Below are 57,671 nucleotides of genomic sequence, written 5' to 3'. Positions count from 1 at the left end.
TACACTGTCTATATTTTCAACTTTTGATGATAATTCTTCTACTACAGAAGAAAGCTCTTCACTTGAAACATCTATATGTTTTGAACTTGTAATTATTTCAGATATTAAATTTTTTGTGTTAGTAGTAGCCCTATTTAAAGCTTTAATTACTTTACCAATTTCGTCTTCAGTATCTATATCGATTGTTGAGGTGAAGTCTCCTTCTCCCATAGCTTCTGCAAAAATTAAAACTTTTTTTAAAGGATTTGATATTGACAAAGATATTATTAATCCCAATACAATTGCAATTATAAATCCTAACACACATACAGTAACCATGATTTCAGAAGATTTTAAATACAATGCGTCACTTTGTATTTTTGCATTATTTGCATCCTTTTGCGAACTTTTAATCAGTTCATTCAAAGAATTAGATACTTTATCTCTTGCATCGCCTATTGAATGACTTAAATTAGATGCTTCAGCATATTTTCCATTACTCACAAGACTTATAGATTCACTATCCAAGTCTTCGTATTGTTTTAAATAATTAGTCAATGAATTAAATGAATTTCGTTGAAAATTGCTTAAATAGTTATTTTTATATTCTGACAACAATTTACTATTATCTATGATTCTTTGAGCTACATCTTTTGCATCAGTAGTTCCAGTTACATTTTTATCTTCAACTATTCTCATAACCGAAACACGCATAGTTAAAGTGTTTACATATAGCTGCTGAAGATTTTTTATGCCAATAAAATCATTGTTGTATGTTGTATTATAATTAGAATTTATCTTTCTCATGTTTACTATACCAACTGCACCAACTATACCTATAAAAAGAGCTACTATAATAAAACCAGTTATGAGTTTTTGAATTACCTTTAAATTATTAAACCATTTCATTGCAATCCCCTCCTTATGAAATTAATAGCAAAAATAATTTACCTACTGTTCTTTGCTGTACCAATTTCTGATAACTGATGTACTTTGTTCACTAGGGTAATACTTTTTATCTCCCTCTTGGTTACCTATTGCAAATACAGAGAATCCTAAAACCCACGGTTCATTCTCAAACTCTATCTTGTAAGCCTCAAAACAATTAGCTTGCTCAACATTATTTACAGTGCTATTTTCCCGTGGATTCCATGGATGAAAGGATGCTTTATCAGTTTTAGGGAATCCAAGCTCTCCAAAGAAGATAGGTTTATTCCATTTATCATAAAAGTTTTTTATTTCTCGTTTTATATTTTGGTTTCTGACTTGTCCTTTATCAGATACTACTTGAGAACATTCTATTGCACTTACAAGATTTTCAACAGTATTTGTAGGATTATTTGTAAGCTCAAAATAAGCTGCAATAGATATAAAGTCTAATTTTGAAAACAGCTTATTATTTAGCTTATTTTCATAGTCAGTAATACTTTTAGGATCCCATGATGCTGTATCCCACCTATTGGTTCTATAGGTTACTAATCCTTTATAATATTTTCTAACATAATCTATAGTATCACACCAATTCTTTTCTTCGGGTTCTATATTTACAAAGTTGCTTCCTATGTTTAGTACATCTACATTGTATGGATTTGCAATATCATCTATTAATGATTTGAGTACATTTATCTTCCAATTTGAAAAGAAAGCACTTATATTATCTGGATTCCAATCTGTTTCCCTTTCTGCACCTTCAGCTATCCAAGGATAGGGCTCTAATATTATGTTTATATTCTTACCTTTTAATTGTTTTATCAAGCTTATTGCTCTATCCTCACTATCTTTATCAACCTCCATATTACTTGAAGATAGGTTATTTATTTTTATCTTTACAGGTATATTTAAAGTATTTAATTTAAGCTTATCTATATCACTTAAGGCTTGTTTAATATCATAATCTGTAGATAGGTTGCCTGACTTAATCTTTTTTCCGCTTAAGATTTTATTTTCATTACTCTTAATGTTAAATTTCAATTTGCATTCTTTATTCAACGTCTTGCCTTTTGTAGAATGTACCCTACTTCCAATGTTCAATATATAACTTTTTCCTACTGTATATCCACCTTGTGGAGCTGTCACTGTAATTGTTCTGCCATCTTGTCCCAGATGTAATCCTACATTTACTTTAGTACCTTTACTGTCTGTTACTGTTATACCTTGTTTAGTCAAATCGTCCAATCCAATATCACTTGTAAATTTAATTGTCCATGTTTTATTAGAATCTACTGTTTGATTATCTGTAAAGCTTGCTGCTTGTACATTAAACGATATTAGAAAAAAAAGGCTAAAAATAGCTGCCATTAAAATTATATTTTTAAATTTGCTAATTATATTATAGTTATTTACATATTTAACAATTTTCATTTTTTCTCCTTAACCTCCTTTAAATATAGGGACAACTAATTAGCCATCCCTGTATATAATGCAATATTCTAATAAGCTAATACTTGGCAATTCTTATGGGTCCAATTACCTTTTCTATCATCTATATAATATGGTAATTCCAATTTATCTAATAATAGACTTAAAACATTTACATTAAGTATTTTCTTTCCCTGATCCAATGAATTAATATTAGGTTTGAAATTTGGACAACATTTTTGATTATCAACTTTAGTATAAAAACAATAAACACCATCATTTCGTCTGTCTATGCCTAATATAGCTCCTGCTACTGTGTTTAGTTGTCTTTCACTAAAAACTGGTTTTACAACAATTTTCCTTTTTAAAAAATCATACTGTCCACCATCTTTAGCAAACCACTCAATCCATTTGTTAATAATTTTAACAATATACCTTCTAGCATAAAATGGAGAACTTAAGTCATAATTTGATTGCTCCTCAAATAGTTCTTTTGCATAGGCTAATGATAAAGGATACTTTTCACCTAAACTTTCTTCAATGGTATTAATATATTCATAATAGTTACTAATAAATTCATATATAGTATTTATTATATGAAAGTTTTCACTTGCTATGCCTGACTCATTGTATGACATATCCATTAAATTAGTAAGCTCAGATTTAAGAAATTCTTTTTCACCCAATATATTTCTACGTCTTTGCTCATTCATTATCCACTTATGCTGAGTTATACCATTTAGCAATAATGACAAAGATTTACTTGTCTCATCAGCACTTTTATCAAAAGAAGTTAATATAGGTAAAGTTTGATTAGCTGCAATATAAACATGTAATAATTCATGAGAGAAGATATAATCTGAATATAATTCTGGAGTAATATATATTTCAAAATTGCCTTTATCATTACGAATATATTGAGCTTTACTATTACCAATAGGAGGTCTTTGCATTATTACTCGCAGCGTTCTCCCTTCTAAACTCTTTGTTACTTCTTCGTATAACTTCAAGATTTTACTGCTTAAATTTTCTTTCTGCAATTCCATGATAAACATCCCCATTTATATATTTTTTATATCTAAGAAAATTATAGCATATTTTTACATACTAATAACTAAATTGAAAGACATATTTAAACATAAAGAAGTCATAGAGATTAACCTGCAATTTTCGTTTAATAGACTTTTACTATGAATATTAGCAAAAAAAAGAATTACTAGTAACTAACACTAGCAATTCTATCTTATAGTTAGGCTTCTTTATTCTGCCTTATATATTTACGAATAATAGTCTGTACAAGTATTTTATTATAGTTGAGTCCAATTCTTTGTGTATACTTTACCATCAAGGAATGTTATAGTAATAGCTTTCGTTTCAAATGTCTTTTGATAATGATAAAGTTCCATTTTTCCAATTCCAGGTGTATCACTTTCACTTACAGACGTTGGCTTACCTAATAATGCTTCAACTTGTTCTTTTGTCATATCCTTTTGAATTTTATCATAAGTTTCTTTTGTAATTCCTTCGTTTTTATCTTTTTTAGTATTGTTGTCTGTTGATACTGATTTTTGCGGTGTATTGTTTGAACCTGTTTTTGAACCATTTGAAACAGCACTAATAACAATAAATAATGCTGCAATAGCAACAATAACACCCAACGCTATTTTCTTTTTCTTTAATTTTGCACCACAATGAGGACAAATTTTTGCTTTTTTACTAACTTCTTTTCCGCAATCTTTACAATTAATCAAATTACCCATTCTAATCCTCCTAACTCTATTTTTCAGCCAAATTATATCATAAATATAGTATAAGAGATACGTGTAGGTTGTATCATAATATGTTATTGCATAGTAAAGTTAACTATATTTGTAACGCAAAGAAGCCCTCAAGTGCATCACTAACACTCAAGAACTCTCCCTAGCTATATTTTCTTTTCTACAAAAGTGTATAATTAAAGACTTTCTAAAAAATCAACTCTCCTGGTTTATAGCCCTCAGGCAATTCTTCTTCACTTAAAAACTTGAAATTGTCATCACGCAGTATTGGTAAAAATACTGCGTATGGTATCCTAGAAAACTCACAGGAATAGTCACTAGCTCCAAACCACTTGCCCTCTTTGCTGCTCAAGTTCAAGCCTCTGGCAAACTTTGTATGATTTGAGCAATCATGAACTGCTAAATTCCAGTTTTCTTCATCGGCTATTTTCATAAATTTCAAAGTTAATTCCCTACTCCAAATTGGAGATATATATCCTTGCCTTGTAATATACATGTTCTCCCCATAATAATTGTTTATGTTATTCTCATTTAAATGTAATTCTGCACAATTTATAAAATCAAGTTTTGTATCTAAGATTACTTGCTTTTTCTCAAAAAAAGCTTTGAAAAACTCAGGAGTCATTGGAGTTTCAATACCTACATTTTTAATATATTTTTTTGCTATTGCAATATTTTCAATAACTTTGTCTGAACAATTAGTGGCACCCAGGTTGAAACGTATCTCATCAAGACCAGCTTCACCTAATGCTTTCAATGTCTCTTCCGAAGCTAAAGTACCATTTGTATATAGATGTTGATAAATCCCTGCATCATTAAATTTCCTTATTATAGAATAGTATTTTTCAATTTCCATAAATGGCTCTAAATAAACGTAAGAAATACCAGTAGGTTTCTGGTGGATGGAAAGTAATAAATCAATATCCTTCTCATAAAACTTTGTACCTCCAATTTCCCACATACCTTCACCAATTGGAGGCATATCTTCTATCTCTCCATAATCATAACAGAACTTACACTCCAAGTTACATTTGTTGGTTTTCCTAATTGCACTTAAACCAGTTCCAAGCAAACAAGAACGACATCCTTTTGGGAATTTGCTTTCATTTCCCACAAAAAAAGTTCTATTCTTTAAAGCTTTCAAACCTCTAATTTCCGACATTAACGTATCATTTCTATGATCAATTGCTGCTTCAATTTGTGCAAAGGTAGCGTAAATGATTTCTTGTTGTTTTGTCATAACTTCCTCATCCTCTGGTAATATCGAAAAAAATTCAAACCATTTTAACGCATCCTTCTTTGAAATCTTCATAATGTATCCCCCTCTAATTAATCTTCCTGCTGTACTTTTTAACATATTCTTCTTCAAAAAATAAATACACTCCATGTGCTAACTTTTGAAATATATTACCCAAAACACTTTGCTCTATTTATATGTTTTCGCAATCGAGTAGGAGCTGAATAATTATTTTATTCAGCGACCTCTCACACCACTGTGCGTACCGTTCGGTACACAGCGGTTCATTAAGATTTATGAATTAGTTGATATCTCTTGGAAATACTTTTATATTTAAGACTTTCAAGATATCTATTATTTAGAGTTGTATTAAGAATTGGGCTGTTGGATATTCTCCAGTAGCTTTTTCTTGTGTTAGCGTATTCCCAAGCTTTGTACTCGGGTACTCCAAGTTTCATGAGATTACGACCTCTAGTCTTAACCTTCTTCCATTGCTTCCAGATACATGCCCGCAACCTTCTTCTTATCCATTCATCCAGTCCCTTTATTCTGGCGGAAGCCTTCGCTACTCCATAATAGTTAATCCAACCTACGGTATATTCGTTGAGTTTCTTTATCCTTAACCCCATACTTATACCCATATTTCGATTAGTTATCTCTCTAATCCTTGTCTTGAATCTTTTGTACGATTTCTCATGAATTCTTATATTTCCTCCACTTTTTGCAAAGTAGAACGAGAAACCTAGATATTTTCTTTTAGATACAAGGTCTACTGAACTTTTATTCTCATTAACTTTGAGTTTTAAGCGTCCTTCGAGTATATTTCTCATACCTTCCATTACCCTCAAGCCTGCTTTTCTACTTTTTACATACACATTTGCATCATCTGCAAATCTGCAAAATCTATGACCTCTCTTCTCAAGTTCCTTATCCACCTCATCAAGCATTATATTAGCTAATAGTGGACTTAATGGTCCTCCTTGTGGTGTACCTTCATCAGAATTTACTTTGATTCCATTTATCATTATTCCTGCTTGAAGATATGCCCTTATTAATTTTAGAACTCTTTTGTCCCTAATCTTCTTTGATAATCTTTCCATTAATATATCATGATTAACTTTATCAAAGAACTTTTCCAAATCCATGTCCACTACCCATCTATATCCTTCATTTATATATTCTTTTGCTTTAAGTATAGCTTGCTTTGCACTTTTATTAGGTCTAAATCCATAACTACTTTCTGAGAATGTATGGTCATAAATTTTATTAAGTTCTTGAGCTATAGCTTGCTGTATTAATCTATCAAGTACAGTAGGTATTCCAAGCAATCTTATCCCACCATCAGGCTTTGGTATTTCTACCCTCCTAACTGGAGATGGCTTATATCTACCTTCCAATAACTTTTCTTTAATTCTCAGCCAATTGTCAATGATAAACGTTCGAAGTTCATCGATTCCCATACCATCAACACCATGACTTCCTTTGTTTGAGATTACTCGTTTCATAGCAATAAGCATATTTCCACGCTCTAATACCCTGTCGAGTAAGTTACTGGTATCGTCTAACTCATCGTTTTCTCTTTCTCTCTTTGTAAACGCCAAATTTTCATTAAGCGCCCCTTGCTTATCTTGAAGTTCCACTTCTACCTCTACAAGGCGACCTCTATATTGAGTTATCTGCTTTTTATTTTGAATCTTTGAGTTTATCAAAGTTGAAAACCTCCTAATGTTCAGTCCTTCCCACGCTAACGGGTTTTCACGTGGTATTATGACCTCTGCTGACTTCTTACAATTCAGCCATATATCCCTATATGGGTTATCACCTAGAAATACATTTTTTGGTGATATATTTGTAAGACCTCCCCAGGTAAGAACGCTTACTTTCACTCCATATATCTGCTACATTTACACCGCCTGCTTCGGATAGTTTAGGGTTTCGTTTTGTCTTGCAAATTCACCCACAAGCATATGCCTCATATGTAGTTTCTGTTCGTCAGACCAGAGCTTTGCCGCTGACTTCCTTCAGATTCCACCTCACGGTGGACACCCTTGTCTTAAGCTAACGGTTGGCACTATCAACCCCCATATCGGACTTTCACCGACGAGTAAGCGCCCATGCTGGGCGCACCAGGAAGGCCCTCGAATGTATGTACATTCAAGGGCTTCAAACCATTCATATTACTAACTTTTATCTATAATATGTTCTTATACAATAAAAAAATCTATTGATTTTTTCAAGCTCTCTGCTCAAGATTTTCTTCTATATCTTCTTCACTTTTTTTATTTCAGTTTTTGTCTACTTTTATCCGATGACTATTTGATAATACATTATTTCAAGTATTATTTCAAGTTTTTTCCTCATTTTGGATATAACCACAAGAACGTATCATTTATACATATTAGTGCACGTATTTTACTTACTTAACATAAGATGATAAAAAGTCTTTGAAAGGAAATTATAATATGCATAAGACACATTCTTACTACTTTAACACTCCAATGTATAGTTTTTCCCCCATGTGTAATAGCTGCAAAATGTATTCATGCCCTCACTGCATTAATACACCAATGTATAACCGAAACTTCTCAAGACAATTCTCTAATTGTGCAAATGCTGAGGATACAAAGATAACAGGTTTTATCTCTACATTAGAAGACAGAGGTTTTATTGTTCAGGAAGGAAAACTGAAGTATTTAGATATACTTAAGCTAGTCAGTGAAGGTAAAATTGACACTGCCTTTGCGAACAATGCAGGTGCTCCTTATGCAACCTATCTCCTTCCACCGGCACCAAACCAAGATCCATCTCCAGCTCAGAAACCTCCAAAAGGATATAATCCTCAGGATCCTAATAATTATCCAGCTAATATAGAGTACACAGCACCTGGAATGGACTATAAGCTGCGTGCTGACGAGGCTATTGTATTAATCGGAAAGACCCCACCATCGGCATATAACTTTAGTTACAGAAGTTACCTTGGATTTGTGAAAAACGAACGCTCAAAAGATTACAGTGATACTATTACGGCAGGCAATGACAATACTGGTTTTTATCACAACATCGGTGCCAGCATGGGTGATCAGATCAATAACCATAATATCTGGACTGATAATACACCTTATGGTGCCCCTGGAAATCCGTTCAACAGCTCCACCATCATCATTACAACTGCAGACAGAGGCATTAACAAGCAAATGCGTGATGCTCTAGTTAAATCAGGATTTAATCTAGGTATTATGAACGATGACAACATCCCTATGGGACTTACGAACATTGGGCTTGAAAAGGGAAAAGATACTTTCTCGTTTATAATGAGGGCTGCAATTTGGTTAGATCATGATGCTGGCTGGGATTATATCAATAACCTTAAAAACTATGTGAAGGTATTACGTATTACTCCAAAAACTCCTTATCCCTATCTAAATCTCTGGCCAATACCGAACCTTAAGATGCATGAAACTGGCACCACTGAGTTTCAGATTGTCCCTTATGCAAGAAATGGACTAAATTACTTACGAAATGAGATAATTAGGAAATATGAAAATGAAGAATATGAACCTATAGATCTGGATTCAAAACTCTGGATACTTGATGGTTATGAGGGAATATTACAGGATGTTCCTGTGTATTATGATAACAGAGATGGCCTCTATATAAGGACAGACAAATTCCAACTAAAAACTGATGAGGATTTTGTGATACTATATGGCGTTGACCACGTACAATCCGGATTGGCAATATTTTTCAACATAAGCTTTTACGGCGAAGAGCTCTGGAACGGCGTTGTCGGAGCTAATATTACAGATAACTCAAAGTACCCAGCCACCGAGTATTTCCCTAAAGATTATAAGAACTCGAAATACTATTATGCAGTAAAGATGGCAAGAAAAGTTGAGGAAGGTAACGAAGTTATAATACCCTACAGTACCGGTAACCCCTCTGGATCAGCATACGGTGTTGATAACAATGAGGACGCTTATGTAGGCTTTAGGATTTATACAAACCCAGAAACAAATGTTGCCCCAGCTATCTTTGATGTTATCTGGAGTCGGGCAATTTTATTTAGGAAAAAGGAAAAACAATAATAGAAATATGTTATAGAAGATGATTACAGAATTCAATACTGAGACAATATTAAATATTGGATTCTGTTACCTAATCCTTTAACTCAAGCAGCCGACATGACCTACCCTTTATACCTGTCACTTCAGGGAAAATACTTCATAGATTTAGTTTCATAGGCTCTTATCATATCCTATTTGTCAAAAACATTATTCTCATCAAATCTCTTTTCTCTATTTTCCTTAAAAAATTTATAACAATGCTCCCATGATTTATATCGTGCATCTTTAATTCTGCTAATTTCTTCATGGAATTTTTTGATTTCCTTAATTATAAAATCAGTATTAATATTTTTCTTAGAATTTTGGAACTCTATAGATTTTATTTTAGATTGAGGTTTTTTTACACTATCATTAACTTTTATAAACGAAACAACTTTTTTCTTTAAATCCAAACTTTCAAGCTTATATCCTTCATTTATCCATGTATTAGGAAAAGTATGTGTATTATCTGCATGCCAATATGCTACATATTTATAAGCAGAAGGACTTAATGGAAACCCCAACATTTGTTCTATTTCATTAAGTGTTAAATATATATTTTTTTCTGAGCATGATTTAAAATAATTTTCTAGTTGTAAAAATTTATTCCCTTTTCCCATTATAAAAAACTCCTCATATTACTTTTACATAATTATCTCCATATTAGTCTAAAACAATTAAGTCATAACTAATTGTAGTATATCATGGAATTTAAGTAAATTAAATCATTTGCTTCTATCGTGTAAATCCTTATTTAGAAAAAATCTTATCAATGTCTAAATCTGTTAATTCCTTTATTATTTCATTGTTTGTCATCACTGCGTTTTGCTATATGACATGTGTAGATCTCCTCGAAGCATATTTGTTCCAATATCACTTTGGTCGAAGCAACGCCGCTTCTCATATTTTCCGATACCGACAATCCGGATGTCTCCTCCTCCTTGATAATTTGGCCAAACTGTGACCCTTACCCACTTTGATAGACACGAGGAACTCGTGTTATATTAAAAGTGAAAGGAATGGTAGGGTTATGAAAAAACAATATAGTGCAGAATTTAAAATTGAAGCAATAAAAAGATTAGAGAAATCTGGAGAATCATTAAATAAGATAGCAACAGAATTAGGAGTAAGACCAACAACAATGCATGGATGGGTAAAGAAGTATAGAGAATCACCTGATACACCTTTTCCTGGCAGTGGACATCTTAAGCCTGAAGATGAGAAATTAAGAAGATTAGAAAAAGAAATTAGAGATCTTAAAGAAGAAAATGAAATATTAAAAAAAGCGGCAGCCTACTTCGCCAAGAACCTAAAATAAAGAGGTTTGAGTTTATCAAGGCTAGTTGCCATAAATATAGAATAGCGAAGCTGTGCAAGGTTTTAAGCGTGTCAAGAAGCAGTTACTATGCATGGGATAAAAGACCTGAAAGTCAAAGATCAAAGGAAAATAAACAGTTATTAGAACAAATTCAAACAATCCACAAAGAAAATAGAAATGTATTCGGTTCTGTTAAAATTACTAAAATAGTAAATATGAAAAATGATAAACCTATTAATCATAAAAGAGTAGAACGTATCATGAATCAGAATGGCATAAAATCAAGGGTTTCAAAGAAATTTAAGGCTACTACTAATTCAAATCATAAACTTCCAGTAGCAAAAAATATTCTTAATCGAGATTTTACTGTGGATAAACCTAATGAAAAAATGGTCAGTGATATTACATATCTGTGGACAAATGAAGGATGGCTTTATATAGCAGCAGTAATGGATTTGTGTGGACAAAAAATAGTTGGTTTATCTATGAATGAAAGAATGACAAAAGAATTAGTAATCAACGCATTAAATGACGCATATCAACGTGCAGGAAGACCAACTGGTGTTATTCTACATTCGGACAGAGGGTCACAATATTGCTCAAATGATTACCAAAATTTAATAAATAAGTATGGATTTATATGCAGTATGTCTCGTAAAGGTAACTGCTGGGATAATGCTCCTATGGAATCATTCTGGGGTAAAATGAAATGTGAATGGCTTTATGGGAATCACTTTAAAACACGTGAAGAAGCTCGTGCTGCTGTATTTGAATATGTTGAGATATTTTATAATAGGCAAAGAATACATGCTTCTAATGGTTATGTAACGCCTGAAAAATATTATAACAATTCAAATAAAAAATCAAAAGCAGCATAAAAATTATGATAATCTACGAAATAAAGAGATATTACGAGTTTAAGATGTCTATTTTATTGGGGAAAGGTCACTGTGACTATGTTCTTACGTCGTCCGTGTGGGGAAACTGCCTCACAAATATACTCTCCTTTTTTTCTCTTGATGCATATGAATGATTTTTCTTTATAAATTCCCAGTTCCGCAAGCTCATCAATAATTATTTTGAGTAACGGCGGATAGGATGTATCCTTCTCTTTAATTTGAATTTCTGCAAAATCAGACAATTCAAGGTTCCTTTTGTAAGAGTGTTCGGTTTCTTTCATATCTGCTTTTGTATTCACTAGACTACTAGCAGTCTGTACACCAAATAGATTGCAACCTGGCATACTTAAACGATTATTCCAGAATATATCGAAATAAATGACATAAAATTCCGCTCCGAGCACCATACTTATTTCATTCGCCTTTTTCACAAGGTATCGCTGCATATCGTCGAACAAGGGTTTTTTTCTAATTTCCCCGAACGAAGAACCACGTGTCAAACCCCATCGATAAATACTTTCATTATCAAAAATGGATTCATTCTTAATAATCCAACTGTCTATCGGCAGAAAGAGTAACGGGGTTAGTAGCTTTCGAGTTTCATTATCAATTTCACTAGCCATGGACACGATATGCTCCAGATAGAGTTCCACCACCTTTCGAATTCGGTTATATGATTCTTCTATCAAAGTAGGTGTAGTATAAGCGAGAAGCGCCTCTTGTAGATTCATATACAATTCATGCTCAAATGTATCCATTGCTTCCTTTGTTCGAATATGTGAATGAATTTCGTTGATAATCCGGTATTTTCTCGAGAGAAAAAATTCATCACACACTTCCATTGCTTTTTTCTTATTTTCATAGAAATTGCCATAAGTAAGTTTTTTCCCAAATGCTTGTGTCGTGTTTAAATTCACTGCTTTTTTTTGAGTGCCATTAACTGTTACGCCTCTGATGATATCCTCATATTTATAAAGGACAGAAGGCTTCAGAAAGATTGTTTCTGAAGATTGCAAAGCCTGCTTGAGGATGGAAAGTCCTTTTAAACTTCTTTCAAACGTACTCATCATTTTTTCCCCCTATATCAGAAAATTTTTAATGCACTAATTTCTATATTCCCCTGCTCTTTTGCCAAAAAAACATCTAATCTGTTCTGTCGTGAGAAGCAAATATCTAACCTATTCTTCACTATCTAATAGAAGTAAATCCTTGAGTCATTTGGGTAAGTGATTCACCTTTTTGAACTCTAGAATTTTCTTTGCAACTTCGGCAGCATCTTATTCCCGCCAAAACTAATCTTTAGTATAACAGGTACTGTTGCAGTATTTTCGTTTCAATTCTGCTGCGGTGGGGTTATTTGTATAAATATATATAATCCAGCTTACCTCTATACAAATCAAAAGCTTTACCCTCTTTGCATAAAGAATCTTCAATTTGCGAATATGGACTATTTTTATTAAGCCCATATTTAAATAAAATCCTACTGTCCATATTAGGGATAATATTAGATATTATCATTTTATCAAAAACAATATCTTTTCTAAGTGTAGTTAATGTTAAGTATTTTAATGATAAAGCCAATCTTTGACCTTGTTCTACTTCTAAGATTAATCTACCTTCTTTTTCATATTTCTTGGCTACTATATAACATATTTTTCAATCCCTTTTTAGCTTCTGTTCCTGCTTCATTTCTATCACTATAATCCAAAGATATATCATCAACTTTAAAAGACGGCAACAATACCCATCTTGCAGTCTGTAGTGCAACCGCCGTCCACAAGAACACCTGATCTTTCGGATTCAAAATTGAGGTCTTTTTTACAAACTCAGCATCAATATCTGAAAAAATCTCATCCAAATTTTCATGATTCTCAAGCATTTTATTATTAACTTCAACAAACTCATTCATATTTGAGACGACACTTTTTGATATTTCTTGCCCATTCGTAACAGCAGTATTCAATTCATTATTTATCTTTCTATATTTTCTCAAATTAACATCACCTTCTCACCTATAGCTCATCATTAGGCTTTTCTTCTATATTTACTTTAATTATATACCAGTACAATGACATTGACTGTCAGTATTAATGAAAATTTGCTGACTTTATTTTTTGAATAATTTCCTTTTTAGAAGATAAATCTATAATAAAAATATATTACTAGGAGGTGGTATTATGAACCTAACAAGTATGCCCAATAGATTAATAAATGAGAACTCTTCATACTTGCTTCAACATGCACACAATCCAGTAAACTGGTATTTCTGGGGAGAAGAAGCATTTATCAAGGCAAAATCAGAAGATAATCCTGTATTTTTATCTATTAGGTACAGCTAGGTTCGTCTCTGTACGTGCCATTGGCGTCTTATCATAATATTTTCAATTATGAGAAAACTTATTAATCTGGAAAGTCCGAATCATTATTATCTTCATCGCCTGTGTAATATTCATATCCGTATCATATATATCATAATATTTATCACAAATTTTATAATTTGATTCGTCAATATCTAGTTCTTGTAATATACACTCATCAATACCATTCTTTACTTCAATCATAATTTTATGGTAGTATTTTTTTAATTCAGTAATTATTTGACGCTTACAATTGAATTTCTATTACCTCTCTATTTATTTCTAAATGCAAAAAAGCCTATACCATTACAGATACAGACTTTAGTCATATAATAAAAAATTTATGTACTCAAACTAATCAAATATTAACATATATTTTAATTTTCACAACAGATTTTTTTCAACATACATTTTTGATTTAAAGAAAAAAAATATTATTATTAAAATCGTAAATAAAGGTGAAATGTATTCAGGTACTTCAACGTGAAATCCTTCAAGAACCATAACAATGCCAAGACACAGTACTGAGTACATAGCTCCGTTTTTAAGATAAATATATTTTTTAATTTTCTCTATACTTCCCATTGTAATCTTTCTAACAACAATAGCCCCTAGACCATTCCCCAATATAATTAATGGAATTGACATTGTAAATGCAAATGCCCCTAAAACTCCATCAATTGAAAAGGTAGTATCTATTATCTCCAAGTACAATATTTTACTTATATCTGACATTTCGCTAGTATTGTTTAGCAATTTTTTCTCGTTTTCTTCGGCATTTTTTTTAAATCCATCAGTTATAAAAAAGGCAGATGATCCAATTACAGCCGATAAAGCAAGTACTGGATTGTATTTTAAAGCTAATGCTACAATACCAACTAAAATAACTGAAACAACAGCATAAAACCAAGTACCATTTTTTAAAAAGAATTCTTCAGTTACAAGTCCTAAATGCTTATCTTCAATAAATAACCAATGAAGAAACAAGAATACAAGAAACACCCCGCCTCCAAGCATAAGTATAGGTGTTGAATATTCTATAGATTCTATTATATGTGGATCATTTGAGAAAGTTGCAGTTAATGCTCCAATAGGTCCAAGAGATTGATTTGTAACCCATACAATAGCCCAAGGCAATAATCCTCTTACTATAAATACTGCAAATAATATTCCATATAATAAGAACCACTTTTTTGCCTTTTCAGACATGGTTGATAAAACTTCAGCATTTATTACAGCATTATCTATACTTGAAACTACTTCAAATAAACATAAACCTATTATGATCAAAACAATTGATATAATTTCCATAAAAATTGATCCCTTCAAATAAAAATTTCAGTTTTTAAATGAGCAAGCATATTATTATTATTCACTTTATTTTTTTATATATTTACCTTTTATGATTTATTTAACTTTGCATCTAGGAGAAAATATTACCTTAAGATTTGTTTTGGGCAGAATTTTGATTATTGGAGAAGTACTATTTAGCATTATCGGCAAAGACAAAGAAATTTCAGATTCTAAAATCTCCTCCGCTGCATAATTATTTAAAGTTTCTCTATACAAATACCTATAAAAATACAGGCATTCTGAGTTAAATTTTTACTTAAAATCTATGTATATATTCTTTTAAATTTTAAATCTCTGTACCATTTTACTCAGCTTTTGTGATTCTTCTACAAGTTTTCCTACTTCCTGAGAAACTACTCTTATTATGTTTTAGATGATATATAAAATCCTATAAAAGCTCCAATAATAAATCCCGTTGCATGGCCAATAAATCCCCCAATAATTGCACAAATTATAATAGTTCCACAACCAATATTAGATGAATTTGAATTAGTTGTTTGTTTACTGCTACCACAACTATTATTATTTGATGTTGATCCTGTTGTATTTGAATTATTAGTACTTTCTTCATTAAAGTCTGATGCTTTATAACTAAATTCTTTATGACATTTTGGGCAAGTTACAATGATTCTACCTGAGTTCTCTGGAACCCTTAGCTTTTGTCCACAATTTTCACAAAAAATAATAATTTCTTTAGAGTTTCTAGTAGTGGATTGATCGTTGCTATTATAACTATTGTTACTTGTCGTTGAATTTGCTGTATTTGAATTGTTATCTTTTACAGCTGCAGACCTTAACTTTTCTAAAAAATCTGGATTTAACTTATATAAATCAGGGTAATTAGATTTTATTCTATTAATACTGCTAATAATACTATTAGTAGCTTCATGATTTATGTCTTCTATTATATTTTTAAAATATTTATCTCGATCCTGTTCTGATAAATCTTCTGATAACCATAATGCAATTAATTTTATAATGCTATTAACTACAGTAGTATCATCTTTTAATCTATTCCACTGATCATCATGTTTTTTATTTTCTTGTGAAATGCGATATATATCTTCATAAAGTTCTCGCTTATAATTATACAATATATTGTATTCACTCTTTAATATATCAATAGATTTTATTACATTGATAAAATCTTCATCTACATAACTTTGTATTGCACGTATATTTTTGTCACAATTTTCTTTTAGTTCATCTTTTTCATATTCATCCGCATATAAGTAGTATGAAATGGGTCCTTTTAATGGTGCAATTATTCTTTCATCTTTTGATAGTGTTTCATATAAATCAAATGCTTCTCTAAGCTCTTTAGAATCGTTATATAATTCTTTAATTGCATCATTACTATCATCTATTTCAAGTGCCCTTTTAGATATTCTTTCAGATAAGCTATATATTTTTGCTTCATATAATTCATATGCTAGTTTTCCAAATTTCCATGCCACATATTCTCTTGATTCTGTTTCATCAGGGATTATTTTCTCAATTTCATCAATTATTTTTTCTATGCCATCTATATCATGTGCAAAAATATATACTTGTACCATTTGAAAATAATATATAAAATCTTGAAAATCATCATCTTTACTTTTTCCTATGCAATTTTTTAAAAATGCAATTGCTTTATCATATTCTTTTTTATCTATATATAATTCCGATAATGCTAAAATAATATCATCTTTTATAGGATCAATTTCATAAGCTTTTAACCATGCTTTTTCTGCTTTATCATAATCTAATTCTTCTTTATATACATAGGCAAGATTACTATAAAAAGTTGCATTATTAGAATTGATTTTAATTAACTCTTCAAATTGTACTAAAGCTTCGTCATATTGTTCATCATAAGCTAATGCTAATCCTAATCTATTCTTTGCAAAAGTTAGATTAGGTTCTATAATTAATATTTTTTTATACTCTTTTATTGCAGTTTTATAATCTTCATTTTCTAAAGCCTTGCTACCTGCTTTATCATGTTCATCTATTTCATCTTTATATTGCGAAAAGGCATCATATTCTGACCTAGATATTGGATCAATTAGTCTTTCATAAGCTTGGCTTAATTTTTTAAATTCTTCAGGTGCTTTCTCTGGAGGATACTTTCTTAATAACTTTGCATATGCTTTTTTAATTTGTCTATCGTCTGCTGTTCTATCAATATGGAGAATATCATATAAATCTTCTATTATAGCCACCTCCAATTTATTTAAAATAATTTTAATTATCTAAAATATACCTAACTTTTGAATTTATAAATATACTATTTGGAAACTCTTGCTGTAACTTTTTTAAAACATTCTTTGCATTATCCTTATATCCCTGCTTGTATAACATCAATCCATAATTATATAATGAATCATCATAGTAATTTTTACCGACAAACTTACTTATATAATTACTATAATATTTTTCTGCAATTTTATAGTTTCCCTTTTTTTCGTAACAAACGGCCAAATAATATGTAGATTCAGCCACTAAATCTTCTTCTATTCCATTACTAACAATATATTTAAAGTTGTCTATTGCTTGACTATACTCTTGATTTTTAAAATTTGAAATACCATTCTTAAATATTTCAGATTGGCTGCCGCTAAATTTTTTATTTTTTACATTTTTATTATCTAATGTAGTTTCTACATTAAATAAACCATTTTTTTGATTTTCATTTTTCAATTCATTTTCTGCTTTACTATACTGAGACTTACTTTTTTCAAGTGCCAGGTTACTATCATTTAGCTTATTTTTATACTCTATAAGCTTGCTCGACATTTGAATATATTTATTATGTTCATAATATAATACAATTGCAATCAATAAAAAAACTATTATGCAGCAAGCTGCTATTATATTGTTACTTTTGAATTTATTGTTTTTATCACTGGATATAATATTTTTACTGTTTATTTCATTCAAATACATTAAGCACTTAACATTTTCCCTATCCATACTAAGAGCAAGTTGTACATAGTGTTTTGCTGAATCATATTCCACTAGTCCATAATAGCAAAGTCCTATCATAACATACGGTTCAATTAATTCTTTATTTAATTGATTAATTTCTTTCAGTGCATTTATCGCATCTTCATATTTCAAATTATTGATATTATCAATTGCTAAATTGTATTTTTCAATAAGTATCTTAAATTCATCACTATTTAGGGAATTCAAATAATGACCTGCTCTATTATTTTGCATATCATACGTTAAACTTTTACGCCAATAAAAGTAGGACTTATCAAAATTGCAGAGCATGTATTGACAAATTCCCATCAAATTTAAAGTTTGTACATCTTTTGCATAATATTTTAAACATTTTTCAAGCAACTTAACTGCCTTTGAAATCTTATTATTTTTTACATAATCCAATGCATTGTTATAGTAAATATTTGATATTTCAATTAAGTTATTCATTTTTTACTCCTAAAAACAGACTTTTTAGCCAATATCAAAAAGTAAATCAGTTAATTCATCATCACACTTTTCAACTAACTTCTCATTATTATCTATTACTGCCTTTTTTAGTTTATCTAAAGTCTTTTGTACTTTTTCCCTGTCGTCATCATTCATTTTCTTCATTTTTCTTTCACATAAATCTATTGTGCTTTTAACTTTTGGTGCTAATTCACACTTTTGCCAATTATCTAAACTTTCCTCTTCAAAGAACATTGAATCTTTTTTATCAATACCTTGTGTATCTATAATTTTACTTACTGATTTTCCAGTGCTTAATATTTTAGCTGTTACTTCTAATATTCCATTTAGGTTATATGTGAAAGCTACTTCTATGGCTTCCTCACCTTTTGGTGCCTCCGGAATGCCTTCTAACACAAACTGTGCTATTTGTGTATTTTCTATTACCAGTTTTCCATCACCTTCATAAACATTAATATCCACACTAGTTTGGCTATCATGCATAGTGTAGTAAACCTTTTTTTCAGTGCAAGGTAGTTTACTATCTTTCATTATAATAGGATCAAAAATACCACCTCGTAATCTACCATTTCCTATATCTGAAACAATACTTATTCCTAATGTATAGTTGCATGCATCCGTTATTAATATGCTATCATCAGAACTAATCTCATCACTTTTTATTCCCGCTTGTATTGCTGCACCTAATGCCACAGCTTCATCTGGATTAATATTTGTTTTTATTTTATTGCCAAATTTAGTCTTTAATAACCTTTTTACACAAGGTATTCTGCTTGAACCTCCAACTGCTAATACAACATCGATATCCTGTGCACTATAACTAGAAGCCTTAAACGCATCTTGTATTTCTTTATCAGTAGATTCTACTAAATCCATTATAAGTTCTTCAAACTTGCTACGAGTTAATTTAATACTAAGTTCCAATGGATTTTCATCTTTATCAATAGCAATATAAGGTAAATCTATTTCAGTTGACTCCATACTTGATAGCTCAATCTTAGCTCTTTCAGATGCATCTTTTATCCTTGACATTGCCTTAATATTACCTCTTAAATCTATATCATATTTTTGTTTAAAATCTTCTATAACGTATTTTTCTATTCTTTCATCGAAGTCCTTTCCTCCAAGCTTATTGTTACCCCTACTGGCTTTTACATCTAGTACACCATCAAACAATTCAAGAACTGTAACGTCAAAAGTTCCACCACCTAAATCATATACTAGAACTTTTTCTTCAGATTCCAAATTATTAATTCCATATGCAAGTGCAGCGGCCGTTGGTTCATTTATTATTCTTTCTACCTTTAGTCCTGCTAATTCTCCCGCTTCTTTTGTTGCTTGTCTCTGTAAATTATTAAATTTTGCTGGCACAGTAATTACTGCTTCCGTTACTTTTTCACCTAAAAAATCTTCAGCATATTTTTTTAAATTTTTCAAAATCATAGCTGATATTTGCTGGGGCAAAAATTGTTTTTTTCCCAAGCTAACTTTTGTATCGGTTCCCATTAACCTTTTGACTTCTATTACAGTTCTTTCTGGTTTTAATATAGCGTGTCTTTTTACCAATCGTCCTACAATAATTTCATTATCATCAGTAAGTCCAACTAATGAAGGCGTTATCCTATCACCTAAGTCATTTACTATAATTTCTGGTTTACCATTTCTAATATAGGCGATTTCAGATGTTGTAGTTCCCAAATCAATTCCAATTATCTTCCCCATGTTCCTTACTCCTTGTCCCTATATATTTATCTAACAGCAATTACAGATGCTATTCTTATAACCTTTCCATTCATCTTATATCCTTTTCTAATAACATCAATAATTTCATATTTATTTTTTGTGTTATCGTGAACAGCTTCTACACATTCGTGCAATTCTGGATTAAATATTTCTCCTATTGTAGGTATTTCTTCAATTTCTAACTCTCTCAATTCTTTTCTAATAATCCTCATTACACTATTCGTGTTACTAATTAAAGCTTCATTTTGAGATTTTTCTGCAAATATACAAACATTATCTACCTGATCTAATATTGCCAAAACTTTTTTTACAAACACTTCCTCTCTTTTATTTCCATTAGTTAACTCTCTTTTTAAAGAAGCAATTTGGTCATTTTTTTCTTCTAGTTCTTCTTTCAATAACTCCATAGACATTATGTTTCTTTTATTTGTTTTGTCAATACTATTTATTTTAGTTTCTACATCATATAAATCATTTAAAGGTACCTCATATGTATTTATTGATTTTTTCTTAAATGATTTTAATTCATTTTCTATCGAAAACATTTTTTCTCCTATCTTTTATGTAATATTTTACAATTAAATATTGACGAGTTTGAACTATTTATTCAATATTATCCTAAAATATCCTTTACAAACTTACCGTTTTACAACATACAAAGGATTCAATTACAATTATACATAAAATAAAAGTAAATTTCCATATATTTTGCCATTTTTATCATCATACCATTGTTGATATTTCTATGGATAAGGTGGATTTCCGTTAGCCCTGTTTTCCAACTTTAACCCTATTTTTTTACCTCTTTGTAATCTCTTTATTTTATCTATTAGCAGTAATATCCTCAACCACTTTAGTTTTTGTTGATACCAAATCATAGCAATAGACTTCTTTATTATTTTTGCCCTTATAAAAATAATACTTATTGTCTTTTATTAATGTGTTCATGCTCCCATTATATCTGCTAGGATCACTATTTACATTTACCTCTATATTTTTAGAATCTTCTATTTCTATTACCTTATATTCACCATTAGTTAAATTGTACTCTCCAATTCTATTAAAAAAGTAATGATCACTATAATTATCTAGCAATTGAACATAAATACGATTGTTTTCAATTCCAGCTATGTACTTTGGCACTATTCCTATGAATGTTTTTTTAGGTGGAAAAATATTATGGGGATTTTCAAAAACATGAATAACTTCACATGCACCCGTAGTCAAATTCTTCTTTAATAAAACTCCCGTTACCCCATTAGCTTTTGAGGTTTCATATGCTTTTTCATAATCTGCACGTGAACTTGCAGTTCTATAACAGAAGGTAAAAATATCTACAATCTGATACAAGTTATTATCAGTTCTAACAATGTTGCCACAGGGAACAGCACCTAATTCCGAAAAAAGGGCTTTATTGTAATTTTTATCAAATAATTCTTTAAAATCTTCATAATTTTTATTTTCGAGTTCTCTTTCGCCCCATATAGTTGCATAGCTACCATAGTCCTTTTGTAGTTGTTTAACATTATTATTTCTAGTAGAATTTCTAACGAAAAAAGATGATAACACCCCAGTTATACTTACAAAAACAATCAGTGCTGCAATAATACTGATAATTAGTTTATTTCGTTTAACTCTTTTTTGTTTCATTCTAAGCGCTTTTTCTTCCCTTTCCCTCTCACGCTGCAACACTTTTTCCTCACGTTTTTGCTTAAAGATACTCAATTGTGCTTTATCCAAATATAAGGATAGTTCTTCTTTATTCGCTTTACAATTCCTACAATTTTGTTTTAAATTGGTGCTGCCACAAGCACACTGCCACCCATTGTTACCTATCTCTCGTTGCAAAAAAATTTCTCCCTCTAGCAATTTACAAGCTCTGCGATATATCTCTATATCCTCTTCAGATAATTCGGAAGAAAGACTCTTTTGCTTTTCTACCTTTATGTAGTCACTTTGTGAAACATTTGTAATGCTGTTATCCTCCCATACGATTGTTTTAACAAACACATCAACATTCCTTACTAACTCCGATGGTAATACTACTGGTGTCTTAGTGCCAAACGCAGAATGTGATTCACAATTAGCATCAATATAGGAGAACGAAAAATCTTTTTGGTTTATTATATTCCCCTGTTCATCTTTACAATTATAGGTTATATATAGGGATTTTAAATTTTTATCAGAATAGTTAAAAAATTTAAGCTGCATAATGCTATTCTTAGCTTTTCTATCCCAGAGCAATGCTCCTTTTTGTAACTCTACCTCACATAAAGGGCAAATTTCTAAAATGTCCAACTTGCAAATGCGCTTATACCTACTGACTTCTTGTCCCATTTTATATTCTCCTCATTTCTATTTGTAATCCAGCAAAGCATTTACTATAATTCTGGTAAATCCTCGTCATCATCAATTGTTTGCTGTGCTACTTTATTAGAATTAACACCTGATGCAATGTTGGATATTTCATCAGTCATAACAGCATTAACAGTATTTCCTTGTGCTAATAATCGCTGAATATCTGCAAGCCTTTGGTCTATTGACCCAAGAATTTGTACACGTTTATTAATTTTCCAATACCAACACCAAAACGCTCTTGTAAGCAAAAATATTATTATAATTATCAGTATATAGAAAATAAAAGCCCCTATACTAGCCTTAACTAAGTCTTCCATAATTCTACCTCCTAGTAGATTTTCTATTATTTACTTGTGAAGATGAAGTATTTATTATAATTGATGGTATATCAATAGTTGTCTTTAATTCCTTCTTTCCTGTTAAAGATATAATAAATAATACTGCCAATATAATAAATGGCAAAGTAAAGTTAATCAAAAAGAAGAATAGGACAATTATATTTGTAATTACTATTATTTTTCTATGTTTAGTTTTCCTTATTGTTGATACTATTGTTGGAGCTAGTATTACTACAGTACTAATAATGATGATCAATGACCCTTACCCACTTTGATAGACACGAGGAACTCGTGTTATATTAAAAGTGAAAGGAATGGTAGGGTTATGAAAAAACAATATAGTGCAGAATTTAAAATTGAAGCAATAAAAAGATTAGAGAAATCTGGAGAATCATTAAATAAGATAGCAACAGAATTAGGAGTAAGACCAACAACAATGCATGGATGGGTAAAGAAGTATAGAGAATCACCTGATACACCTTTTCCTGGCAGTGGACATCTTAAGCCTGAAGATGAGAAATTAAGAAGATTAGAAAAAGAAATTAGAGATCTTAAAGAAGAAAATGAAATATTAAAAAAAGCGGCAGCCTACTTCGCCAAGAACCTAAAATAAAGAGGTTTGAGTTTATCAAGGCTAGTTGCCATAAATATAGAATAGCGAAGCTGTGCAAGGTTTTAAGCGTGTCAAGAAGCAGTTACTATGCATGGGATAAAAGACCTGAAAGTCAAAGATCAAAGGAAAATAAACAGTTATTAGAACAAATTCAAACAATCCACAAAGAAAATAGAAATGTATTCGGTTCTGTTAAAATTACTAAAATAGTAAATATGAAAAATGATAAACCTATTAATCATAAAAGAGTAGAACGTATCATGAATCAGAATGGCATAAAATCAAGGGTTTCAAAGAAATTTAAGGCTACTACTAATTCAAATCATAAACTTCCAGTAGCAAAAAATATTCTTAATCGAGATTTTACTGTGGATAAACCTAATGAAAAAATGGTCAGTGATATTACATATCTGTGGACAAATGAAGGATGGCTTTATATAGCAGCAGTAATGGATTTGTGTGGACAAAAAATAGTTGGTTTATCTATGAATGAAAGAATGACAAAAGAATTAGTAATCAACGCATTAAATGACGCATATCAACGTGCAGGAAGACCAACTGGTGTTATTCTACATTCGGACAGAGGGTCACAATATTGCTCAAATGATTACCAAAATTTAATAAATAAGTATGGATTTATATGCAGTATGTCTCGTAAAGGTAACTGCTGGGATAATGCTCCTATGGAATCATTCTGGGGTAAAATGAAATGTGAATGGCTTTATGGGAATCACTTTAAAACACGTGAAGAAGCTCGTGCTGCTGTATTTGAATATGTTGAGATATTTTATAATAGGCAAAGAATACATGCTTCTAATGGTTATGTAACGCCTGAAAAATATTATAACAATTCAAATAAAAAATCAAAAGCAGCATAAAAATTATGATAATCTACGAAATAAAGAGATATTACGAGTTTAAGATGTCTATTTTATTGGGGAAAGGTCATTATGCCCTTCTCTTGACTTATAAAATTTTATGTTATCCGGATTACCTTGTTCTTTTGGATGGTTTGCAATATTTTTTTGATGGTGCCCTTCCGCTCCACGAACTTTACCATTTTCTCGAATTTCCTGCTGTTGTTTCTTATTCCAATTAGCAGAACCTTTACCTCCCATATCTACATCAGCCTTTTCATAATCCCAAGCTAACTTAACGCCATCATTTCTGGCTCCTTGATATGATGGGTCATTAGTTAGCCCTTCTGAAACCTTCCGGGCAATTCTACCTCTCTGGGTTTGTAGTGTATTAAGGAATCCATTTAGCTGATTGTTAAATTGCGTAGTGGTCGCAGATGTTGCATACACTGAAGTTGCAATTGCTGTTGCTCCTATTCCTCCAGCATAAGAGGATGACAGATGTGTGTTCTGTTGTATTGAAGTAGGTTGATAAAAAGTAAGACTTTTATTGTTCCTAATTTCTGAAATCATATCATCACCTCAATTTTCTCTCACATTCAATAGAGAATCGTGTCAATGCTAATTTTCCATCATCGTCAAGTTTTCCAAAGATATACGAATATACATGATTATAATAAATTAATGTTTCATTAAATAATCTTGCTGCATCATACGCAAATAGCGTTGATGATACTAAAGAAAACAATTGTGTCTGATTCTTATACTTTTCCTCATCATTTTTGAACATCTTGAATGCCTTATTATACGATTCCACGGCCTTTTTATTATAAGCAACATTACTTTTATGTTCCATTTTCCTCATCTTGTCACTGATGCAGGCCGTACACTCCTTATTAATTTGGTCATAATGTGTTTTTTGTTCATCTGTCAAGTAATCATGCTCAATTTTCGCATCAATCTGACTGATTTCCACAAGAACCTTATCAACCTCTTCTTGTGAGTTTGCTTTGCTCAAGACTTGCTTAGCTTGGTACAATTCTTTTATAAATTTATTATTGCTTGCTTCAATACCCTTAAGTGCCTTGGATGTTCTCTCATTTTCTTCTGTGATTAACTTGCTGCTGATTTCATCGATGCGATTCTTATATGTGTTAATTTTCTCTACTAACTCTACATTCAAATCAGCATTTTCCTCAAAAAATGCAAGAGTAACATTTGCTTGTCCAACAAACTGCTTTCTTTCATCTAACGAAGGGAGTCTTTCAGCCAATGATAATAGCAGTTCTAAATACGTACTAAATTTTTCCACATCCCCATGATCCTGATTAACCATGTTGCGTCCGACCATTAATGCTTCACTAATCTTTCCAGCATCTTTATACTCATTAAAAAGTGTTATCATTTCATTTCCTCCTTGTACCATTCCCAATTGTAATAAGTTGAAAACCAATATTTTACAATGGGATATTCTCGAAAAAAGACATTAAGTTCTTTAAAATTACTATATTTTTTTGAATTGCCTCAACATCATAATTATTTACAGTGTTTCTTAATGTTTGCACATAATTTGACCATTCTTCATCAAGTTTCTGTGCAGCCTGATCAAATGCATCTTCTGTTTTTTTCCAGTAATCAGTAATTCCTTCACGGAACTGTTCAACGACCTTGTTCTCATCATATGCTTTTACAAGTTTCTTCGCTACACTTTTTTCCCAGCCACCACCAAATAACTTAGCAATTCCAAGAGATGCAGCAATTATCAATCCTATAGCAATTCCAATAGGTCCAAATGATATGACTCCTCCCACTCCCATTGCCAATGCCATATCGCCAAATATGAATGCCATTTCACCTGCAATATAAGCACCTAATCCACCTATTATTCCAATTTTAGCCAAAGCTGATATAAATGCATAACCGGCATCAAAATCAACATCAACAGATGTTCCATCAAAAGCAGCCTTTATGCCATCAGTATATTTTTCAATATACTTCTTCGTTTCTTTCGACAGAACCTCGGCTTTATCAGCTAATATAACATTACATCTTGCTTGAATTATATCTTGCAATTGACTGGCGAAACATTCGACTTCTTCCTTCTTGTTCCTAATTTTTTTGTCTTTTATCATTTTCACCAATGAATCGGTATTTATTGTTTCAGCACAATACTGACTGAATTCATTGGTTGATTCCATTGAAAGCGTATTAATAAGTTCATATATTTCATCTTTTTGATTATTGTTTTCCTTCATTCTGTCCAACTCGCTGTTCTCTATTTGTTCTAATAAGACAACATACTTTTCTCTTTCAAGTGATATTTTCTCATAATGCTTGATTTCTTTTTCAAGATTAGGCTTTTTCACTTTAACATACTCATGAATAAATTCTCTTGTCCTTGCATCAATTATTTCTGGTAGTTTCTCAAGTATTTTCTTCAAGTCTTGATTGAATCCGGTACACAATGATGGAATATCTGTTGTATACGTGTAAAATCTCCTTGTCAATGCCTGCTCACAATAATTTTCAGTATTATATCCGGATATTTCTTTTCTCCTATCCCAATATTCAGGAGCCAACGTTTTGCAGAAATTTTCGTACCCCCTTCGAAGTATATTTGTTAATTCAGTAGAATTTCCATTGCATACAGTATGTGCTTGTGATGCAACTACAAATAAATTTGATAACGGTTTGAGGTCATTTTCTTCTTTTTTCTCCCATACCGGAAGGTTTCTAACATTTTCTTTAAGATATGTGATATCCTCAATACGCATAAACCCATTTGCCTGAGATAAGTAAATCAATACATCTGTTCTCTGTGCAGCCTTAAATGTAATTGTATCATCGCTTTCTTTTTCAGTACCAAATCCCGGCAAATCAACAATATCGCAATCCTGCAAAATAGGTGCATCAAGAAATATAACTGCAGAACCAGCATTCTTCTGAAACATATCACCTTGTCGAGTACCAAATGAACGAAGTATCTCTACGCCGCCCTGTGCAATTTTCCACTTCTTACAATACTCTTCATCGTATAATCTTTTGGGATCCCACAAATCTTCGCCATCCATATTATCTGCGAACACCCATACATCATCTTTGATAAATTCAGGCATGTCCTTAATATGCTTAATATACACAGCAATTGATGTTGTCGGAGTCCAAGATGTCGGCATCTTTTCCATACCAATAAGTGCATTTATCAATGTGCTTTTACCTGTATCAGAACGACTGACCTTTCCCCAATAAAATAGACATCTTAAACTCGTAATATCTCTTTATTTCGTAGATTATCATAATTTTTATGCTGCTTTTGATTTTTTATTTGAATTGTTATAATATTTTTCAGGCGTTACATAACCATTAGAAGCATGTATTCTTTGCCTATTATAAAATATCTCAACATATTCAAATACAGCAGCACGAGCTTCTTCACGTGTTTTAAAGTGATTCCCATAAAGCCATTCACATTTCATTTTACCCCAGAATGATTCCATAGGAGCATTATCCCAGCAGTTACCTTTACGAGACATACTGCATATAAATCCATACTTATTTATTAAATTTTGGTAATCATTTGAGCAATATTGTGACCCTCTGTCCGAATGTAGAATAACACCAGTTGGTCTTCCTGCACGTTGATATGCGTCATTTAATGCGTTGATTACTAATTCTTTTGTCATTCTTTCATTCATAGATAAACCAACTATTTTTTGTCCACACAAATCCATTACTGCTGCTATATAAAGCCATCCTTCATTTGTCCACAGATATGTAATATCACTGACCATTTTTTCATTAGGTTTATCCACAGTAAAATCTCGATTAAGAATATTTTTTGCTACTGGAAGTTTATGATTTGAATTAGTAGTAGCCTTAAATTTCTTTGAAACCCTTGATTTTATGCCATTCTGATTCATGATACGTTCTACTCTTTTATGATTAATAGGTTTATCATTTTTCATATTTACTATTTTAGTAATTTTAACAGAACCGAATACATTTCTATTTTCTTTGTGGATTGTTTGAATTTGTTCTAATAACTGTTTATTTTCCTTTGATCTTTGACTTTCAGGTCTTTTATCCCATGCATAGTAACTGCTTCTTGACACGCTTAAAACCTTGCACAGCTTCGCTATTCTATATTTATGGCAACTAGCCTTGATAAACTCAAACCTCTTTATTTTAGGTTCTTGGCGAAGTAGGCTGCCGCTTTTTTTAATATTTCATTTTCTTCTTTAAGATCTCTAATTTCTTTTTCTAATCTTCTTAATTTCTCATCTTCAGGCTTAAGATGTCCACTGCCAGGAAAAGGTGTATCAGGTGATTCTCTATACTTCTTTACCCATCCATGCATTGTTGTTGGTCTTACTCCTAATTCTGTTGCTATCTTATTTAATGATTCTCCAGATTTCTCTAATCTTTTTATTGCTTCAATTTTAAATTCTGCACTATATTGTTTTTTCATAACCCTACCATTCCTTTCACTTTTAATATAACACGAGTTCCTCGTGTCTATCAAAGTGGGTAAGGGTCAGACCAACAATAGAAATACTTGGTTTTACATAATTTCTCTCAATCCCATCTCGTAAATCATCCACATATTTGTATTTTTGCTCTTCTGGGACATCCATCTTTTCCAATGTATCTTTTATATATTCAATAATACTCTTTTTTGTAAAATCTGCTTTTTCCCAGGTATTCTTAGCATCAAAAGGCTTTGGTTTCGGCTTTTCATAACTCATAATTGTATTGAAATCCATTCCTGTTTTCTCAGCAATCTTTTGCAAAACAATCATTGATGGTTCGTTTGTTACTTCCCATTCTTTAATTCTTGAGATGTCCACATCAAAAGAATTTGCAAATTCTTCTTGACTTAATTTTAGTTTGTCCTCTCTTAATGACTTAAAGTTCATATTGTTTCCTCCGTTTTATTTATTGAATTACTTTGACTAAATTTCCTTGACTTCTTAGCTACATATCGATACCCTTTCCAAATAGTATGGATGGACTTGGTCTTATGCTGCGATTCTACATAATGAAATGTTTAATTACTTATGTATCATTTAAACATTACCTATACAACATTCTCATTTTTTCAATAGTTTCTACCATTTCCTCTCTAAATTTATCAGAACTTAAAATCTCCACGGAATCCCCCTGACTTAAAAGCCACATCTTTATACCTCTACCAAATACCTTTGCTTCTACTATGTATTCCCCATGGTTTTCTTTTCTTACTTCAGCATTAGGTAATCTATCTAAAACTGCTTCTATAGACCTACCTGTATATCTAAACTTAACCCTTTCCAATTCTCCTGCTTGCATGAATTGAATCAGTTTTCTAAACTCTCCATCTTGAAATCTTTTGCTATAATCCACTTTATATTTTCTATCCGTAACATCTATATTTCTAATTCTGTCCACTCTATAAATAGCAGGATATTCATAACTTTTTCCTTCAATAAACGCTATAAGATAAAAATAATATTCAGAAAATAATAATCCTTCTGGATATACAATTCTTCTAGAAACCTCCTCTCGCAGCTTTCCATCTGTACCCATCTTGTAATATTCCATATCCAGTATTTTTTTATCTTCTATTGCACTGCTTATTTGCCATAACTTGTCCAAAAGTCCTTTGCCATGCTTCGGAGGAACATAATTAGCTAGTTCATTACCTATAATATATTGAATACTTTTTTTATCTTCACATACACAATTACCAAGAAGCTTGCTAATCATATCTTTCATTTCATTCTCAATAAATCCTCTACTTTCTAAGAGAACTTTAGAAATCGCTAAAATCTCCTTTTCGTTGAGATTTTTTTCATGCTTTTCTTTAAGAATATACCCACCTTTTTCTCTATCTACTATAACTTTTTCACCTATGAGCTCATCATTAGGGTTTTCTTCCACAAAATCTTTTATATCTTTTATATATCTATAAAAAGTTCTTTCATTAATATTAAATTTGTTTATTATATCATTCTTTCTAACTACTTTTCCTTCTTGCAAGCCATTATAAATAAATAATAATACGTCTGATTTAAATCTTTCCATACTAAATATTTTACCTCTTTTAAATATTTTCACTTAATTTATATTATTTATACATTTATCGTCAAATTTCTCCTTTTTATTTAACTTTTTATTATACATTTTAAAATCAGCATTTTTTATCAAATCACTAGCAGTCATTTCACTTTGCCCTTCCTTTTTATACTCATAAAATCCACAGCTTAAACTTAAATTATACTTGCTACTATTCTTATTAATTTCTTCTATCTTTACATAAATTCTATGCCATATTTTATTAATCTCTTTCATTGTTGTTTCAGGAAATACTACTAAAAATTCATCTCCTCCCATTCTAATTACAAAGTCAGTTTTTCTAATACTTTCTTTTAAAATTCTTGCTGTGTTTATTAAAAGTTTGTCACCTTCTTCATGACCAAAAGTATCATTTATTATTTTTAATCTATCTATATCAATAAAACAAACAACCATATCTCTATCATTAATTTTTGATAAATTAAGCCCTTTATCTAGCAACTTTAAACCTGATCTCCTGTTTAGTACACCAGTCATTGCATCCGTATTTGCATAGTAGTTTAATTTTTCTTTTTCTAAACATAACTTTTTTAACATATCATCCTTCTGTCTTAAAATTTTAATAAGCATTTTCTTATCCATGTTTTCATAATCCACTTATGCCTCTGCCCCCAATATTTACATATCCTAAATTTTACTTTAATTATATACTATTACAATGACATTGACTGTCAGTATTAATAAAAATTTACGAACTTTATTTTTTGAATATTTTCCTCCACAAAAGATAAATCTATAATTTGTTTCTGTTTCGCAAAGTTTGTAAATTTAAAAATCCTATAACGGGGATTTTGGATATTTATAAGGTAATACTATGATAAAAAATATGTTATAATTTTTATATACGTTAAGCAAGATTTATCCGATCGCTACCATTGCTAACACCCCCATCGCACTCTGTGAAAGCGACTATCACCAAATCAAAGATTTGGGATATCTGCTTTTCTTCAAAGTGGGGGATAAGCACTGCTACGCACCTGGATAAGTTCTCTAAGGTTCAGATGAAAATTTCTACAATCGCACTTTTTATTGCTACATTATTTGCAAAATTAGTTTCAAATATTAATGATGTTAATTATACTCAAAACCTTATATATATTTTTAGAAATTGTATTAATATTTTATTCTTTTTAGCAGCTTATTTGGGGATAGGTAAATATTACAAAACGGCTCTTAATTTAGTGTCTGATAAAACCATAAGGTATATGTCTTTATACCCAGTTACTGCCTTTTTATTGCTAATTACTAACTTTACGACCCCCACACACATTGCACATTTAAGAAATTTTAATTCTGCATATGATATGATATTGTTTTTATTATTCATACTTCTAGGGTATATACTCGTATTTATGGGGATATCTTCAGCATCTCAAATAGTTTCCATGCAATGTAACCTAGAGAAGTTGGAGTTGATTTCAAAAACGGATTCATTAACTGGGCTATACAACCGAAGATATATTATGGAAAAACTTGAAAATGAGTTTATAAATTATAAAAAAAGCAAAAATAAATTTTCGCTTATCCTTGCAGATATCGATTATTTTAAGAAGATAAATGATAGCTTCGGACATGATTGTGGGGATCAAGTGCTGAAAGCAGTAGCACAAAACTTACACAATGCGGTTCGAGAACGAGGGTTTGTATCCAGGTGGGGAGGAGAGGAATTTCTTATCTTGCTTCCAGAAACAGAAATCCATGATGCCCACATACTTGCGAATAAAATTAGGGAAACTATTGAAAAAGAAATTATCGAGTATAATGGAATTCAACTATCAATTACATTGACCTTTGGTGTAACCGTTAATGAAGATTATGAAACGATTGGTGATACAATAAAAAAAGCAGACGATGCATTATATACAGGAAAAGGTGAAGGAAGGAACTGTGTTGTTTTATCATAATTTTTCAATTCAATTTACTTTAATTACATTTTTACCATCACTGCTTTTTTCTACCTTTATATGGCTTATCACTAAACATTGGAAATATAATTCCAAATATTAACATAAAGCTAAATGTTTTAAATGTATTATCATAAACAACATAATTGCTAAGAGCTGTATTATTCATATTATGGTTTAACAATGTAGCTAATACAGCAACACCAAGTACCATACCAATTGTACGTGAAACATTAGCAACTCCAGATGCTATTCCAACCTTATCCCTTGGTGCATTTCTTACAACAGAGGCCATTAAAGGAGACATACTCATTCCTACTCCAGCTCCACAAACCGCTAATCTCCACATTACATCTAAACGAGATGAACCAGCATCAAGAGTACCAAATAAATATACTGAAAGTGATGCAAGTATTATATCTAATATTGCAAAAAGGCGAGCTCCAATCTTATGTGAAATAGGTCCAGCTACAAGGGATAATACTACCATGGTAACTGGCATTGCAATTATAGTTAAGCCTGCATCAAGAACTGATAATTTCATAATACGTATTAGAAAGAATGAAACTAAGAACGAACCTGCCATCATACCAGCAGTCATGAAAATCATAGTTACAGAAGCACCAGTAAAATATTTAGATTGTAATAATTGCATTGGTAACATTGGTTCCTTTACTTTTACTTCAATAATTATAAATAAAATAATAGATACTGTAAATAGTATTAATATATATATTGAGTTCCATCCTTTATCAGGAGCTTGAATTAATCCAAATATTAGTGTTAACATTGAAATACTACTTGTTATAATACCTAAAAAATCTATGGATTTAGTTGCAGTTTCATCAAAGGATTCCTTTAAAAACATTGCAGATAGTATGAATGATATAACCCCAAATGGTACATTTACAAAGAAAACTGCCTGCCAGCTAAAAGTATTTGTTAATAATCCCCCTAATCCTGGTCCACAAGCTGAAGCACACCCTCCAACAGCACCCCATATACCAACGATAGCACCAAATTTTTCTACTGAAAAAATTTCTACTGATAATGGAATCGTTAATGGTACCATTATACCAGCTGATAAACCTTGTACTACTCTTAATACTATAAGCATTTCCAATGAATTTGAAAATCCCTCTAAAAGAGATGTAAGGGTAAATACAAATAATCCAAGTAGAAATAATTTTTTGCGACCAAACTGATCTCCAAGTCTTGATGCTGTAAGAATTATTACTGCAAGAGCTATATTAAAACCGTTAGATATCCACGTAATGTCTTGAACATTTGTATTAAAAGATTCTGTTATTTTAGGCAATGCAATATTAACAATTGTTGTATCAAGCATTGTCATAAAAAAGCCTATTACTATAGCTGCGAAAGCTACTATTTTTTTATTCTTAAAATCAGTATTTTTTTCATTATTCATATTTCATTTTTCTCCTTCATTTTATAAATTCTGATTAGTATTCACTTTTTGGATAACAGCGAATGTAGTTCTGGTATATAGCTTGTAATACTATTTATTGATAAATGTAATAAAAGCTATACACAAATGATATATTTTAATATAAAATATGCTTATACGTTACGTCAGATGCTACGAAAATATTAATATAAATATACAAAGGAGGAAGTAATTTGTGGCAAAAATAATAAAAATGAATAATAATATAGCTGATAAAAGGGAAAGTCTCCAAAAAAAAATTATAAGACAATACATGTGGATGAAGGCAGGAGATATAATAGTTAAAATATTTGCATTTATGTTTGCATTATTCTGTATAATGGGTTTAATGGGTATATCAGTTCATGCTTCTCAAAAGTCTTTTGAAGAAGTTAATCAAGAAATGCAACAGCAAGCTGAAAAGAGCAAACAAAAAAATCAGCAACAATTTGAAGAAAACAAGCAAAAAGCTCTACAAGAATTTGAGGCTGGTCAAAAAAAGTCTCAACAACAAGCAGAAGAATATAGACAAAAAATGGATGAAACATATGGTAAAAGTAGACGAATAGCAAACCAAAATGTAGCTTATGCTAGTGTAATGCTTTTCTTCGCTTTGATTTTTACTGCTTTTTCTAAAATAAATAAATTTTTTAGAAAAAGAATAGTAAAAAAGTTAAAAAAACAACTTGATATATATGAATCAGGGCTAACAGGAGAATTTAACACAGTTCAAAGTCTTGCAAGATTGTCAGATGATTATACTATAATAAGCAATCCTATTATAACTACAAACGGAAGCAGTAATGAATTAGATAATCTAATCGTGGGTTCAAATGGTATTTTCATTGTTGAAACAAAAAATCATTCAGGATTTATACAAGGTGATGTTAATAATCAAAATTGGAAACAAGACAGAATGAATAGTGGAGACCACGAATTTTATAATCCAGTTAAACAAGTAAGTCAGCATGGTAGAAGAATTGAAGAATTTTTAAGATTAAATGGATTTAACTTTAAAGTTCAAAAGATTGTTTATTTTTCCAATACTGAAGTTGCAATTAGTATAAGTGGACAAACAGATGTTAAGATTTTCTGTAATAGAGACTTAGATTCTATGTTAAGTAATATAGAGAGCTTTAAAAACAATACTACTTTATCAGAGAATGATAAGGCAGTAATTATAAATGCTATAATTAAAAATCAAAAGGAACAAAAATTTAATATCAAACAGTAAAACTATTAAAAATATTGTTGAGGTACTATCATTTGAAGATTTTATAAAACTTTATAAAACTTTATGAACCTAACAAGTACACCCAATAGATTAATAAATGAGAAATCCCCTTATCTCTTACAACATGCACATAATCCAGTAAACTGGTATCCCTGGGGAGAAGTTAACTATATATCTTCTCCCCTACAAAAATAACTCTATTGCATTTCACTTGCTTGTTCTCTTGTAATCCTAGCTCTGGTTATCCCTATAATCGAAAGCATTCCAATCCATACCACTAGTTGCATCATCTACTAACCAACGTCCATTTTCATAAATTAAAGTAAAACTACAATCAAAAGGACTTTTTTCTTTAGGATCATCCTCATAATAAGTACGTAAAGTTACATTTATTTTATTACCATCTACAGTTTTATTTTCTATTTTAGATTGTAAAAATAAAGGCCTTATTCCAGCATTACTACCAAAGAAATAAAAAATATTATTTACCTTTATAAACAAATTAGTATTTATAAAGTGATTTGATTTTTTTTCTGAAAAATATTTATTATAATAATTAAATAGCTTGTCATAGGTATTTACATTGTCTTTTAGTTTATAATAAGTTCCTTTATCCGTAGATATAGTATTATTCTCAGTAAGTCCTAGTATATCGCAGCAATATGTTTGATCTGCATTATATATTAATTCTTTTATTTCATCATCACTTATGCTTGGTATAAAAACTCCACTGACAATACTATTTATTACTGCATCTGTGACTACGCCTGTACCTCCTAAAGCTACTACATTATTATATTTTTCGTGTTGAGCTTTTATTGAAGATTCTACTGAAGGATCAACGTAGGTTCCTACTAAAATTAGAGGAGAGTTACTTGAAGCTGCTAGTACACTGCCAGATAATGCATCTGGATAATTTTCTCCTGATGCAACATAAATCTTATCATAACTAAAATCATTATCAAAATGGTCTAATATAGCTGAATTTGTTTCATATCTACTATTTCCGCCAAGCCTTGTAACATTGTTCAACTGTGAGGATATTTTATCACTTACTACTCCAGTTCCTCCAACTATATAACTTTCATTATAAGAACTATTATGTAAAAATTCCCTAATTGGTGTTGATAACTCATCCTTGGCAGTAAGTAATATAGGCATTCCCTTTTTTGCTGCTATAGGTGCTATAGATAAAGCATCTGCAAATCCAAATCCATTTGTTACTACTGCACCATTAATATTTCCTAAAGCCTTAGCTACCTCTAATGATGTCTCAAATCTGTTTTGTCCATATATTCTAGTAGTTTCAATATTCATATTTGTTATTTCAGATTTTACATTATCAGATACAGATGCTGTTCCACCAACAATAAATACTTTTTTTACTTTAAGTCTTGTTAATTGTTCTTTGGCCTCTGAACTTAAAGCATTCCTGCTAGTTAAAACTATAGGTGCTTTATTTTTCTCAGCTAAAGGTGCCGCACATAGTGCATCTGCAAAGCCTTCTCCACTTGCTATTACAGCATATTCTGATGATATCCAACCTGAGTCTACAATTTTAGAATTAGTTTCATATCTATTATTGCCGCATAATCTATCTTGTAGTGTTGCTGCACTTACAACATTTGATGTAAAAAATACCCCACAAAATATAGCTGCAGTAAAAATAATTCCTGATAATCTTTTTTTCATGTTTATCCCCCCTACTATAACCAGTATAACCATTTTATATCAATAATTCCACTTATTTTATGTCATAAAATTTAAGTAAATTAAATCATTTTATTAAGTATTTGCTGTAGGCAATGCTGTTTTTAAACGTTATGATGCTCCTCCTATCTATTAATTTTTCTATATTTTTAAATATAGAAAAAGATCCTCTACCACCAGGTATTAGCTTGAATCGTACAATAAAAAGAAAGAGTATTTATAGTAGATTTACAGTAGATACAAATAGTATATTTTAATATCAAAATTATAGAACTCTTTTCTAATATCTTTATAAATTCCTCTATATTCTCTCTTTTAGCACTTCGCTCTAACCGCTTTTCATTTATTCCTTCAAGTCTATTCTCTATAGCTCCATAACGTTTTGTTAATGAATTATAACGTTCTTCATATTCAGCTTGATCTAAAGCTATGTATCCATTTTCCTTCACGCACTTTTTTAATAATTCTACTACTTCACTTTATTTTTGAAAATTAGTACTTTCTTTATCAATCTTTGAAGTATCCGTTAAAGCTTGTATTATTTCTTCATAGTCTTTTAATACCTCATCTTTATTTTTAACAATGCTATTAAAATCCTATAAAAAAGATTCTTTTAAAGTATCCTCGTAAATATGACGTGTACCACACTTCTCATCATTTTTAAATTTAGAATTGCATTGCTATATAACCCTTCTATGTCTACTGTTGGAATGCCAAACTTTTCTTCCATAGAAGCTCGCTCAATTACCACAAACAATTTTACCTAAAAAACAATTTCATCTCAAATCCTTTATCAGTTCTAATTTCAATATTTTTCATAAACTGCTTTACTTTATTTTTAAATATCACATCCCACGCAAAACATACTTTTATTTGAATAATTTACTTCACAAAAGATAAATCTATAATAAGAATAAATTTTAGGAGGTGATTCTATGAACCTAACAAGCACACCCAATAGATTAATAAATGAGAAATCCCCGTATCTCTTACAACACGCACACAATCCAGTAAATTGGTATCCCTGGGGAGAAGAAGCATTTACAAAGGCAAAATCAGAAGATAGACCTGTGTTTTTATCCATAGGATACAGTACGTGCCATTGGCGTCATAATAGGCAACGATAATATGTACTTAAATCCTTACAGAAAATTTATTTCTATTTCTGCTTCCTTCGTATCTACTTTCCTCCATATCACACTATCTAATATAGTTCGATATAATTTGTTTTTATCTTTTACATCTTCTATTGAGTCAATATTTTCTAGGAAATAATTTATAATATTCAGCCTTTCTTCATCAGTAACCTGTTCTTGAAATTTCAACTACTTCTCTAACAGGGAAATTTGGCTTTTGGCTTCTAAAATTTTACTATTCCATTTTGATTTCCTTCTTAAAAATTCTTCTCTACTATAATCTCCTAAATCATATGAATCTTGTATTTTCTCAAGAGCCTCTTGAAATTTTTTCAATTCCCTGCGTTTTGATTTTAATTGATTCATGGTAAGATTTTTTCCTTTATTATTTATACCTTGCAGTTTGTTTAAAACTTCTTTTTTATATTGTATAATGGCTTTTTTTATTTCATCTTTTACTGGCTGTAAATATCCTCCTCTATTAATACACCTTTTCCCACTGCTATCTGAATATCTGCAGCACCTAATTAAATCTTTTCCATCCTTTTTTTTCTGAATCTGCATCGTATGTCCGCAGCATCCACATCTTAATACTCCCGTAAATTCAGTCTTTGAAGCTCTTGCCCCTGCTGGTATCAAAGTTCTTTTCTTAATTAGCAGCTGTATTTTATCAAATTCATCTTGTGTTATTATAGCCTCATGGCAGTTCTCAACTATTACCCACTCTTCTCTAGATAACTTTCTATAATTTTCAGAAGAAGACTTTTTTACTTTATGGGCATCCCCTTTTTGTTTATTGCTTATATGTTATTCATATATGATAGTGCATCTTGGTAAAAAATTTTTTAACGAAGCCTTATCAACATCACTTATTTTATTGTTCTTTAAATCAAGAAATTTTAAAATAATTAAATCCTTTAACCCCTTTATATCACTTATTTCATTGGAACTTAACCCAAGTGCTTGTAAATTAGTTAAACTATTCAACTCACTTATATCACTTATTTTATTGGAATCTAAATAAAGTTCTTGTAAACTAGTTACACCTTTCAATGCACTTATGTTACTTATTTCATTGTCAGCTAAAAAAAGATTTTGTAAATTAGTTAAATCCTTTAACATATTTATATCACTTATTTTATTGTCATCTAAAGAAAGGGATTCTAAATTAGTTAAACCTTTCAATGCGCTTATATCACTTATTTCATTGTTCTCTAACAAAAGCTTTTGTAAATTAGTTAAATCCTTTAACCCATTTATATCACTTATTTTATTATTCTGTAAATAAAGAGTTTGCAAATTAGTTAAATCTTTTAATCCACTTATATCACTTATTTGATTATCAGCTAAATTAAGTTCTTGTAAATTAGTTAAATCCTTTACCATACTTATATCACTTATTTGATTACTATATAAAGCAAGTGATTGTAAATTAGTTAAGTTTTCAATTCCACTAATATCTTTTATACCTCTATCCTGAGCACTTAATACAGTTATTTTTTCAACATCACTTTTATACAAAGTACCATTTGGTTTATCAATAGAGTCTCTTACTGCCTCTTCTAAATTTTTATCTTTAAAACTTACTATTGGCTTACCAGTGATAATGCCGTTTATGATATCAACTGTATCATTTGTAACAACACCTGTTCCACCTATAACATTTAAGTCTGAAGTTTTAGGTATATTAGTTTTTATGTAATCTATCGCATTTGCTGTTGCTTGTGATGTTTGGCTATCCAATAATACTAATGGTGCTCCAGTTTTTCCAGCTACTGCAGATGCTACTAATGCATCTGCATATCCATCATTGCTTGCATTCACGATATATACTTTATTAAAATTTAGTGTTGTACTGAATGCCGCTAATCCTTTTAAGTTAGTGTCAAATCTATCAGTTCCTCCATTAACCCTTGAAGTACCGTTAACTGTATTATACATTTTGTCACTTATTACATTTGTAGTTCCTACAACCGTAACTTTTGACTTATTTTTTGTTACGAAGTCAATTGCCGGTTTCATACAACTTGTATCATTGTTAGCTAACAAAAGAATCTGTCCTTTAGCTGAAGCTATTGGTGCTACTGATAAAGCATCCGAGAATCCTTCCCCTCCAACCATCATAACATTACTTGGATCTACTCCTAATTTAACTAATTCCGTAGCGACAGCCATATTAGTTTCATATCTATTTGCTCCACCTAATTCTGTTAGTTTATATTTGGATTTTAAGCTATCCCTCACATCCTGTGAAATTGAAGCATTTCCACCTATTACATATACATTTTTAGCTTCTAATGAAGATAAAGCAGCTGATGTATTTGGATCCAATGCATCAGCTGTTGTTAATAATATAGGAGCATCTAATCTCTTAGCTAATTCAGAGGCACTTACTGCATCTGAATATCTCTCTCCTGATACTAACACAACATTATCTGAAGTTGTCCAATTTGACGTAGCAACTTGTGCTGCTGTAGCATACCTATCAGCACCACTTATTCTTGTGACTTGACCTACTGATGCCTTAACTGGATTAGCTGATAAAACTGTAATTATAACTAATGACATAATTCCAAGACTTGCAAGTGGTTTCAGAATTTTTTTACTCATTTTCATGCATCCCCCTAATTTAGTATAAATCTTTATACACATACTAATTATAACAATATTCTATAATATATACAATATTTGGACAATACTACCATTTCTGTTACCAGGGACAAACTAAAAAAAGATATGATTGCCTTTTTAGTTAGTGAACAAAATTAGAATATCCTCAATTAAAGTTCTATATTATATTTATTAAAATGCAGCTAATTATCATAATCCAATACTTTATCCAAATTGCTTTTACTAGCCTACAAGTGCAAGCATTTTCTGTTTAAAAAACATAATGTATTATTAAATAAGTTTGTTTATCGTTCAGTTCGTAACTTGCCTAATTCTTTTCTAAAAGTTTCATTCGCATTACTCTTATTATCTTTCAGGTTAAGCGGTGGTTCGTAAGTATTAATTAAAAATATTTCAAATTCCATAGGATTATCAATTTTTACAAAATGCATAATTAAATTATTTTTCATCCATTGTGTAAGTTGTTCCTCATGTTTAGCACTGAATTTGTATTTATTATTATTTTCTTTATTTTCATATTCTTTTTCAAATCCAAATAATACACCAATACTTTTCCTTAATGTTGACTTTCTTGCTGTTCCATAAAAATGGTTCTTATAATCTCTCATCCTTAAACTTTTTACTTTTGAAGTAGGTCTACCCGCAATTCCCACATATATTACTGGTAATCCATAGACAGACTTAAAATCTAGCTCTTTCATTTTATCTGGTAAATCATTAATATTTTTTGAACATATAAGATATGCTCCTGGTGCATCTGGGAGCTTATCTGCTGAATCTATTTCTGGTATAAAACTATTTCTTAATAATTCTTCTAATAAAATTTTCATATTTATTCTCCTTCAAACGTCATCTAGTTACATATTATAACTTATTCTAGTATATCATGAAATTTGAGGAAGTTAGATTATTAAACATCACTAACTAATTTATGTTATAGTTAACCCTTATCTCCTTCAATCTTAAAACATCTGCACTTGAACTAACTTCCATATACCATGCAAGTCTTATCTTCTTATCTGAAAGACCAAGAGACGTCCATTGTGCTTCAGTAATTCCTTGAAGTGTTGTAATAGTCATTCCTTTAGTTTTTACATCCCCCATATTTGTTATATCCACCAGAATCCATAAACTTCCATTCCATACTTTCCATGAAACTCCAGTATCTATACTTACTATAAAAACTATAATTCCACTACTTGTATTCTCTAAAATCACTACTCCATTCATAATATCTTTTATATATGCCTTGCTAAATAAAATATTCTCCTTCATAGCAACTATTATTGGTCTAGGTTTAATTACCTGAGTTTTTTGGGTACAGTCAATTCATCTGAAGGTAACCATATTTTTAAGATTGGAGAAGCATCTATTATTCTTGTTCTTTCTTTGTGGTATATATCATCACCATAAGTTTTTAATATCCAAATACTGTCATCATTTTTTTCTATTTAAAAGAAATACTATAATTAGTTGTAATATTTTTATTTGTAAATAAATTAGAATTTACTACTATTTTTTCATTTAATGAAGATCGCGTTGGCACTTGTGATGTTATATTTACATTCTGTCCTGATACCTTATTTATATATAGGCCATTCATATTCACAAAACCCTGATTCTGTGAACATTCTGCATGTGGGTGCTCTGCACTTAAACCACCTTGAAGATTTCTTCCATCAATCATGCATTGAAGATTGAACATAGGTATATTTACTGTACCTGCATCTACTTTTAAAAACACTGCAATATAATGTGCTCCTTGTTGAACTTGTGGTATTCCAAGAGGTATGCCTATAACATTATCTCCCTGCTGTAATTTTTGTTTTGGTGTAAATGGGATATCCTTGTTATCTAATTGAATTTCTATTGTTATTGTGCATAAACTGCTGGCTGTGCAGTACATAGTAAAATTCATAGATAAGTTTGTATCTGCAACTGCTGTTATTCCTAAATATACAGGTTCAATTGATGCTGTACCTACAGTTAAAGCTGCTGGATTTGCATAATAAAGCATTGAGCTGAAGGATTCAGCTACTTTATTTCCAAGTTCATCTAATGTAGTCTTAATATTTGCTGTATCAAGCTGTTTTAATATACTGTCTTTGGGCTGTCCAAGTTCAACTTTAATATTTACGCAATTTAAAATATCTTTCTTTACTTTAATTACAGGCACTTTTACATCAATATTAAAATCTTTATGCCTTACTATAACTGAATCCCCAACATTAACCGTTTGAAGATGCTTATATTTATCATATTCCTTTGTTTTGCTAAGTTCTATAAAATCCACATCAATATTTACCCTGCTTAAACCTATTACACTTGCAGCTTCTTTTGCGAGTGCTCTTAAAGTAACTTCATCTCCAGCATCTTTAAATTCCACCTTCTTTATAATAGGAAATGGTGGATATGCATCACTATTCCAGTTGGGAACACTAATATATTTTTCAGTAAGTTTTATATCATTTTTTCCTACAGGATAAAGCTTAGTTGCAACACTTGTAGTATCTATATTAAATTTCAAACCTGCTATATTTTTACCCTGCGCAATCAATACTCCTGCATCTTTTCCTATGGCTTTCAATATTTTAATATCAAAGTTATCTCTTTTTAGTTCGCCGCAGCCCCATATATTTATTATTGAAAATATGGCTTCTACAGGATTCTTTTCTTCAACCTCAATTGTATTTTCAATTATAATATCACTATCTGCTGTATATATAGTTATCAAATCTCCTACTAAAGATTTCTGCATAGCTGTTTTTACACTGCAATTTTCGGCTTTCATGTTTTCTATAAAGTAATAGGAGAGGTCATAGAGGATATGTTTTGCCCATACCTTTAAAATTCCAAGACCATTGTTATCAAAGTTTCCTTTAATAGTTTTCTTATCGTAGATGCATATCATTACAACCACCTTTAATCAATTTAATTTGAGGCAATAAAAAAACTAGCTTACTATAACCATAATAAGCTAATTTAATGTAAAAGTTTTTTTATATTTATAATCATTCTATTTTAGTACTTTTCTTATCAACTCAATTTCATCAATGTCTAAATCTGTTAATTCTTTTATTGTTTCATTATCCATGCCTTTTTTTATTGCTCTTTTGACTATCTCTATAGTTTTTTCTTTTTTCCCCTCATCTTTTCCTTCATTTATTAAGCTTTTACCAAGTTCAGTCATTCTCAATTCCTCCCTTACTCTTTCTAAATCTTTTCCACTTAAAAATTTATTTGCAAAAGCATATAGTATTGATTCTACGTCATACTTATAGTCATTATTTATATCTTTTACTACATTTATAGCATTAATTATCTTGTCTACTGTACCTATCTTTCCACTCATTATAGGAGTAAATGTTAAAGATATTATATCTTGTTTTGTAATATCCTTACCAGATTTTATTTTTTCTACAATATCATTATAGATTTTGTCTCCATCTTTATCAGCCATAGATATAGAATTTACTTTGTATTCATTTATTCCTGTTTTTAAAGTATTTGCTGGATTTTTTATATTGCCTGAATAAACAACATATGTAATCACATCTTTTCCAGTCTGATGACTCAGCATTGATTCATAGGCTCTAAACCTTCTTAAATCTGCTTTTCCTTTATTAGTCGTCTGGAACTCAAAATGTATAAAAGTGTCATCTTCCATTAGGAAAGTGTAGTCCATGAACATATTTTTAGTTTCTAAAACTACTAATTCTGTTGGTCCTAATTCCTTAACTTTTTTGTTTATGCCAAAGAATTTTAATCCTTCCTCTGCAAATATATCCATTGCTCTTTTCATAATTAAATCTTCATAGTTTGTAGGCTTCATTTGTTCACCTTCCTAGTTTTTTATTATACCTCTATTTTAATTCATTAGTGTCAATACTTCAATTAAAAGTAAATTTTTTTATAACCACCGCCAGTTTGGTAAAAGCTCAACTTTAGTAACATTTCCTCTCTATTCTATAATATTTTCACCAGACTTCATTTTTAAGAATTAACCTGACATATTCTCATTTAAATTGTTTCCGGCATCATCATAGCAGTCCTGTATGACTGAATCTACTATGATTTTTTCAGATACACCTTAGAATTTATTACCTGTACAATATATTTTTTATCTGGCTGGAAGCTAATTTTCAATTATATTTCCATATTCTTAGCTTCAAAATTCTTTTTTAGGTGCTTCATTTTCTCCAAAAAACACGAAAATTCCCTGAAATCAAGGACTTTCTATTGTATCAATATTATAGTTTACATATGGCCGATTTATACATACCTCTGCTCAAAGCACATATAAATCTTTGCTCAACTATTATATCCCTTAAGCTATTATAGCAGCCCTTTTATCTTTATAACATACTGGTGATTTTTTCATTCTTTGATCTATGTCAATATAATAAACACATTTTTTACATTTTTAATCTGATTAATGTTTGTACGCGAACAATTTTCAAAAATTAATTTCATTTACTGTGAGATATTTACGTGCTTTCACCGCTAAACTGTGCGTTATACAGTTCAGCATAAAAGCCTCCTTTTGCAAGTAATTCCTTATGGTTGCCCTGTTCAATAATAGAACCATGATTCATGACCAAAATGCATTTTGCATCACGGATTGTAGAAAGACGGTGCGCAATTACAAAATTAGTGTGTCCTCTCATGAGTGTTCCCATTGCCTTTCGAATCAGCATCTCCGTTCGGGTATCCACAGAACTGGTTGCCTCGTCGAGAATGAGAACGGTTGGATTGGCAAGCATTGCACGCGCAATCGTCAGCAACTGTTTTTCACCTTGCGAGATATTTGACGCTTCTTCATTGATAATTGTTTTATAGCCTTCCGGCAAGTTGCGGATAAAGTGGTCAGCATAGGCAGCTCTCGCAGCATTGACGATTTCGTCGTGAGTGGCATTTTCGCGCCCATATTTTATATTCTCCTCAATTGATCCCTGAAACAACCATGTATCCTGAAGCACCATTCCGAACATTGTGCGAAGGTCGCCACGCCTTATTTCGCGCAGGTCTACTCCATCAAACTTGATTTTACCGCTGTTAATTTCATAAAATCGCATAAGTAAATTCACAAGTGTGGTTTTCCCAGCACCGGTCGGTCCTACAATAGCGATAGTTTCGCCCTCATTAATGTCGAGATTCATGTCTTCAATCAATGGCTTGCTTTCGTTGTACCGGAACTTGACATGTTCAAACTGAATATTGCCGTGCGGTTTTACAATCGCTTTTGTATCTTTCGGGTCAGGTGTTTCCTCTTTTGCATCAAGCACTTCAAAAACACGCTCGGCACAGGCGGTAGTAGATTGCATAATATTAAGGATACCGGCCACTTGGATGATTGGTTGGCTCAACTGACGAGAATACTGGATAAATGCCGTGATATCTCCAATACCCATCCAGCTCCTTGTAGCAAAAATACCACCAACAACACAAATCAATACATAGCCGATATTGGTAATGAAATTCATGACAGGCGATGTCATACCGGAAACAAACTGTGCTTTCCAATTTGCCGTATTGAGTTCTTGATTCATAGTTTCAAACTGAGCAATGGATTCATCTTCGTGTCCGAATGCTTTGACAACTTTGTGCCCGGCATACATTTCCGACGTATGGCTACTGAGTTTGCCAATGATTTGCTGTTGTGCGGCGAAATAATCCTGAGAACGTTTAGCAATGGCACCTGTAGCCAAGAGATACAGCGGCAGAGTACCAATTATAATCAACGTCAGGAGCGGGCTGATGGTCAGCATCATGACGATAAAACCGATCAGTTGAAATATCGACTGAATAATTTGTATCAAACTCTGCTGGAGTGTCGTGGATATGGTATCCACATCATTGGTCATTCTGCTTAAAATATCACCTTTTTGATGAGCATCAAAATATCGAAGAGGAAGTTTTGCCAACTTGCGGTTCACATCTTGACGAAGTTGATAGACAACTTTTTGCGAAATAGACACCATCATAAATTGCATAATAAACGTAAAGATGTCACTCAAAAAATAAATGAAAAACATAACCATCAAAAGCCGTCCAATAACATCAAAATGGACTGTTGTTTTGCCGATAACGCTTTCTGCCAGCTGGTTGACTGCAAGTCCACTGATTTTTGGCGATACAACTGCGGAAACTGCCGCAATGATGCTACAAATAATGACAATTGTGAGGCGTAATCGTTGTGGTCTCAGGTATCTGGACAGGCGTTTGGCAATTTTCCAAAAGTCAGCCATATTAAATTTTTTCTTGTTCATACCATTTCCTCCTCTGAAAACTGGGAAGACACAATATCCTGATAGATGCCACAGCTTTTTATCAATTCCTCATGTGTTCCCATACCGGCTACAGCTCCGTTATCCAGAACAATAATCCGGTCTGCATTCATTACAGTCCCGACACGTTGAGCAACGATGAATACGGTAGCATTTTCTGTTTCTTTTTGCAGAGCGGCGCGCAGAGCAGCATCCGTTTTAAAATCCAATGCTGAAAAGCTGTCATCGAAAATATAAATTTCCGGATGGCGCACCAAAGCACGGGCAATCGAAAGGCGCTGCTTCTGTCCTCCCGACAGGTTACCTCCGCCTTCAGAGAGCATGGTGTCATAGCCGTTTTCTGTCTCCGCGATAAAGTCCGCCGCCTGTGCGGTTTTAGCCGCATATTCCAACTCTTCATTCGTTGCTCTTTTCCGCCCATAACGAAGATTGTCGGCAATTGTTCCTGTAAAAAGCACCGCTGTCTGCGGTACAAAGCCGATTTTGACCCGCAGTTCTTTTTGTGCCATGTCCTTCACATTGATCTCGTCAAGTAAAATTTTTCCTTCACTCACGTCGTAAAAGCGAGGAATCAGATCCACGAGTGTGGATTTTCCACTGCCGGTGCCCCCAATGATTGCTGTGGTTTCACCTGGTCTTGCCAAAAAACTGATGCCGCTGATAGCCGGTTGTTCAGCTCCGGGATAGCGGAATGTAACATTCCGGAACTCCACTACTCCTTTCAAATTTTCCTCTGTTTTTGCAATAACAGGTTCAAGTATTTCCTGTCTGGTTTCAAGAACCTCCGAAACGCGCTGAGCGGCAGTCTGAGCACGGGGAAGAAAAACAAACATAATGGAAAACATGACAAAGTTTGAAAAAATCAGCACGGCATATTGCAGAAAAGCCGTCAAAGCACCAATATTCATTTCACCTGTGTTTACCCGGATGCTTCCAAACCATAGTATGAACAACACAATAGCATTGATTGCAAGCATAAAACCGGGCAGAAGGAAGGACATAATCTGGTTGGCCTTAATGTAAGTAGCAGTCAGGTCGGAATTGGCGTAATCAAAGCGCCTATTTTCATGGTCAATTCGATTAAACGCCCGGATAACCAGAATGCCCTTTAAATTTTCAGCCATCACGAGGTTTACCTTATCCAGTTTTGTCTGAACGTGTTTAAAGGCAGGCATCGCTGTCCCCATAACAATGGCAATCAAGGCAACCAGCACGGGAAACGCCATAGCAAAAATCACCGTGAGTCCTTTATCCTGACGGTAGGCAAGGATGATGCCACCGACTGCTGTCAATGGCGCGCGAAGCATCATGTTAAGCATTAATATTGTAAACGTTTGAATTTGAATAATATCATTTGTGGTACGGGTGGTAAGCGTGGAAGCTCCAAAATTATCGAATTCATGCAGTGATAAACTCTCCACACATCTAAAGACACGACTGCGCAGAACACTGCCAAGATCGGCTGATACGTGAGCACTCAAAAAACTTGCTATGACAGCACAGATGATTCCGAATCCTGACACAAACAGCATCACTCCTCCGAAACGCAGAATATATGGGATATTTTCTTCCATGATTCCATTGTTGATAATAGATGACATAAGAGTAGGTAAGTACAGATCACATATAATCTGTGCAAAAATCAAAACAATCAGCGTACACACATACGGGATGTGGTTCCGTAGATTTTGAAACATCTTAAACATGAGTTACCTCCTAAGTTAATCCTGGATATCCTCGATTGATTTGCATCTTTTTTTGCAGATATTTTCAAGTTGTATTCCATTTTGCTTTAAATAAAGATTTAAAGCCTTGGCTAAAAAGTCTTCAATGGATTTCTGAATGTCTTTCGTGCTTTCAGGCCAGTTATCAAGATCTCGCCCAGCTGAAAACAATGCTTGAAACATCTCCGGATCGCCGGAAGCAAAATCGCAAACCAAATTCCACCACTGTTCTGCAAGCTTCTGCCCTTCTTTTCCAGTCGGGTCGACACCTTTATGATAAAGGACGTCAAGCTGTGAAAAAACTTTTTTTGCAGCACCCTGTTTTTCCGGACTTTCCAACATGTGTCCGTTTATTTTTTTGAGCTGTTCATCATTGAAATAACGGATTACAAAAGAATATGGATTTCCTTGATTCATCAACTTTAGAATAGTAACGAGTTTATCCATACTAACTTTTTGTCCAGCTTTTGTTTCTGAGATCACTAAATCTAATATTTCAATAATTTTGTTTAAATTCTGAACCCTACTGAACATAATCTCACGCTGTCCTTCAAAAACTTTTCCTAAATCAATATAATTTCCATGATTTAGAATTTTACCACCGATTTTTCCAAGCGAAAAACCCAGTGACTTCAAAAACAAAATTTGCTGTAATTTCAACAGATCATCAATATTATATACTCTTTTATGACTTTTGTTATATGACGAGTGGAGCAGGTTTGCCTTATCATAATATTGAAGTGTCCTTACAGTAACTCCGACGAGGCCTGCCAATTCTCCTACTGTAAACACTCGATCTTTTTCATCATTCATATTTTTCACCTCTTGGTTTTAATCTTAGCACACGACGCTACGTCGTCTGCAATAGGTATTTTAAAATTTTTTATGCATGTAAGCCTTACCATCCTATAGAATTTTGCGATTTTTCCACACGAAGGGAGCCACCCGGCCTTTCTGGCACAATTTCAGGGGAAATTATACCCCTAGCACTTAAAATTTATATTTTGTAACTATTTTTGCAAACAAAAAAGGCCTAGCAAACATTGCAGCCCTTGACTTAGCATAATACAGAATAGACAATATACAGAAAAACGAATTATAAATGGTTTTGAACTTACAATTACAGTTAAAGCCATCAAGTCCTCCAATGAAGCCATAATCAGAAGTTTCAATATAATGGCACGAATAGTAAAAGAACTAGAACAAGAAAAGCAAACACACAAAAAAGGATTGAGGATTATTCCCCAGTCCTTCTTTTGTTTTGAGTGCTAAAGCCTGTTATATTCTACTACCTATAATCAGATTAAACATATCCAATAACTTATTTATTACATTCTTCATTTTGTAAGACTGAAAATACTTTATCTTGGATATACTATGTCTGTAAATAAAATACTAGGAGGTGATTCTATGAACCTAACGAGTACACCCAATAGATTAATAAATGAAAAATCTCCATATCTATTACAACACGCACACAATCCAGTAAACTGGTATCCTTGGGGAGAAGAGGCTTTTAATAAGGCTAAATCAGAAGATAAGCCTATATTTTTATCCATAGGATACAGTACGTGCCATTGGTGTCATGTTATGGAAAAAGAAAGCTTTGAAGACACAGAAACAGCTGAAATGCTAAACGACAGCTTCATATCCATAAAAGTAGATAGAGAAGAAAGGCCGGATATAGACAGTATATATATGGATGTATGTCAATCCATCACAGGAAGCGGGGGATGGCCCCTTACAATTATCATGACACCTGATCAAAAGCCTTTTTTTGCAGGTACCTATTTTCCAAAAAATAGCAGACATGGCCTCATGGGGCTAATGTCCATTTTAGACTACATTAAAAAGGCATGGAAAAACAATAGAAGTGAACTTTTAAATGCCAGCACACAAATATTAGATTCCTTAAAAAATTCAAAGGAAACTTCTAATGAAACCATTAATGAAGATATCTTTCAAAAAACTTTTTTAAATTTCAAATATGATTTTGATCCTATATATGGAGGTTTTGGAGACTTTCCCAAATTTCCTTCAGCTCATAATTTACTTTTTTTACTCAGATACTTTTTCAAAACTAAAGATCCTTCTGCTATAGAGATGGTAGAAAAAACATTGCACTATATGAGGGAAGGTGGAATATACGACCACATAGGTTTTGGCTTCAGCCGCTATTCTGTAGATAGAAAGTGGCTTGTTCCACATTTTGAAAAAATGCTCTATGACAATGCACTCTTAATTATAGCCTATATTGAAACCTTTCAAGCTACAGGTAATAAAAAATACTGTAAAACAGCAGAAGAAATACTAAGTTATGTACTAAGGGACATGACTTCAAATGAAGGCGGATTTTACTCTGCAGAAGATGCTGATTCTGAAGGTGAAGAAGGTAAATTTTATGTCTGGTCAGAAGAAGAAATAAAAGATATACTTCAAGAAGAAGATGGCAGCAAGTTTTGTTCTTATTTTAATGTAACAAAAGGAGGAAACTTCGAAGGTAAAAATATTCTAAACTCAATAAATAGTTCTATTCCAGAAGATGATATGCAATTTATAGAAAACTGCAGGGAGAAATTATTTGCTGAAAGAGAAAAAAGAATACATCCTTATAAAGATGATAAAATTTTAACCTCCTGGAACGGCCTAATGATTGCTGCTATGTCAATAGCTGGCAGAGTTTTAAACAACTCCAAATATACTAAAGCTGCCAAAAAAGCTGTAGACTTTATTTATAAAAACTTAGTTAGATCAGACGGCCGCCTCCTTGCAAGATATCGTGATGGAGAAGCTTCTTTTTTAGGGTATCTAGATGATTACTCCTTTTTAATATGGGGACTTATAGAATTATATGAAACAACCTACAGCACAGATTACCTAAAAAAAGCACTGGAACTCAATGAAGATTTATTAAAACTTTTCTGGGATAAAGAAAATGGAGGCTTCTTCCTATATGGAAATGACGGTGAGAAGTTAATTACAAGGCCAAAGGAAATATATGATAGTGCCATTCCCTCTGGTAATTCCGTAGCCACATTAAATTTGCTGCGATTGTCCCATTTAACAAGCAGTTATGATTTTGAAGATAAAGCTAAACAGCTATTTGACGCTTTTTCAAGAGAAATAAATAGCTTTCCAAGAGCATGCTCATTTTCTCTTATATCACTTTTATTTTCAAAATCACCTATAAGGCAAATTATTGTATCTGCAGGAAGCAACATTGAGGAAGGTAAGCAAGTAGTTCATATGATAAATGAGAAATTTAATCCTTTTACAATTTCAATTTTGTACTGCAATTTAAATAAAGATTTGAGCACTATTTCCCCTATTATAGAAAACTATATAGACATCAATAACAAAACTACCACATACATTTGTGAAAACTTTACCTGCAAAAAACCTATAACAGACATTAATTTATTAAAGAAAATATTATAATCAGATTTCTAAGTATCAGGTTGAGTTTTGACTCCACCTGATGCTTAAAAAAACTTAATGTGCCTGTTTAAAAATAATTTTATTACAGTAACCTTTTTGTAATAACCTGCATATTATATTATTATGTATAATTTTATCAGGAGGTAACTCATGTATTGTTACACTTACATGAATCAATTTACTTGCGTTTTCAACGAACTTCAACTGTGGTCTCATATTTCAAGTGACCATCCAATTTTTCTCAAAACTGTGGCTTCCCTTTCTAATATTAAACTACCAAAGCCTATAGTAGATGGATTAAATAATATTCACAATGCATTTTTAAAATTATATAACAATGCAGTTCAGCTGAAAAAATCTACAAGCACCAATCCTGCTCAATATACTATGCATATAAAAAAATTAATTGATGAATTTATATATTACGATACCCGTGCCCTATCTTTTTATCCTCAATTGCTTACTTTCGCAAAAGCAAATAAAGCTTGGCAGGAACTAGTTAGACACATAATTAATGAACAAGCCTTTATGCTTGAGCTATTTAAAAATTTAAGACAGCAAATAAGATAAACTTTTAAATACAATTCCTAACATATTAATTAAAAATGCCAATAACGTTTTTATTCAATCTTCTCCTTTAGTTTTTTATATATTGAAATTACATCAACTATGAGATGTATTATATCTGTTCATTTTGTAAAAACTAAATTAGATTTATGAATATAAATTACAAAATGAAGGAGAGGTTGATATACTAATGTTTAAACATGAGAAACCACTTTTAAAAGAAGTTAAGGTAGAAAAACCTAATCCACAGTATGCAGTACTAATGCAAGAACAATTAGGTGGTGGAAATGGCGAACTCAAGGCTGCCATGCAGTACTTATCACAGAGTTTTAGAGTAAATGATCCTGCAATAAAAGATTTATTTTTAGATATTGGTTCAGAAGAACTCAGCCATATGGAAATGGTTGCTCAGACTGTAAATTTGTTGAACGGTCATTCAGTTGATTTCAATTCAGTAGGTAGTGGAGAAATTGAAACTCATGTATTAGGTGGATTAGCACCAGTATTAATGAACTCTTCTGGCGAACCATGGACTGCAAATTATGTAACCGTTACAGGAGATCTTGTTGCAGACTTGCTTTCAAATATAGCATCCGAGCAAAGAGCAAAAGTAGTATATGAATACCTATATCGCCAAATCAACGATAAATATGTACGTGAGACAATAGATTTCTTACTAAATCGTGAAGAAGCTCACAATGCATTATTTAGAGAGGCCTTAAATAACGTTAAGTCTACAGGTTCAAATAAGGATTTTGGTGTAACCCAAGATTCCAAATTGTATTTTGACCTTTCAACACCAGGTAGATACTATGGAGACCCTAATCCTACAGAACCTAGCTTTGCAAATCCTAAGAGAGAACAGGAATTGACAGGGAAACATTAATAAATTTATTAAAAAAAGGGTTGTTACACTAAGAAATTTACATACAACATATTATTTTGTAATTTACTTGCTAATACAATATGTTGTAAAATTTATTCTCAGTGTGACAGTCCTTATTTTTGTATAACAATATAATGTATTTAAATACAATCATATTCAACTTATACCAACATATTATTAAACTTACCTATTGAATAAACCACACTTTCAATATTTTCTACAGGCATAGGCTTACTAAACAGGTATCCTTCAACTTTATTGCAGTTCATAGATCGAAGTATTTGAAATTGTTTTACAAACTCCACTCCTTCAGCAACTACACTTATATTCATCTTGTGAGATAGATTTATTATGCCATCTACCACAGAACAATCTCTGGAATTAAGATGAATTCGATTAATGAAAAACTTATCAATTTTCAGAGTATTTATAGGAAGTAATCTTAAATAATTTAATGAAGAATAGCCTGTCCCAAAATCATCTAGAGCAATGCTTATTCCAAGTCTTCTTAATTTTTCTAAGGCAGCTATATTAGACTGTAAAGATTGCATAACTTCACTTTCTGTAATTTCAATTTCCAAAAGCTCTGGTGGAAGATTACTTTCATGTAAAACTGTTTTTACCATTTTAAAAAAACTGGGATGCTGTAATTGAACCTTTGAGACATTTATTGATATAATACCAAAATCATACCCTTTATCTAACCATTGTTTATGCTGCTTACAAGCAGTTTCCAGTACCCACTTACCAATAGGAACTATTAATGATGTGTCTTTAGCTACGGGAATAAATTCAATTGGAGAAACGAATTCATTTTCCCCAACTTTCCACCTTAATAGAGCTTCCATAGCCTTGATTTTTCCAGTTTTACAGTCAATTTCAGGCTGATAATATAACTGAAATTGATTATTTTCTAAAGCAGTTCTAAGCCCCTCTTCTAGTTCCGCTTTTCTCGAAACCTCATAAGACATCCTTCTATTATAAAATTTATATATGCCTTTACATGAATCTTTTGCTTTATACATAGCTATATCTGAATTTTTCAGTAAAGAATCAGCTGTAGTCCCATCCTGAGGATACATGGAGATGCCTATACTAGCACTAATATGAATTAAATTTTCGTTTATTTTAAATGGTGCTTTAAATGCAAATATTATTTTATTACAAACTTTTACAATATCATTCTTATCCTTTATATCATGCTGTATTATCAAGAATTCATCTCCGCCTAATCTAAATACAGTATTATCTTCTTCCATAATATTTTTTAATGTATTTGCCACATATTGAAGAAGCTTGTCTCCACATTGATGACCTAAAGTATCATTTACCCTTTTAAAATTATCTACATCTATAAAAAGTAATGCCCCTTTTTTATCATTTTCACTAGAGCTTTTCAATACCTTATTTAGCTTATCTTGAAACATTTTTCTATTAGGAAGATCTGTTAAGCTATCATAATAGCCTAGATATTTATTTTTATCCTGTATAAGCTTTTGTTCTGTAATATCAGTAACATAGCCTGCTATTTTTAAAGCTTTTCCTTTTGCATTCCTAAGTGCCTTTGCTCTAATAAAAATCCATTTTTTCTTTCCACCTTTAGTTGTTAATTTAAACTCGCATTCATAAAAAGGAGTTATCCCTGCTAGGTGATTCTCCAAATAATTTAGCATTATCTTTTTATTTTCATCTGGTAACAATTTTTCTAATATGATCTTAAGATTATCATTTTTACTAACTTTGTACCCAGTAATTTCTTTCCACTTATCTGAAGCAAAAAAATTATTTTTCTCTATGTCATATTCCCAAATAGCAATGTTAGAACTTTCTGCAGCTAATTTATATCTTTGCTCCATTAAATTTCTTTTTTTTATATTTATATAAAATATAATTACAAATGATAATAGTACTGCAACTATGGTTACTGCAATAAAAAATACTGTTTTATATCTACTATAAAAAGAAACATATCCTGCAATTTTCAAATTTTCAATTATGGAAAATAGCTCTTTTTCTAAAGTACTCACCATAAATATAGCACCTTCCGTCCCAAACTGCCTATAGTTGCTATTATAGTATTCTCTATATCAAAAATCAATACAGGTACCATAATATAAATATAACAGCTCTAGTATGCCCTATTATACCTAGTCTTCAACATGATATTGACCGAAATATAAAAGTAAAATAGTATAAATAAACATCTTTTTCATCTTATTCAAGAGATTATTTTGTCTAAAGTTTGTAATAAAAAGAAGATTATAAATTTAAAAAATTCATAGTCTTCTTTTATTGCAAGGTAAATTACTCTACTCCCCAGTTATCAAACTTATCTATGAGCCACCTATTTCCATCGTAAACTAAAGTGGCATTGGCATAGGATAACTCTCCATAATAATAACCCTTTAATGTAATATCCGCTTTATTACCATCATATTTCTTAGAAACTACTTCAGAATTTTCAACAGTAAGTTCAGGTTCAGGATTTCCATATCTCATATAAACTTTACCATCAATATCCTTAAATACAAAACTTATTAGAGCACTTACAAAATCCTTCGTATAATAATTGTTCAATCCATAGTTTTCATTTAAATATTCACTTATAGAACTGTATTCCCCTATGTTATCTGTTACGGGAGCATAGCTTATGCCTGATACATCCATATAGGAGTTTCCATCCACATTAATTTTTAATACTTTCTTAAAAGCATCGTCACCCTGAAGCAGCAATTTTTTAGCATCCCCATTTGAAATAACAGCTTTGCCCTCTAAAGCATCTTGTACATCTTCACTTACAGCTACAGTGCCACCTACTAAAATAACCTTTTCACAGTTGGATCCATCCAAATATTGTTTTTGATCTGATATATTAGCTCCATCTGTTAATATTATTGGTGCATTGTTTTTTGCAGCCAGTGCACCTGCAGATAACGCATCAGGAAAATTCTCACCACTTGCAATGACAGCTTCATTTGAAGTTTGATTAAAGTATTTACATACATTTAAGGATGTATCATATCTATTCATGCCCCCTATTCTTATTATGCTATTACTATTGAGTGATGGGACAATTTCTTTTAACTGACTTACTATATTACCTGCTACTGATGATTCTCCCCCAATAATAAATACTTTAGATGGCTCTATATTTTTCAGTGTTTCTTTTGTTTCATCAGCTAAGTTAAATGAATTAGTCATGATAATAGGATATCCTTTTGAAGCAGCAATACTTGAAACACTTAAAGCATCTGCAAATCCATAAGCATTTACTATAACCGCTGGAGTACCTTTTTCTGTCATTAAATATCTGTCAATTATAAAATTTGTATCAAATCTATTTTTTCCACCTAATCTTTTAACGCTGCTGTATCCTAATGAATTAAAATAGCTCTCAAAATTTTCACTTACAGATGATTTTCCTCCTAATATGTAGATAGTTCCTTCTCTATCTAACTTATTTTTTATAAAGTTAATAGAATCTCCACTGGAACTTACATCTTTTCCTACTAACAATATAGGAGCATTTTCTTTTTTTGAAAGCACAGAGCCTGCTAAGGCATCTGGAAAATTATTTCCACTTGCAATAATTACATTTTCCAATTTGTCGCTGCTAAAACTATTTGCTATATTTACAGATGTTTCATATCTATTTGCTCCGCTTATTCTACTTACACCATAAGCAGTTTTAGCATATACAAATTCTCCTCCACATGTTGATATAACTATCGAAATTATGAAAGCTATGATTTTCTTCACTAATATCCCCCCTATTTTTAATATATTACTATTTATAGTATTTACATATTAAAAAAATTACAGCAGAATATTTAATTATTAGTTATATCGTAGTCATAT

The 57,671-nt window shown here is 31.4% G+C and carries 49 protein-coding genes and 2 pseudogenes (1 of these 51 cut by a window edge); 11 read left to right on the top strand and 40 right to left on the bottom strand.

The window, feature by feature from the left end; all coding sequences use genetic code 11:
• The 6 genes from B5S50_RS20375 to ltrA form a co-directional block, all read right to left on the bottom strand.
• A protein-coding gene (locus B5S50_RS20375) for a methyl-accepting chemotaxis protein (RefSeq protein WP_217302702.1) crosses the window boundary here: on the bottom strand, positions 1-888 show its 5' portion. Its footprint begins 822 nt before the window's first position; only the first 888 of its 1,710 coding nucleotides appear in the window; the start codon lies at positions 886-888; its stop codon lies off the left edge, out of view.
• A 42-nt stretch (positions 889-930) separates the two neighbouring features.
• Positions 931-2,340: an Ig-like domain-containing protein gene (locus B5S50_RS20370; RefSeq protein WP_242872117.1), complete on the bottom strand. Its 1,410-nt coding sequence runs from the start codon at positions 2,338-2,340 to the stop codon at positions 931-933.
• Positions 2,341-2,408: 68 nt separating this feature from the next.
• Positions 2,409-3,383, bottom strand: coding sequence for a hypothetical protein (locus tag B5S50_RS20365; RefSeq protein ID WP_065077974.1), 975 nt, complete (start codon positions 3,381-3,383; stop codon positions 2,409-2,411).
• A gap of 261 nt (positions 3,384-3,644) precedes the next feature.
• Positions 3,645-4,097 carry an outer membrane protein assembly factor BamE gene (bamE, locus tag B5S50_RS20360; RefSeq protein WP_065077975.1) on the bottom strand — a complete coding sequence of 151 codons (453 nt, stop codon included), beginning with the start codon at positions 4,095-4,097 and terminating at the stop codon, positions 3,645-3,647.
• 205 nt (positions 4,098-4,302) lie between these two features.
• The gene (locus B5S50_RS20355) at positions 4,303-5,427 is read right to left on the bottom strand and encodes a radical SAM protein (RefSeq protein WP_065077976.1); all 1,125 of its coding nucleotides are present in this window, start codon (positions 5,425-5,427) and stop codon (positions 4,303-4,305) included.
• 212 nt (positions 5,428-5,639) lie between these two features.
• On the bottom strand, positions 5,640-7,061 hold the full coding sequence (gene ltrA, locus B5S50_RS20350) for a group II intron reverse transcriptase/maturase (RefSeq protein ID WP_217303757.1): 1,422 nt from the start codon (positions 7,059-7,061) through the stop codon (positions 5,640-5,642).
• A 753-nt stretch (positions 7,062-7,814) separates the two neighbouring features.
• Between ltrA and B5S50_RS20345 the strand changes: the two genes are divergently transcribed.
• Entirely contained in the window at positions 7,815-9,437 is a 1,623-nt protein-coding gene (locus tag B5S50_RS20345) for a hypothetical protein (protein ID WP_217302701.1), read from the top strand.
• 170 nt (positions 9,438-9,607) lie between these two features.
• Here the strand turns inward: B5S50_RS20345 and B5S50_RS20340 are convergent, their stop codons facing one another.
• Complete coding sequence (locus B5S50_RS20340; protein ID WP_065077977.1) at positions 9,608-10,075, bottom strand: hypothetical protein; 468 nt, start codon at positions 10,073-10,075, stop codon at positions 9,608-9,610.
• A gap of 410 nt (positions 10,076-10,485) precedes the next feature.
• On the opposite strand from B5S50_RS20340, the gene B5S50_RS20335 reads away from it, so the two are divergent.
• Positions 10,486-11,651 (top strand): IS3 family transposase gene (locus tag B5S50_RS20335; RefSeq protein ID WP_243121154.1). Its coding sequence is split into 2 segments (ribosomal slippage): positions 10,486-10,744 and positions 10,744-11,651, totalling 1,167 coding nucleotides; the frame shifts between segments, so codons are not numbered across the junction.
• Positions 11,652-11,704: 53 nt separating this feature from the next.
• Here B5S50_RS20335 and B5S50_RS20330 read toward each other — a convergent pair.
• Positions 11,705-12,739 (bottom strand): hypothetical protein, encoded by a 1,035-nt coding sequence (locus B5S50_RS20330; protein WP_217302700.1) that lies wholly within the window; start codon positions 12,737-12,739, stop codon positions 11,705-11,707.
• Positions 12,740-13,296: 557 nt separating this feature from the next.
• Positions 13,297-13,665 carry a hypothetical protein gene (locus B5S50_RS20325; RefSeq protein WP_065077980.1) on the bottom strand — a complete coding sequence of 123 codons (369 nt, stop codon included), beginning with the start codon at positions 13,663-13,665 and terminating at the stop codon, positions 13,297-13,299.
• Between the two features lie 184 nt (positions 13,666-13,849).
• Between B5S50_RS20325 and B5S50_RS20320 the strand changes: the two are divergent.
• Positions 13,850-14,008: pseudogene (locus B5S50_RS20320) on the top strand (DUF255 domain-containing protein); the annotation flags it as partial.
• Between the two features lie 405 nt (positions 14,009-14,413).
• Here B5S50_RS20320 and B5S50_RS20315 read toward each other — a convergent pair.
• From B5S50_RS20315 to B5S50_RS20280, 8 genes are all read right to left on the bottom strand, one after another.
• Complete coding sequence (locus tag B5S50_RS20315; RefSeq protein WP_065077986.1) at positions 14,414-15,340, bottom strand: DUF475 domain-containing protein; 927 nt, start codon at positions 15,338-15,340, stop codon at positions 14,414-14,416.
• 404 nt (positions 15,341-15,744) lie between these two features.
• Complete coding sequence (locus B5S50_RS20310; protein ID WP_154104964.1) at positions 15,745-17,589, bottom strand: DnaJ domain-containing protein; 1,845 nt, start codon at positions 17,587-17,589, stop codon at positions 15,745-15,747.
• Between the two features lie 22 nt (positions 17,590-17,611).
• Entirely contained in the window at positions 17,612-18,805 is a 1,194-nt protein-coding gene (locus B5S50_RS20305; protein WP_065077988.1) for a tetratricopeptide repeat protein, read from the bottom strand.
• A gap of 24 nt (positions 18,806-18,829) precedes the next feature.
• Positions 18,830-20,548 carry an Hsp70 family protein gene (locus B5S50_RS20300; protein WP_217302699.1) on the bottom strand — a complete coding sequence of 573 codons (1,719 nt, stop codon included), beginning with the start codon at positions 20,546-20,548 and terminating at the stop codon, positions 18,830-18,832.
• A 26-nt stretch (positions 20,549-20,574) separates the two neighbouring features.
• Complete coding sequence (locus B5S50_RS20295; protein WP_065077990.1) at positions 20,575-21,114, bottom strand: nucleotide exchange factor GrpE; 540 nt, start codon at positions 21,112-21,114, stop codon at positions 20,575-20,577.
• Positions 21,115-21,391: 277 nt separating this feature from the next.
• On the bottom strand, positions 21,392-22,906 hold the full coding sequence (locus tag B5S50_RS20290) for a hypothetical protein (protein WP_065077991.1): 1,515 nt from the start codon (positions 22,904-22,906) through the stop codon (positions 21,392-21,394).
• A 44-nt stretch (positions 22,907-22,950) separates the two neighbouring features.
• The gene (locus B5S50_RS20285; RefSeq protein ID WP_065077992.1) at positions 22,951-23,244 is read right to left on the bottom strand and encodes a hypothetical protein; all 294 of its coding nucleotides are present in this window, start codon (positions 23,242-23,244) and stop codon (positions 22,951-22,953) included.
• A 4-nt stretch (positions 23,245-23,248) separates the two neighbouring features.
• Positions 23,249-23,521, bottom strand: a complete 273-nt coding sequence (locus B5S50_RS20280; protein ID WP_217302698.1) for a hypothetical protein — start codon at positions 23,519-23,521, stop codon at positions 23,249-23,251.
• A gap of 69 nt (positions 23,522-23,590) precedes the next feature.
• On the opposite strand from B5S50_RS20280, the gene B5S50_RS20275 reads away from it, so the two are divergent.
• Positions 23,591-24,756, top strand: a protein-coding gene (locus B5S50_RS20275) for an IS3 family transposase (RefSeq protein ID WP_243121154.1) whose coding sequence is annotated in 2 segments (ribosomal slippage) — positions 23,591-23,849 and positions 23,849-24,756 — 1,167 coding nt in all. Because the reading frame shifts where the segments join, the coding sequence is not laid out codon by codon here.
• Positions 24,757-24,804: 48 nt separating this feature from the next.
• On the opposite strand, the gene B5S50_RS20270 is transcribed toward B5S50_RS20275, so the two are convergent.
• From B5S50_RS20270 to B5S50_RS20240, 7 genes are all read right to left on the bottom strand, one after another.
• Complete coding sequence (locus B5S50_RS20270) at positions 24,805-25,308, bottom strand: hypothetical protein (protein WP_217302697.1); 504 nt, start codon at positions 25,306-25,308, stop codon at positions 24,805-24,807.
• 4 nt (positions 25,309-25,312) lie between these two features.
• Entirely contained in the window at positions 25,313-26,140 is an 828-nt protein-coding gene (locus tag B5S50_RS20265; RefSeq protein WP_065077996.1) for a hypothetical protein, read from the bottom strand.
• A 52-nt stretch (positions 26,141-26,192) separates the two neighbouring features.
• Positions 26,193-27,941, bottom strand: a complete 1,749-nt coding sequence (locus tag B5S50_RS20260) for a dynamin family protein (protein ID WP_217302696.1) — start codon at positions 27,939-27,941, stop codon at positions 26,193-26,195.
• 96 nt (positions 27,942-28,037) lie between these two features.
• Positions 28,038-29,203, bottom strand: a protein-coding gene (locus B5S50_RS20255; protein ID WP_243121154.1) for an IS3 family transposase whose coding sequence is annotated in 2 segments (ribosomal slippage) — positions 28,038-28,945 and positions 28,945-29,203 — 1,167 coding nt in all. Because the reading frame shifts where the segments join, the coding sequence is not laid out codon by codon here.
• Between the two features lie 22 nt (positions 29,204-29,225).
• Positions 29,226-29,651, bottom strand: coding sequence for a helix-turn-helix transcriptional regulator (locus B5S50_RS20250; protein WP_217302695.1), 426 nt, complete (start codon positions 29,649-29,651; stop codon positions 29,226-29,228).
• Between the two features lie 157 nt (positions 29,652-29,808).
• Positions 29,809-30,798, bottom strand: coding sequence for a YafY family protein (locus tag B5S50_RS20245; RefSeq protein ID WP_065077998.1), 990 nt, complete (start codon positions 30,796-30,798; stop codon positions 29,809-29,811).
• Positions 30,799-30,831: 33 nt separating this feature from the next.
• The gene (locus tag B5S50_RS20240; protein ID WP_065077999.1) at positions 30,832-31,446 is read right to left on the bottom strand and encodes a GGDEF domain-containing protein; all 615 of its coding nucleotides are present in this window, start codon (positions 31,444-31,446) and stop codon (positions 30,832-30,834) included.
• A 404-nt stretch (positions 31,447-31,850) separates the two neighbouring features.
• Between B5S50_RS20240 and B5S50_RS20235 the strand changes: the two genes are divergently transcribed.
• Positions 31,851-32,753 (top strand): GGDEF domain-containing protein, encoded by a 903-nt coding sequence (locus B5S50_RS20235; protein ID WP_065078000.1) that lies wholly within the window; start codon positions 31,851-31,853, stop codon positions 32,751-32,753.
• A 37-nt stretch (positions 32,754-32,790) separates the two neighbouring features.
• On the opposite strand, the gene B5S50_RS20230 is transcribed toward B5S50_RS20235, so the two are convergent.
• Positions 32,791-34,182, bottom strand: coding sequence for an MFS transporter (locus tag B5S50_RS20230; RefSeq protein WP_217302694.1), 1,392 nt, complete (start codon positions 34,180-34,182; stop codon positions 32,791-32,793).
• 214 nt (positions 34,183-34,396) lie between these two features.
• On the opposite strand from B5S50_RS20230, the gene B5S50_RS20225 reads away from it, so the two are divergent.
• Both B5S50_RS20225 and B5S50_RS20220 read left to right on the top strand, forming a co-directional pair.
• Entirely contained in the window at positions 34,397-35,434 is a 1,038-nt protein-coding gene (locus B5S50_RS20225) for a nuclease-related domain-containing protein (RefSeq protein ID WP_065078002.1), read from the top strand.
• 63 nt (positions 35,435-35,497) lie between these two features.
• Positions 35,498-35,629 (top strand): DUF255 domain-containing protein, encoded by a 132-nt coding sequence (locus tag B5S50_RS20220; protein ID WP_083985627.1) that lies wholly within the window; start codon positions 35,498-35,500, stop codon positions 35,627-35,629.
• Positions 35,630-35,665: 36 nt separating this feature from the next.
• Here the strand turns inward: B5S50_RS20220 and B5S50_RS20215 are convergent, their stop codons facing one another.
• The 3 genes from B5S50_RS20215 to B5S50_RS20205 form a co-directional block, all read right to left on the bottom strand.
• A complete protein-coding gene (locus B5S50_RS20215) occupies positions 35,666-37,126 on the bottom strand; it encodes a cell wall-binding repeat-containing protein (protein WP_065078003.1) in 1,461 nt (486 codons plus the stop codon).
• 188 nt (positions 37,127-37,314) lie between these two features.
• Entirely contained in the window at positions 37,315-37,593 is a 279-nt protein-coding gene (locus tag B5S50_RS20210; protein ID WP_065078004.1) for a hypothetical protein, read from the bottom strand.
• Positions 37,594-37,757: 164 nt separating this feature from the next.
• On the bottom strand, positions 37,758-37,895 hold the full coding sequence (locus B5S50_RS20205; RefSeq protein WP_154104966.1) for a hypothetical protein: 138 nt from the start codon (positions 37,893-37,895) through the stop codon (positions 37,758-37,760).
• A 184-nt stretch (positions 37,896-38,079) separates the two neighbouring features.
• Here B5S50_RS20205 and B5S50_RS20200 point away from each other — a divergent pair.
• A pseudogene (locus tag B5S50_RS20200) lies at positions 38,080-38,250 on the top strand (DUF255 domain-containing protein); the annotation flags it as partial.
• A 36-nt stretch (positions 38,251-38,286) separates the two neighbouring features.
• Here B5S50_RS20200 and B5S50_RS20195 read toward each other — a convergent pair.
• The 10 genes from B5S50_RS20195 to B5S50_RS20145 form a co-directional block, all read right to left on the bottom strand.
• A complete protein-coding gene (locus B5S50_RS20195) occupies positions 38,287-38,469 on the bottom strand; it encodes a hypothetical protein (RefSeq protein WP_065078006.1) in 183 nt (60 codons plus the stop codon).
• On the bottom strand, positions 38,470-38,919 hold the full coding sequence (locus B5S50_RS20190; RefSeq protein ID WP_065078007.1) for a zinc ribbon domain-containing protein: 450 nt from the start codon (positions 38,917-38,919) through the stop codon (positions 38,470-38,472). It abuts the gene before it with no gap.
• A gap of 168 nt (positions 38,920-39,087) precedes the next feature.
• Entirely contained in the window at positions 39,088-40,890 is a 1,803-nt protein-coding gene (locus tag B5S50_RS20180; RefSeq protein WP_217302693.1) for a cell wall-binding repeat-containing protein, read from the bottom strand.
• A gap of 305 nt (positions 40,891-41,195) precedes the next feature.
• Complete coding sequence (locus B5S50_RS20175; protein ID WP_065078009.1) at positions 41,196-41,741, bottom strand: GIY-YIG nuclease family protein; 546 nt, start codon at positions 41,739-41,741, stop codon at positions 41,196-41,198.
• A 94-nt stretch (positions 41,742-41,835) separates the two neighbouring features.
• Positions 41,836-42,186, bottom strand: a complete 351-nt coding sequence (locus tag B5S50_RS20170) for a hypothetical protein (RefSeq protein ID WP_065078010.1) — start codon at positions 42,184-42,186, stop codon at positions 41,836-41,838.
• 172 nt (positions 42,187-42,358) lie between these two features.
• Positions 42,359-43,822, bottom strand: coding sequence for a phage tail spike protein (locus B5S50_RS20165; RefSeq protein WP_065078011.1), 1,464 nt, complete (start codon positions 43,820-43,822; stop codon positions 42,359-42,361).
• A 105-nt stretch (positions 43,823-43,927) separates the two neighbouring features.
• The gene (locus B5S50_RS20160; RefSeq protein WP_065078012.1) at positions 43,928-44,743 is read right to left on the bottom strand and encodes a hypothetical protein; all 816 of its coding nucleotides are present in this window, start codon (positions 44,741-44,743) and stop codon (positions 43,928-43,930) included.
• A 655-nt stretch (positions 44,744-45,398) separates the two neighbouring features.
• Positions 45,399-47,180 (bottom strand): ABC transporter ATP-binding protein, encoded by a 1,782-nt coding sequence (locus B5S50_RS20155; RefSeq protein ID WP_065078013.1) that lies wholly within the window; start codon positions 47,178-47,180, stop codon positions 45,399-45,401.
• Positions 47,177-48,904, bottom strand: a complete 1,728-nt coding sequence (locus tag B5S50_RS20150) for an ABC transporter ATP-binding protein (protein WP_217302692.1) — start codon at positions 48,902-48,904, stop codon at positions 47,177-47,179. Before B5S50_RS20150 ends, B5S50_RS20155 begins: the two co-directional genes overlap by 4 nt.
• Before the next feature lie 15 nt (positions 48,905-48,919).
• A complete protein-coding gene (locus B5S50_RS20145; RefSeq protein ID WP_217302691.1) occupies positions 48,920-49,735 on the bottom strand; it encodes a MerR family transcriptional regulator in 816 nt (271 codons plus the stop codon).
• 597 nt (positions 49,736-50,332) lie between these two features.
• Between B5S50_RS20145 and B5S50_RS20140 the strand changes: the two genes are divergently transcribed.
• From B5S50_RS20140 to B5S50_RS20130, 3 genes are all read left to right on the top strand, one after another.
• On the top strand, positions 50,333-52,360 hold the full coding sequence (locus B5S50_RS20140) for a thioredoxin domain-containing protein (RefSeq protein ID WP_217302690.1): 2,028 nt from the start codon (positions 50,333-50,335) through the stop codon (positions 52,358-52,360).
• A gap of 150 nt (positions 52,361-52,510) precedes the next feature.
• Positions 52,511-52,930, top strand: coding sequence for a DUF2935 domain-containing protein (locus tag B5S50_RS20135; RefSeq protein ID WP_023163477.1), 420 nt, complete (start codon positions 52,511-52,513; stop codon positions 52,928-52,930).
• Positions 52,931-53,117: 187 nt separating this feature from the next.
• A complete protein-coding gene (locus tag B5S50_RS20130) occupies positions 53,118-53,813 on the top strand; it encodes a manganese catalase family protein (RefSeq protein WP_013238516.1) in 696 nt (231 codons plus the stop codon).
• A gap of 161 nt (positions 53,814-53,974) precedes the next feature.
• Here the strand turns inward: B5S50_RS20130 and B5S50_RS20125 are convergent, their stop codons facing one another.
• Together B5S50_RS20125 and B5S50_RS20120 are read right to left on the bottom strand one after the other, a co-directional pair.
• On the bottom strand, positions 53,975-55,843 hold the full coding sequence (locus tag B5S50_RS20125) for a bifunctional diguanylate cyclase/phosphodiesterase (RefSeq protein WP_013238515.1): 1,869 nt from the start codon (positions 55,841-55,843) through the stop codon (positions 53,975-53,977).
• Between the two features lie 274 nt (positions 55,844-56,117).
• Positions 56,118-57,572 (bottom strand): cell wall-binding repeat-containing protein, encoded by a 1,455-nt coding sequence (locus B5S50_RS20120; protein WP_217302689.1) that lies wholly within the window; start codon positions 57,570-57,572, stop codon positions 56,118-56,120.
• Between the last annotated feature and the right edge of the window lie 99 nt (positions 57,573-57,671).

The sequence above is a fragment of the Clostridium sp. 001 genome (assembly GCF_019056555.1).
GTDB lineage: Bacteria > Bacillota > Clostridia > Clostridiales > Clostridiaceae > Clostridium_B > Clostridium_B ragsdalei.
This window is presented reverse-complemented; position numbering and strand designations above follow the sequence as displayed.

Coding starts and splice junctions, on each gene's coding strand:
- B5S50_RS20370 (WP_242872117.1), bottom strand. CDS start 2,340: ATGAAAATTGTTAAATATGTAAATAACTATAATATAATTAGCAAATTT.
- B5S50_RS20365 (WP_065077974.1), bottom strand. CDS start 3,383: ATGGAATTGCAGAAAGAAAATTTAAGCAGTAAAATCTTGAAGTTATAC.
- bamE (WP_065077975.1), bottom strand. CDS start 4,097: ATGGGTAATTTGATTAATTGTAAAGATTGCGGAAAAGAAGTTAGTAAA.
- B5S50_RS20355 (WP_065077976.1), bottom strand. CDS start 5,427: ATGAAGATTTCAAAGAAGGATGCGTTAAAATGGTTTGAATTTTTTTCG.
- B5S50_RS20345 (WP_217302701.1), top strand. CDS start 7,815: ATGCATAAGACACATTCTTACTACTTTAACACTCCAATGTATAGTTTT.
- B5S50_RS20340 (WP_065077977.1), bottom strand. CDS start 10,075: ATGGGAAAAGGGAATAAATTTTTACAACTAGAAAATTATTTTAAATCA.
- B5S50_RS20330 (WP_217302700.1), bottom strand. CDS start 12,739: ATGAGTACGTTTGAAAGAAGTTTAAAAGGACTTTCCATCCTCAAGCAG.
- B5S50_RS20315 (WP_065077986.1), bottom strand. CDS start 15,340: ATGGAAATTATATCAATTGTTTTGATCATAATAGGTTTATGTTTATTT.
- B5S50_RS20305 (WP_065077988.1), bottom strand. CDS start 18,805: ATGAATAACTTAATTGAAATATCAAATATTTACTATAACAATGCATTG.
- B5S50_RS20300 (WP_217302699.1), bottom strand. CDS start 20,548: ATGGGGAAGATAATTGGAATTGATTTGGGAACTACAACATCTGAAATC.
- B5S50_RS20295 (WP_065077990.1), bottom strand. CDS start 21,114: ATGTTTTCGATAGAAAATGAATTAAAATCATTTAAGAAAAAATCAATA.
- B5S50_RS20290 (WP_065077991.1), bottom strand. CDS start 22,906: ATGGGACAAGAAGTCAGTAGGTATAAGCGCATTTGCAAGTTGGACATT.
- B5S50_RS20285 (WP_065077992.1), bottom strand. CDS start 23,244: ATGGAAGACTTAGTTAAGGCTAGTATAGGGGCTTTTATTTTCTATATA.
- B5S50_RS20270 (WP_217302697.1), bottom strand. CDS start 25,308: ATGATTTCAGAAATTAGGAACAATAAAAGTCTTACTTTTTATCAACCT.
- B5S50_RS20265 (WP_065077996.1), bottom strand. CDS start 26,140: ATGATAACACTTTTTAATGAGTATAAAGATGCTGGAAAGATTAGTGAA.
- B5S50_RS20250 (WP_217302695.1), bottom strand. CDS start 29,651: ATGAACTTTAAGTCATTAAGAGAGGACAAACTAAAATTAAGTCAAGAA.
- B5S50_RS20245 (WP_065077998.1), bottom strand. CDS start 30,798: ATGGAAAGATTTAAATCAGACGTATTATTATTTATTTATAATGGCTTG.
- B5S50_RS20235 (WP_065078000.1), top strand. CDS start 31,851: ATGAAAATTTCTACAATCGCACTTTTTATTGCTACATTATTTGCAAAA.
- B5S50_RS20230 (WP_217302694.1), bottom strand. CDS start 34,182: ATGAATAATGAAAAAAATACTGATTTTAAGAATAAAAAAATAGTAGCT.
- B5S50_RS20220 (WP_083985627.1), top strand. CDS start 35,498: ATGAACCTAACAAGTACACCCAATAGATTAATAAATGAGAAATCCCCT.
- B5S50_RS20215 (WP_065078003.1), bottom strand. CDS start 37,126: ATGAAAAAAAGATTATCAGGAATTATTTTTACTGCAGCTATATTTTGT.
- B5S50_RS20180 (WP_217302693.1), bottom strand. CDS start 40,890: ATGAGTAAAAAAATTCTGAAACCACTTGCAAGTCTTGGAATTATGTCA.
- B5S50_RS20175 (WP_065078009.1), bottom strand. CDS start 41,741: ATGAAAATTTTATTAGAAGAATTATTAAGAAATAGTTTTATACCAGAA.
- B5S50_RS20170 (WP_065078010.1), bottom strand. CDS start 42,186: ATGAAGGAGAATATTTTATTTAGCAAGGCATATATAAAAGATATTATG.
- B5S50_RS20165 (WP_065078011.1), bottom strand. CDS start 43,822: ATGATATGCATCTACGATAAGAAAACTATTAAAGGAAACTTTGATAAC.
- B5S50_RS20160 (WP_065078012.1), bottom strand. CDS start 44,743: ATGAAGCCTACAAACTATGAAGATTTAATTATGAAAAGAGCAATGGAT.
- B5S50_RS20155 (WP_065078013.1), bottom strand. CDS start 47,180: ATGAACAAGAAAAAATTTAATATGGCTGACTTTTGGAAAATTGCCAAA.
- B5S50_RS20150 (WP_217302692.1), bottom strand. CDS start 48,904: ATGTTTAAGATGTTTCAAAATCTACGGAACCACATCCCGTATGTGTGT.
- B5S50_RS20145 (WP_217302691.1), bottom strand. CDS start 49,735: ATGAATGATGAAAAAGATCGAGTGTTTACAGTAGGAGAATTGGCAGGC.
- B5S50_RS20140 (WP_217302690.1), top strand. CDS start 50,333: ATGAACCTAACGAGTACACCCAATAGATTAATAAATGAAAAATCTCCA.
- B5S50_RS20135 (WP_023163477.1), top strand. CDS start 52,511: ATGTATTGTTACACTTACATGAATCAATTTACTTGCGTTTTCAACGAA.
- B5S50_RS20130 (WP_013238516.1), top strand. CDS start 53,118: ATGTTTAAACATGAGAAACCACTTTTAAAAGAAGTTAAGGTAGAAAAA.
- B5S50_RS20125 (WP_013238515.1), bottom strand. CDS start 55,843: ATGGTGAGTACTTTAGAAAAAGAGCTATTTTCCATAATTGAAAATTTG.